Origin of the sequence: Halegenticoccus tardaugens (assembly GCF_004116405.1) — an archaeon.
Lineage (GTDB): Archaea > Halobacteriota > Halobacteria > Halobacteriales > Haloferacaceae > Halegenticoccus > Halegenticoccus tardaugens.
Window position 1 is genome coordinate 1 of the sequence record NZ_SDIC01000001.1, and the last position, 52,383, is coordinate 52,383.

The following is a 52,383-nucleotide window of genomic DNA, read 5'->3' on the forward strand; positions in this document are numbered from 1 at the left end:
GTCGGTTCCCTCCATCCTGCCTGTGCAGAAGCAGGCAAGGGTGAGGTTGTTCGCCTATTAAAGGAGGTCGTGAGCTGGGTTTAGACCGTCGTGAGACAGGTCGGCTGCTATCTATTGGGGGTGCGAGATGCCTGACGAGAACGCTCGTATAGTACGAGAGGAACTACGAGTGGTCACCACTGGTGTACCGGTTGTCCGAGAGGGCAGTCGCCGGGCAGCCACGCGACACGGGGTAAGAGCTGAACGCATCTAAGCTCGAAACCCACTTGGAAAAGAGGCATCGACGAGGTCACTCGTAGAAGACGAGTTCGATAGACTCGGGGTGTACGCGCCGAGGCAACGAGGCGTTCAGCCCGCGAGCACTAACAGACCGAGCCAGCATTCATCGCACTGAACCCGTCGAACGGGTCCAGGCGTTAACTGGATCGCACGCACACACGGTTTCAACCACAACACCGACGGTGGTATCACTACGGTTCGACTCCGTAGGTCGGCGTTGAGGCGGCCAGAGCGGCGGGGCGACACCCGTACCCATCCCGAACACGGAAGTTAAGCCCGCCAGCGTGCCGGCGAGTACTGGAGTGCGCGAGCCTCTGGGAACCCCGGTTCGCCGCCTCCCATTCATACTTCATTCATTTTCGATCAGCGGCGGCTCCGTCCGAACTCTCGAACGACGGGCGAGAAGCGCTAGGCTTAAGCGCGAGACGCAAGTAGCAGTATCTGCGCCAAGGTGGCAGAGTCCGGCCGAACGCAGCGGCCTGCAGAGCCGCCCACCGCCGGTTCAAATCCGGCCCTTGGCTCTCTTACGAGGAACCCACATCGCGAGCGGTAGCCGCCTGCTGCGTGGTTCGATCGAGCTCATCAGCCTTTCCGGAAGACGGTCGACGAAGGAGGGCGCGTCCGAAGGACGACGAACGCCCCCGTGTTCGATCCGGCCCGCCATCCGTGATCCGTCACGGAGCGGGAACCGGTTACCGGTCCCTTCGTCGATCCGCCGTTCCGAACAGTTTACATATCGCACCGGTCATATCTTCCTGACGTGCCATCCAGCCGATCGCGCACGACACTACTATGAGACGGCCCGACGCCCTCGACTACGCGCTCGTGAGCGCGGTGACCCTCCTCGCGTATCTCCAGTTACCGTGGCGGCCGGAGATCAGGGAGCGGTTACGATCGGTCGCCGGTTCGATCGCCTCGATCGAGATCGGATTCGGCCCCGGTGCGACGATCGTGATTCTCGGGATCTTCGGGGCGATCTTTCTCGTGTTCATGACCGAGGCGCTCCCGAAGCGGAAGTGATCGCCGCGACGCCGCCGCTTCGTTGCGGCGTTCGCCGATCCGTTTTGAAAAAAGTAACCGTTATACGCCGGGTAGCCTTTGCCGAACGTATGCAACGACGCGCCGCGGCTATCTACGCCACGTTCTTCCTGATCATCGGCGTCGGATCGTACGCGCTGATCGCGACCGCGAACCAGCCCGACAAGGCGATGGTAAACAGCCTGTGGAGCATCGTCGCCATCTGCGGGCTGACCGTCGTGTTCCTCCTCTCGATGGCGTACCTGCCGTCGCGATACTGACGTCGCTCGGGACCGCTGGATCGTTCTCCGACCCGAGCATCGGTGTGCGGCTTCGCTTCAGGCGACGCGTTACAGACGGAACTCGTTTTCAGTTCGAATCGGAATCGAAACGAGCGCGAGGACGTTCGCGGTCGCTCATGTATATACATAGAACGCTCTCTGGAGGGGCAGGTAGATCCCGTTCTTCGTTTATCGGTGCTGATTTTTTAGACGTTCTAACCTCTGGTCGGCATTTGTCGTCTGATAGACTGTTTCGCGACGAATGACTGCGGTGAGATCACTACGACCTCCTGCATCAGCAACCCATACATCGTTCAGAAAAGAGAGCTGCTCAAAATCAGAAGGAGATGTCACCACAGACTCAGCTAAATGTACCATTGATGCCTCCCGAGTTGTAAAAATGCGGTCAGCGATACGGTCACGATAGTCTTTTGCCGCATATCCCTGCCAAATCGAACGTGAAACAACTTTCCGCTCTTCAGTATTCGTGGGTGTTTCTTGCCTCTTCAACCAGATACGTCCCCCGACTGGCCTCACCTGTGAGAGTTCCACTTCTCCGAGTAGAACAAGACCTTCAAGTATCTCCCCGGCGTCGAATTCTTCTTCGGCTAGCTCTTCTGAAATCTTGTGTTCAGACATCTTCCTGTCTGGAAGTCTTCGTAACGTCTCCAGAACCTTTGTATACTCCCTAGACTTCTTCTCGAAATCCTCAGATTTCATACACCCACTCTTGTGGTAGTATACTTAATAGTCCCTACTACCCGAGCGCGACGGGATTTGAACCACGCCGTCAGCTCACTTCGTTCGCTGCCGTCTATTTCAAATCCCTCGCGAGAGCGTTTGCGGTCGCTCACTTCGTTCGCGACACGCAGAAGCGAGCGCGACGGGATTTGAACCCGCGACAACTTGGTCCGGAACCAAGCACTCTGTCCACTGAGCTACGCGCTCTCGTCACCCGCTACACGATATCGACGCTTAACGGTTATCATCTCCCGACGCCGCGACCGCCGGCGTACGCCGCACGCTCGGCGTTTCGAAAGTGGCCCAGAAGTGTCGGCGACCGATCGCCGACCAGTATCCGTCGTCGGTTGAACGAGCGTCTCGGAGGCGAGCTACGGCGCTTCGCCCGTTTCGATCGAGAAGCTGTCGCGCGGGTACGCGACGCAGGTCAGCGTGTAGCCGTCGCCGAGTTCGTCGTCGTCGAGCATCTGCTGGTTGTCGTGGACGACGTAGTCCTCCGCGGGGCCGTCCGCGATGCGGCCCGCGCAGGAGACGCACTGCCCCTGTCGACACGCGTACGGGAGGTCCCAGCCGTGCTCTTCGCCCTGTTCGAGGATCGTCTGGTTGTTCGAGAGCTCGATCGTCTCGCCCTCCTTTACGAACTCGACCTCGAAGTATTCGACCTCGTCCTCCGGGATGTCGGCCGGACTCGACGACGTCGTCTCGGCTTCCGCGTCCCCCTCTTCGAGTTCGCCGCTCTCGCCGCCGGCGACGGCCCCGGCCGCGACGCCGCCCCCGCCGATCGAGCGGTTCATCGGCTCGGGGAAGTCGGTCTCGGGCACCGTCGCCGCCCGCTGTTCGAGGACCTCCTGGGAGATGTCCTTCGTCGAGGTCCACCCGGTCCCCTTCGAGTAGTGCAGGGCGACGGCGAAGAGCGTCAGCGCGGCACCCAAGCCGAACCCGATCACGTCAATCTGGACCATGAGGTCGGCTACGGAATGCGGGTTTACAACAGTTGTGATTCCGCCGATCGGCCGACGGAGCGTCGGCGCTCCGCGTCTACTCTTCGCGCGCGACCTCGTGTCGGCCGAAACCGTACCGGAGTCGGTTGGCGAGTCGCCGCGAGAACCGCCCTCCCGCCCGACTGCCGAACCGCTCCGCGAGCGCCTGATAGATGAGCGGCACCGGCACTTCCTGCGCCAGTGCCTCCCGCACCGTCCACGTTCCGGTCGAGCCGCCGGCCACGTGGTCCGCCACGTCGCCGAGGTCCACACCCTCCTCGCGGAACGCCTCCTCGCAGAGTTCGAGCAGCCACGATCGGATGACCGCGCCGTTGTTCCACGTCCGCGCGACGGCTTCGAGGTCGAGGTCGTACCGACCGTTCGCGAGCAGGTCGAATCCCTCGCCGTAGGCCTGCATCAGCGCGTACTCGACGCCGTTGTGGATCATCTTCACGTAGTGGCCCGACCCCGCCGTTCCCATTCGATCGTGCCCCGCCGGTCCCGTCGCGACCGCGTCGAACACCGGGACCATCTCCTCGTAAGCCCATTCGGGGCCGCCGACCATGAGCGAGAAGCCGAGTTCCGCGCCGGCCGGGCCGCCGCTGGTTCCGCAGTCGAGGTACGCCGCTTGCGTCTCCTCAGCGCGCCGAACCGACGCCTCGAAGTGGGAGTTGCCGCCGTCGACGACGACGTCGTCGCCCGAGAGGTGCGGGGCGAGTTCGTCGAGCGTGGCGTCGACCGCGCCGCCCGCCGGCACCATGAGCCAGATTCGCTTCTCGTCGCCGAGGCGCGCCGCGAGGTCCGACACCGACTCGGCGGGTTCCGCGCCCGCGTCCGCCGCCGTCGCGACCGCCTCCGCGGAGAGGTCGAACGCGACCACGTCGTGTCCCGCCGCGAGGACGCGCTCCGTGACGATCTGTCCCATCCGACCGAGTCCGATAACGCCCAGTTGCATGGGCGAGGGTTCTCGGGAGTCGTGGTAGGGGTTGTGGTTTGCGGGAGCGGATCGGGAGGATCGGGAGGATCGGAGGCGATCGGAGGCGGCCGCGACGGCCTGTGATTTGCGCGAGCGCGACGCGCGCCTCCGGTCCCTATCCTCCGAGGCGCTGCGTTCACGTGTGTTCCGCGCCTACATCGACGCATGCCACTCATCGATATCGCGCGGACGGACGTCGCGACGGCCGCCCCGGAGACGCGCGTCGGCGACGTCGCGGCGGCGATGCGCGACGCGGACCTCTCCGTCATCGCGATCCTCGACGAGCAGCGACCGGTCGGCCTCCTCACCGCCGAGGCGATCGGCCGCGCGTACGTCGCCGGCGAGGATTTGGACGAAAAGAGCGCGGCCGACCTGGCGGAGACGGTGCCCGCGGTGTCGGCGTCGGGCGACCTCTCGACGCTCCTCGCCGAGTTCGAGGCGGCGGGCGGGCGTCGGGCGGTCGTCCTCGACGAGAGCGGGGCGTTCGCGGGTCTCGTGACGCTGGAGGACGCGCTGGTTCGGTTCGGGCGCGACCTCGAAACGGTGTTTTCGCTGCTGGAGCGCGCGGACGGGGGGTGAGGGTTCGGAGCGATCGGAGCGATCGGAGCGACCGGGCGGTCGCGGCGGACGCGGAGGGGCGGTGAGCGTCGACGCAGCCGGACGGCCGCAGAAAGCGGGACGGACGAACGGGCGGCCGGACCGTGGGGGTTTTCGACCGCGTCGCCGAACGGGACGGCATGGACCACCGCACACGCGAACACGCGTCGGTGCTCGTCGACTGGAGCGCGCGGATCGAACCGGGCGACGACGTCGTCGTGAGCGTCGCGGAGGGCGCGCACGACCTCGCCGTCGCGGTCGCCGAACGGCTGGGCGAACGCGGCGCGAACGTCGTGACGACCTACGCTTCCGACGAGGTCTCGCGGGCGTACCTCCGGGCGCACGACGGCGACTTCGACGCCGACCCCGCCCACGAACTCGCGCTGTACGAGAACGCGGACAGCGTGCTCTTCCTCGGCGGCGGCCGCAACACGGCCGCGACCGCGGACGTGCCGGGCGAGACGCGGCAGGCGCGGGCCAGGGCGACCGAGGGCGTGCGCGAGGCGCGCATGGCGACCGACTGGGTGTCGACGGTCCACCCGACGCGCTCGCTCGCACAGCAGGCGGGGATGGCCTACGAGGAGTACCGGGACTTCGTCTACGGGGCGATCCTCCGCGACTGGGAGGCGCTCGCCGAGGAGATGGCGCTGATGAAGGACCTCCTCGACGCCGGAAGCGAGGTCCGCCTCGTCAAGGAAGCGCCCGGGGGCGACGGTTCGGGACCGTCGCGGCGCACCGACCTCGCGATGTCGATCGAGGGCCGGACGGCGGTCAACAGCGCCGCCTCCGTCGCCTACGACTCGCACAACCTCCCCTCGGGGGAGGTGTTCACCGCACCCTTCGACGCCGAGGGGACGGCCTTCTTCGACGTTCCGATGACGATCGACGGCAAGCGACTCCGGGACGTCCGCCTCGTCTTCGAGGGTGGCGAGGTCGTCGACTTCGGCGCCGACCGGAACGAGTCCGTGCTGGCCGACCTGCTCGACACCGACGAGGGCGCGCGCAGGCTGGGCGAACTCGGCATCGGGATGAACCGCGGCATCGACCGGTTCACCGACAACGTCCTCTTCGACGAGAAGATGGGCGACACGATCCACCTCGCGGTCGGGCGGGCGTACGACGCCTGCCTCCCCGAGGGCGAGACGGGCAACCGGAGCGCCGTCCACGTCGACGTGAGCGCGGACGTGAGCGCGGATTCGCGGCTGGAGATCGACGGCGAGGTCGTCCAGCGGAACGGGCGATTCCGGTGGGAGGAGGGATTCGAGTAGTTCCCCGAGCACCCCGTTCCGCTCCGTTCTCCGACGCCGACGCCAGCGAGGGACGGTTTCGACGTACTTTTTATCGCCGACCGTTTTTCCCCTGCCATGGCAGATTTCAAAGTCGTCGTCTCCGATCCCGACACCGGGGCGAGCTACCAGCGCGACGTCGACGGACAGGACGCGAACCGATTCCTCGGCCGAGAGATCGGCGACGAGGTGGACGGGAGCGCGGTCGGCCTGAGCGGCTTCACCGTCGAGATCACCGGCGGCTCCGACGAGACCGGCCGCCCGATGCGCGGCGACGTCGCCGGGCCGAACCTGAAACAGGTCCTCCTCGAAGGCGGCGTCGGCTACAAGCCGAGCCGCGAGGGCGAGCGCAAGCGCATCACCGTTCGCGGCCGTGAGGTCGGCGAGGAGATCGTCCAGCTCAACGTCAAGGTCGTCGGCGGCGACGGCGACGTCGCCGAGGCGTTCGGCGAGGGCGACGAGGACGACGAGGACGACGAGTAAGCCCCCGCTTCTCCGTCCGCCTCATGCCAGATCGCGTCCCCAGCGACCACGCCTCCGTGACGACCGTCCGCGGAACGCTCGCGCGCAGCGGCGGCACGCGCCGGCCCTGCCTCCGCATCCCGCCCGACGCCGACGGTGACCTGTCGCTCGACGCGGGCGAGATCGTCCGCCTCTCCCTCGACGGCGCGCAGTATCACGCCCGCGTGACCGAGGACGCGAACGGCCTCGTGATCCGCGGGGCGTACGACAACCGCCGGCTCGCGCGGGAGCCGGACGGGGCGCAAAACCGCCTCGTCGAGTGGGCCGAGTCGACGGGGCGCTCGCTCGGCTCCAGCGTCAAAGTGGACGAGGTCGAGCCGGGGTTCCTCTACGGCGTCCGCGTCCCCGGCGTCCGGACGGTCTACGCCGTCACGGAGAAACCGGACGAGTCGCTCGCGTCGATCGCGCGGTCGCTCGACGAGGAGAACGGCGGGTCGTAGCCGCCACCGTTGTCGGCGGTGGGACAACCGTTTTAGCAGAGCGGACCGTTCGCTCCGACATGGGTACCTTCGCCAGGAAGTTCGCGGTGTTTATCCCTCGTGAAGACGTCGACGGCGATCCTGAACAACTGGGTGACGTTCTCCGTGGACGACTGAGCGACGTCCCCGTCGACTCGGTCGAGGCCGTCCGCGACGTTCGCGAACGCGAATGAAAGCCTTCGTCGACACGAACGTTTTCGTCGCCGCAACCGTCGATGAGCCGGGTCGGGGGGACGTCGCAGCCCGATTTTTGAATCAGGACCACGAGTTTTACACCTCCGTCCCTAATTTGATGGAGTACCGGACGGTGTTGGCGAAGAAAAAGCGCGTCGAGCAGGAGAAGGTCGAAGCACTCCTCACGGACATCACCGATCGAGCCGACGTATACTTCCCCGATATCGAGGATTTCGCCGACGCCTACGAGCTACAGCGGGAAACGCTTCTGTATCCGCTCGATTGCCTCATACTCACGACCGCCCGTAGCATCGACGCGACGCTGGTCACGTTCGACTCCGAACTTATCGAACACAGGGGCCGATCTCCGGACGCTTTCGTCTGACTGTGAGCACCGCCACGGAGAAACCGGACGAGTCGCTCGCGTCGATCGCGCGGTCGCTCGACGAGGAGAACGGCGGGTCGTAGCCGCCACCGTCGCAGAATCACCACGCGATCAGGCGCTTTTTATCGTTCGATCGCCCACCCTCCCCATGAGCAAGCTGGAGGCGTTCCTCGCGGGCGACCGCCCCGACGACGTCGCGCTGTTTCTCACCCACGACTACCTCGACGAGCAGGGCAAGATCGCGAACTACGGCGAGGACGTGCCGGGGGGCGTCGTGCTCGTCGTCCCCGGCGACGAGGGCAGACGGATGTTCGCCGCCGGCACCGGCACGGACGCGATGCGCTTCGCGGGCGGCGCGATGGGGACCGAGGGCGAGATCGATCCGGACCTCGACGGCGGCGCGTGCCCGGACGCGGAACCGGGCGAGGACCACTCGGCGAGGTTCGTCTTCGCGTTCGCGGAGGAACGGAACGAGGAGGTCGGCGGCATCTACGCCGAGGGCGACGTGATCCACGCATACGCCCAGTGCGAGTGCGGCGTCGCGTACTCGGACCGGTGGGTCGCGGGCGCGCGGTGAGCCGTCGCCGCGATCGACAGCTCAACCCCCCGATTTGCTCGCCTCGATTCCGGAGCCGACTACGGTCCGGTCTCGACCCCCTCGTCCGAGTCGTCTCCTCTCTCCGCGGCGTCCTCGTCGCCCCCGGCTTTCGCTTCTTCTTCTTCCTCCGCCGCGAGTCGCTCGAACGCCGCCAGGATCACCCGCTTCGCTACCGCCCCTCGCGTCGTCCAGTGGTGGGCGTAGTCGAGCATGTCGTCGTAGATGTCCGGCTTGCAGCCCGCGGCCTTCGGGTGGCCGCCGCCGTTGACCTGCGCGGCGACCTCGTGGCAGCGCTCGAAGCCCTCCGACCCGCGGATGCTGGCGCTCCCGGCCGGCTTGACCACGACGGCCGCGTCGGCACCCTCCACTCGCAACGCCTCCGCGACCTCGTTCTGCGAGCACCGGCCGTAGGTGACGCCGACGGTCCACGGCCCGACCGACTTCACCTCGGCGCGCTCGACCGCGCGCTCGACGAGTTGTCTCTTCTCGATCCGGCGCTCCGCGACGTACTCCTCGACCGGCTCCGGGAGGTCCGCGCCGTACCGCCCCACGACCGCGACGTACTCCTCGGGGTCGGCCCAGTAGGCGTAGTCCGCGAGGTCGTCGCTCCGGGGGTCCTCGCGCAGCCAGAGGTCGTGATCGCGCGTGACCGCCGCGAGGTCGCGGAACCGGTCGTCGAAGTCGTAGTCGAGCGACCGGAGCGTCACGTCTGCGCTGCACTCCTCGTCGGAGTCGCCGACGACCAGCTCGACGCCCGCCTCGCGGACCGCGTCGGCGACCGCCTCGTCCCACTGGTGGTGGTCGAACCACCGGACGCTCGCGGCGCGCCCGACGAGCGCTTCGAGCGCCTCGCCGACGTGCTCGTACCGGTCCGGCGCGAGGTCGCAGACGTATACGTCCACGTCGGGGTCGGCGTAGGCCGCGACGCGTTCGAGGGCGTCGCCGAGGCTGTGCGGCCCGGCCCCGACGAGCGCCACCGGCGACGCCGGCCCGTCGTCCTCCGGTTCCGCGGTTTCGTCGTCCTCCGTCGCGATCTCCTCGCCCGCGAGCCGCGCCGCGATCGCCTCCTCGAAGGTCGCGACGTCGAGCGCGGCGTCGTACGCCTCGCGGATCAGCGCGGCGCAGCCGAGGCCGTCCGCGTCCGAGTCGGCGACGACGACCGTCTCGGCCCCCTCGACCGCCTCCTTCGTCCGCCGGTCCGCGTACTCCTCGTCGAGCGAATCGGGGTAGAAGAATCCGGCACCGGGGAGCAGCGACTTCCGCGAGAGCGGGAGGCGGTCGCCGTCGATGAGTTCGTCGTCCATACCGGGCGGACGGGCCGGGCGGTGAAAACTCCGGCTATCGGTTGCCGTCGCGCGCCGCGACCCGGGCGCGGACGCGGGAGCGTGCCGTCTCGACTCAGGCCGTCGTTTCCGCCCCGTCCTCGTCTCCGCCTCTTCCCTCGTCCTCGGCGAGCTGGCGAACCGTCAGCACGGGCACGGGGCACGTCCGGACGACGCGCTCCGCGACGCTGCCGATGAGAAACCGGTTTTCCCCGTGGCGACCCCGAGTCCCGGTCGCGACCGCGTCGGCGTCGACCTCGCGGGCGTAGGTGCCGATCTCCGCGGCCGGCCGTCCCTCCCGGATGGCCGTGACCACCGCCGCGTCGGTCTCCTCGCGCACGCGGTCCAGCGCCTCCTCGGCCTGCTCGCGCAGCGCGTCGTGCATCTCGTCGCGGAGCCTGTCCGGCGACGATTCGACCTCGCCCGTGTCGACGACGTAGAGCGCGTGCACCTCCGCGTCGAACCGCTCCGCCAGATCCAGCGCCACCCGCACGGCCCGACGGACGCTCTCGGAGCCGTCGGTCGCGATGACGATCCGTTCGATCATGCGACGGCGTTCGCCGCGGGCCGGCATAAAACTCGGTGGCTCCCCCGGGCGCGACTGGAAGGGAGGGACCTTTTTGCCGTCTGCCCGCAGAGGGCACCGTATGACAGTCCCGCTCGAACTCGACCTCGTGCTCGTCCCGGTCGACGGGAGCGAGGAGTCGGCGACGGCCGTCGAGTACGCGGTCGCCATCGCCGCCGAGTACGACGCCGAGGTCCACGCCGTGTACGTGCTCGGCGAGGAGGTCGTCCGCGCCATCGAGACCGGCGTCGTCGACGAGGAGGAGGTCGCCGCCGAGAACGAGTCGTTCAACCGGACCGCGACGGAGATCGCCGACGAACGGGGCGTGAAACTCACCACGTCCATCGCTTACGGCTTCTCCACGAAGGTCAAAACCCGCCACCCGGGGAGCGTCGTCCTCGACACCGCGGAGGAGCTCGACGCCGACTTCGTCGTCGTCCCGCGCGAGCCGACGGCCGACGCCGCGGACGTGCTGGAACGGGCGGCCGAGTACGTGCTGCTGTACGCGAGTCAGCCCGTCCTGTCGGTGTAGTCCGGCGCTGACGTTTCGTTCCGGCTTCCGCCCGCCCCTCGCTCACCGCAGCCGAATCGTCATCTCCAGTTCGAAGCTCTCGGCGTCGCTGGTCTCGAAGCCGATCTTCTTGTACAGCCCGACCGCCGCGCGGTTCCAGCGTTCGACCGTGAGCCACACCTTTTCGACGCCGTTTACCGCGCCGTGGCCGAGCAGCGCCTGCATGAGCTGCGTGCCGATGCCGGCCTCCTGGTAGCGCTGGAGGACGAAGATCGCGAGTTCGTACGCGTCCTCGTCGGGGACGAGCGTGGCGTGCCCCGCCGCCTCGTCGCCGCGCCACGCGATCACGTTCAGGCAGTCCTCGGAGAGGATGGTGTCGAGCCAGCTTCGGACCCGCCGCTCCTGTCCCGGCGGGATCCCCTGCGCGCGGTCGGCGGGGTCGAACTGCAGGTACATCTCGACGAGCGCCTCGCGTTCGTCCTCCGTCGTATCGAACGGGACGATCTCGATCTCGCGGCCCTCGCGGTCGTCGAACGCGAGCGGCGGCTCGGGGAACGGGCCGGCCGGTTCGTCCGGGTAGATGCGGTCGCGGCTCATCGGACTAGCGTCACCGTCACGTGCGAGTTCAGGAGGACGAACTCGGCGATGCCACCGATCTTGATCTTGCCCATCGGGCTCGTCTCGCCACCGCCGAGGACGATCTGGTCGAACCCTTCCGACTCGGCGATGTCGACGATCCGGCTCCCCGGATCGCCCTCCACCCGCCGGACGTCCGCGTCCACCCCGGTCTCGGCGAGGACGTCTCGAACGCGCGCGTCGACCTCCGCCCGGTCCAGACTCGCGTTCGGGTTCTCGACGACGGCAACCGTGAGCGAGTCGCCGGCCGCGTCGGCGCGCTCGACCGTCCGTTCGAGCGCCCGGATGGAGTCTTCGCTTCCCCCGATTCCCAGCAGTACCTTCATGAGCGGGCTGTCGGAGTCGCGGGAGAAAATAGTTTCCCGTGGGACGGCCGCGACGGAAGCCCCCTCCCGCGCCGTCGGTTGCCGTCGTCTCGCGCTCCGTCGCCGCCGTCGCCCCACGCGCCTCCTCCACCGCCGCCATCCCGCCACCGCCCCGTCGTCGGCCGCGCGACAGCCTTTTGAGCCTCACCTGAAAAGGGGTGGACATGGCAGACGACCCCGCGACGGCGTCCGACTCGGCGCGCGAGGCGGCGGAAGGCGAGGCGAGAGGCGAGACGACCGACGGGCGTCGAGCGGAAGCGAGCGACGCCCGCGAGGCGGGCGAGGAATCGCCCGACTCGACGGCCGATGACGAGCCGACCGCGACCGGCGGCGAGGCGACGTCGACCCGAGGCGAGACGCCCAACGGATCGTCGACCGACGGCGTCGCGTTCGACGCGGAATCGGACGGGACGCGGAGCCGGGACGAATCGGACGCGACTGACGGGGCGTCGGGCGATCGGGACGTCCCCGAGGACGTGCGGAAGTACGAGCGCTTCAAAAAGATGGACGGCGCGCAGTACGACCGCGTCAACGGCTTCCTCCGCGACCGGACCTACGTCACCGCCCGCGAGTGGGCCATCGCCCGGCTCTGTGCGGACTTCCGGACCGAAACGGGCGTCGAGATGACGAAGATCGGCGAGAACCTCCCGGAACTCGTCCCGTTCATGACGGACACCTACACCCCGCAGGCGGTGAATCAGGCTCGCTCGTCGTTCGAGGGGAAGGTGAAGAAAGCGGGCGCGACGTTCCTCTACGGCGCGATGTGCGGCTTTTTCACCGCCGAGGAGCTCGACGAGATGATGTACGAGGTGACCGAGATCGCGAAGTTCCTCCTCGAAGTCGAGGGGGTCGACCTCACCGTCGACGAGGAACTCGCCGCGGAGGAGCGGATCTCGAGCGTGATGCGCGAGGTTCGCCAGTCCAGCGCGCAACTGCGGGGCGAGGAGGTCGAGTGCCCCGAGTGCGGTCACGTCCACGAGCCCTGAGCCCCGCGTCGTCCCTCGACGCCGACTTCCACGCGGCCGACGCCGACCCCGCTCTCACTCCGGGAACAGCGGCTCCGGGTCATCCTGCGTGAAGACGACCCGCCGATCGTCCGACAGCGGCCGCACGACCGTCCGCATCCGCCCCGCCTCGCGGGCGCGGTCGAGCATCCCCCGCGCGTCGGCGACGGCGTAGTACAGCGGGAGCACCACCGCCCGCTTCGCCGACGCCGCCTTCATCACGACCGCGAGGAACACGACGCCGCCCTCCTGCGCCCGGTACGCCTCGTACTCGTCGAACGACGTCCCCTCGACGAGGGCCGCGACCGCCTCGAACTCGCTTCCCGGGACGAGCGCGTCGAGTCCAAACTCGACGGTCGAGTCGGCGCTCTCGGTCGATCGGCTCCCGGCCGCGTCGCCGCTCGCTCCGTTCACCACGTCGGCGTCGCCGCCGAGCGGCGACGGCAACGGCGTCACGTCCCCCGGGTGGAGTTCGACCGCCTCCCATCCCTCTTCCCGGAGCGCGGCGGCGGTCGCTTCCGTCTCCTCCACGACGCCCTCCCAGACCCCGAGGACGCCGTCGAGCGGGTGCGCGTCCATGCGCTCCCCTGCCGGTCGCCCCTCAAAAGCGTTCGCTTTCGACGGTGGCCCGCACGACCCGCGGATTCGCGAGTCGGTCGACTGACGTGCCCCCGACCCGCCCCCTGACCGACCCGTCCGCCGGCGTCCGCACCCGCCTCCGCCGCTTCGGGTCCGCCTTCGTCGCCGGCGTCGCGGTCGGCGTCGTCGGACTCGGCGTCGGGGCGCTCCGTTCGGGGACCGTCCGGGCCGCGAGCGACGTCGTCTTCGCCCTCGGCGCGCTCGCGCTCGGTCTCGGCGTCCTCGGCTGGGCGGGATCGATCCTCGCCGGCGACGGCGTCGAGTCGATGCGGCGGCACCTCGACGTCTCCGCGGACTGGACCGAACGGGGCTCTCGCCGGGCGATGGCCCGCGTGAGCGGGTTCGGCGCGGGCGTCATGGCCGGCGTGGTCGTCGCAACGACGGTCTGGGCGGCGATCGCCGGGTAGCGATTGAACCGGCGTTCTGTGGACTCGTTACCCGATATATGTCCAACGGGTCGTGAGTCGTCGGTCACTCACCGTTCGGCATCCGCCGCGACGATCCGGAGAACCGTTCGTGCTAGAGGCACCTACACTCGCGAAATTCTGAAATACAGAAATTATTTCGCATATTGGTGGCCAGAATAATAATGTGGCTACCGAGGCTACGAGAGAGTGCATGGCATTGCTCGAACAGATGCAATCTAGTGGGAGTATGGGCCAACAAAAGCAGATGGCGGAAGCCGAAAAGACCGGCGCGGACCTCGCGCTGCTCGGGGCGGGCGCGTCGGTGCTCCTCGCGTGGTACCAGTTCTTCGTCCGCGGCAACCGAACGCGCGGGCTGTTCATCGGCCTGTGGCCGCCGACCATCCTCGCGTTCTCCAGTTACCTCCGGCAGAAGGCGATGTCGGACAAGATGGAGAGCGTCATGCCCAGTTCGTCGAACGCGGTCAGCCGTCTGCTCGGCTAATCGCCGCCGCCCGATTTTTTTCGTCACGCCGCCCGGACATCCTCGCCGACCGCGCCGCCGAACCGCTCCTCGCCGTTCTCGCGCTCGTAGACGACCGTCCCTCGGACCATCGTGAGAGACGGGAAGACCCCCCTTCGTCCCTCGAACGGCGTCCACCCGCACTTCGAGTGCAGGTCCGCGCCGCGGATCTCGCGGGCGTCGTCGGGATCGACGAGCACGAGGTCGGCGTCCGTCCCCGCCTCGACGGTCCCCTTCCGCGGGAGGTCGAAGATCCGCGCGGGGTTTCGGGCGACGAGGTCGCGGACGCGCTCGTGGCCGAGGCGGCCCCGCCGCGCCTCTTCGAGGAGCAGGGGGAGCATCGTCTCGACGCCCGGCACGCCGCTCGGCGCGTCCCAGACGCTCGCGTCCTTCTCCTCGCGTGTGTGCGGCGCGTGGTCCGTGGCGATCACGTCCACGGTGCCGTCGGCGACGCGCTCGTACACGGCCTCCCGGCGCGCTTCGCTCCGGAGCGGCGGGTTCATCCGGCCGAGCGTCCCCAGTTCTTCGAGGTCGTCCCGCGAGAGGAAGAGGTGGTGCGGCGTCACCTCGCAGGTCGCGCCGGCCGCGGCGGCGGCGTCGACGCCCTCGGGGGTGCTCGTGTGCGCGACGTGGACGGACGCGTCCGACTCGCCCCCCAGCGTCACCGCCCGCTCGACGGCCGCCGCCTCGGCCGCCGCGGCGCGGTAGGCGCTCCACGCGTCGGCGTCCGTTCGCTCCGTGGCCGCGTCGTCGAACAGGTCGGCGTCCTCGGCGTGGACGGTGACGGTCACGCCCGCCTCGGCCGCGCGGGCGAGCGCGTCGCGAAAGAGCGGCTCGTCGATCCCCATGTTTCCCGTCGAGTCGGCGAGGAACACTTCCCCGAGCGCGAACAGCGGGCGCGACAGGAGGGAGTCGGGGTCCCACCCCTCCGTGACGCCGCCGTTGACGCCGAAGTCGACGAGCGACCCCCGAACGGCGAGGGCCGCCTTCTCGTCGAACGCCTCGCCCGTCACCGTCGGCGGCTCCGTGTTCGGCTGGTCGACGACGGTCGTCACCCCGCCCGCCGCGGCGCTCTTCGATCCCGTCTCCCACGTCTCCTTGTGCTCGTACCCGGGCTGTCGGAAGTGGACGTGCACGTCGATCGCGCCGGGCAGGAGCAGCAGGCCGTCGGCTTCGACGACCCCCTCGTCGGGGTCGGCGTCGAGGTCGCCCGCCGGTTCGACGGCGTCGATCGTCTCGCCCGCGATCCGCACGTCTCGTCGTCGTCCGTCGGCGAGTTCGGCGTTCCTGATGAGCATCTGTTGGTGGGTGGTGGCGGCAGGGCGTGGTAAGTGTCGTGGTCGCGCGCGGGCTGGCTCGTGGACGAAGGGCGACGCGGATCGAACGCGAGTGACCCCCACTACCGGATCGCGCTCGTGAAGGCGTAGGCGAAGCCGTTCACGTTTCGAAGTGCCGTATTCGCCCGCCCGGTAATTATATTACTCGATCGATCGTACTACTGCGTATGACCTCGTCGAGCGACGACCGCGGTCCGCCACGGTCGGATTTTTCGGAGGACTTGGCGGACCGGATTCGCGACGCCCCGGCCGACGAGCGGGTGTATCTGGTCGCTCTGGGTCTCCACGAACCGACGCGGGTCTCCGAGGTGGCGGCGCGCGCCGAGTGCTCGAAGAACGCGGCGCGCCGCCACTTGAAGCGACTGGCGGACATCGGTCTCCTGACCCGCGTGGTGGAGAATCCGGCGTCGTTCGAGCGCAACGAGTCGTACTTCGAGTGGCGGCGGCTCGACCGACTCTCGCGGCTGAGCGACGACGAGTACCGACGACGACTCGGTGAGCTGCTCTCCGAGAACGAGACGTACCGGGAGCGATACGGCGTCGATGAGCCGAACGACGTCGATCCCTTCGAGTACGCCGAGTACGGTGACCCGGAGCACGTCTGGCTGGACCTGAATAACTGGGCGGCCGTTCGCCGGGAGATCCGCGACCTCCGTCGTTCCCGTCGCGACGAGACGGCCGACGAAGGGGTCGCGTGAGCGTGGATCGCGACTGTCACCATCGGACGCCGAATCGAGCGCAACTCCGCGAAGTCGCGTCGCTTCTCGCCACCGAAGTGTGGATCGAGCGTGTCTCCGTTTTCCCGGCGAACCGACCCGAATCCATCGTCGTCTTTCTCGTCGACCGGCACTACCCGCAAAAGTTCGTCTCCGAGGCGTACATCGAAGTTCAGTCGTACACGAACGGTGACTTTCACGTCGTCTACGTCGAGGATCACCACGGGACGAAGTGGACGTGTCGGTGGGATCGCCACGAGAGCGACGACTACGCGCGGGATCACTTCCACGCCCCGCCGGGGGCGAGACACGAGGACGGCGAAGACCGCGACTATCCGGTCGAACTCGCGTCCGTGCTCTCGCGAACGGTCGCGCCGTGGGTGTACGAGCGAATGGGCGCGGTGTGGGACGAGTTCGACCTCTGAACCGCCGGGGCCGCAGCCGCGTCCGGACTCACACGACCTCGCGGTCGAACGGGGACCCTCGTCCGACTCACTCGACGTGCTCCACCGTCGTCTCGCGCCCGTCCGCGAACCCCTCCTCGATCGCCCTCGCGACCGCCTCGGGATCGGACGGCCCGCCGGCCGCGGCGACGCTCCCCACCGAATCGGGGTCGAACGGCACGTCGAGCGCCCCGTACACGGCGACGAGTACGTCCACCAGTTCTTCGCGCTCGTCGACGAGCACGCACCCGGAGACGAGCGCCGCGCCCTGCGTGACGCGCTGGGCGATCCCGACGATCTTTCCGCCGGTATCGGCGCGAAGCGAGTGCCGCCCGGGGCAGAACGACGCCGGCGGTTCGCCCCCCTCGACGTCTGCGCCGAGGCCGCGCAGCGCCCGCAGGACCGTCTCCGTCGCGTCCTCGTACCGCTCGTCGAGTCCGACGCGCAGGTCCTCGACCGGGACCGCGAGCGCGAACGCCAGCGTCGTCTCGCCCGTGTACGCCACCGCCCGGCCGCCGACGCTGCGCTCGACCGGCGGGAACCCCCGTTCCTCGGCCGCGCGCCGCGCCCGGTCGTACCCCGCCGCGTGCGCGTCCCGCCGGCCGAACGCGACCTGCCGGTGCGGCGTCCAGGCGCGGATCGCGGGCGTTCCCGTCTCGGCCGTTCGGCGCAGCATCTCGGCCGTCACGTCGCGGTCGGCCTCGCGCGAGGCGGCCCGTCCCCGGATCACTCGCATGGAGGATCGGAGCGTCCCGACGTACCTAAGCGCACCCGTCTCCTCCGCCCGACCATGGCGGTCACGCTGCCCGCGGACGTGCTCGAACGCTACCGGCGCTTTTCGCTGTACAACTCGCCGTACCCGGCGCACGACCGCGGCTGCGCGATCGACCTGTACCCCGAGACCAACGACGGCGTCTCCCCCGTCGCCGGCGAGGTGCTCGACGTCCGCACGGTCCGCTGTCCCGACCGTCCCTACGCCGTCGACCGCGACCACCTCATCCTGATCGACGCGAAGGGGTGGTGCGCGGCGTCGGACGGCGGCGGGCGCGTCGCCCGCATCCTCCACGTCGATCCCGGCGTCGAACCGGGCGAACGGGTGGAGGTCGGCGACTCGCTCGGCGAGATGGTCCGGTCCGGCTTCTTCGGCGAGTGGGTCGACAACCACATCCACCTCGGCTTTCGCGACCGCGGACGGAACGCCTATCGCGCGTCGGGGTCCCTTCCCGTCGACGCGGACGTGGCGGTCGAACCGCTCCGGTGGGACGGGACGGGGACGGTCGTCGAAACCGGCCCGACCCACGCAGTGCTCGATTCGCCGACCCACCCCGTGCCTGGCGAGCGGTTCGCCGCCATCGCGGCCGACGACGGGACGGTCCTCGACGGCGGGTTGGCCCACTACGGCGGCGGCGGTGCGCTCGCGTCGACGACGCCCCCTGACGCGTCGGGACGGTCGGCTGCGACGGGGACCGACCGCGAACTGTCGCTCCTCGGCACGCCGGTCGGCGACGCCGACGGTCGAGACGTGACGTGGCGGTCGATCGACGTGCTGGCGAACGGCGATCGCGTGACGGGGCTGTCGCTCTTCGCCGCCCGCGACGCGGACTACGGCGCGAAGCTCGTCCGCCCCGGCCACGACTTCGCCGTCGGCGACGAGGTCGAGGTGACGGTCCGCCCGAGCGACGATCCGGTGAAACTCGGCGGTCGGTGAACCCGGCACCCGACCGCCGACAGTTCATGTCCGTGCGCGTCGCAGTACCCCCATGGGAGAGACGTTCGTGGTCGTCGGCGGCGACGCGGCGGGGATGAGCGCCGCGAGCAAGGCGAAGCGCGACGCGCCGGAGGTGGACGCCGTCGTCTTCGAGAAGGGAGACTGGGTCTCGTACTCGGCCTGCGGCATGCCGTACTACATCGAGGGGAGCGTCGAGTCGCTCTCCGATCTCGTCGCGGTCGATCCACGGGAGTTCGTCGAGGAGCGCGACATCGACCTCCGACTGCGCCACGAGGTGACGGGGATCGACCCCGAGCGCGAGACCGTGACGGTCAGGAACGAGCGCGGATCGTTCGACCAGCCGTACGACTCGCTCCTGATCGCGACGGGCGCGCGGGCGACCGCGCCGCCCGTGGCGGGGACGGACCTCGGCTGCGTGTTCACGCTCCGCTCGCTGGACGAGGCGCGGGCGATCCGCGAGGCGGCCGAGCGGAGCGAGGCGAACGGCGACGCGCCCCGCGAGCCGGTCGGTCCCGACCGCAAACCGCCCGAGGAGGCCGATCCCGACGAGGACGTGTCGGCCTTCCTGCGCGCCCGCGACCCGGCGGTCGTCGGGATCGTCGGCGGCGGCTACGTCGGGCTGGAACTCGCCGACGCGCTCTACGAGCGGGGACTGGAGGTCCACCTCTTTCAGCGCTCCCCACACGTGCTCGGGCCGTACGCCGACGCCGTCGCCGAGGTCGTCGAAAACCACCTGCGCGACCGCGGCGTCCGCCTCCACCTCGGCACCCCGGTGACCGGGCTGGCCGGCGACGCGGACGTCTCGGCGGTCGAAACGCCCGACGGGTCGGTCCCCGTCGACATGGCGATCCTCGGGACGGGGGTCGCGCCGAACGTCGAACTCGCGGCCGAGGCCGGCGTCCGGCTGGGCGGGACCGGCGCCATCGCGACCGACCCGTACAACCGGACGAACCTCGACGACGTCTACGCCGCGGGCGACTGCGCGGAGGTGCAGCACCTGATCACCGACGCGCCGACGTACGTCCCGCTGGCGCTCACCGCGAACCGGCACGGACGCGCTGTCGGGCGGACCGTGGCCGGCCGGCCGACGAAGGGCGGGGGCGTCGTCGGCACGGCCGTCGCGAAGGTGATGGAACTGGAGGTCGCCCGCACGGGACTGACGGATCCCGACGAGGCCCGCGACGCGGGGTTCGAACCGGTCGAACGGACGATCACGACCGGATCGCGCGCGAGCTACGATCCCGGCCGCGCGCCGATCACCATCCACGTGGCGGCCGACGCGCCGACCGGACGGCTGCTCGGCGCGAGCATGGTCGGCGCCGATCGCGTGGCGAAGCGCATCGACACCGTCGCGACCGCGCTCCACGCTGGAATGACGCTCGACGAGGTCGAGCGGCTCGATCTGTCGTACGCGCCGCCGTTCAGCCCCGTCTGGGACCCGGTGCTCACGGCCGCGAAGGTGTTGAACGGAGCGCTCCCGGAGTGATTCGCGATCGTTCGGCGGCCGGCGTCGCCACTCGACCGTTGGCGGTGGCGGCGGGAAGGGAGCCGCCGATCGCCGGCTACATGTCGACGCCCGCCGAGGATCGGCTGTGACATCACCCGAGAACGGACTCCCGGAGGGGGCGGCAACCCTCGTCCGGAGGCACGTCGAGGAGGAGCACGGCTACCTCTCGTGGCTCGGCACGCGGGTCGACTCGATCGAGCGCGGCCGGGTCGCCATGACGATCCCGTACGACGAGAAGCTCACGAACGCGACGAGCCCGCCGACCGTCCACGGGGGCGTCGCCGCGACGCTCATCGACACCGCGGGCGGGATCGCGCTGCGGACGACGCTCGACGACCCCTTCGACGGCGGCGTCGCGACCGTCAACCTGAACGTGAACTACCTCCGGCGCGCCGCGGGCGACCTGTCGGCGACCGCGGAGGTGATCCGCTCGGGCGGCTCGATCGGGGTGAGCGAGGTGACCGTCGAGGGACCCACGCCGGACGGCGGGACGGACGCCGTGGCGACCGGGCAAGCCGCGTACCGTCTGTTCCGGTAACCGAAACGGTCCGATTTCGGACCAGTCGGTAACGTTATACGTGGGAACGCCACAGTGCGTGCCATGTTTCAGGGCGTGACGCCGTTCGGCGCGGCGCTCGTCGTCGCCGCGTCCGCGGGGACGGCGCTCCTCGCCGCGCTCGCCGCGCTCGCGTGGCACCGCCGACCGCGGGCGGGAGCCGCCCAGTTCGCCGTCATGATGGCGCTGAACGCGATCTGGCTGTTTTTCGTCGCGCTCGGGCTACTTGCGCCGACGCCCGAGGCCGCGGTCCGCCGCCTCCGTCTCGCGCAGTCGGTCGTCGTCTTCGTACCCGTCGCCTGGCTCGCTTTTTCGCTCGCCTACGCCGATCGCGGCGATCGGTTGTCCCCGCCGACCGTCGGCGCGCTGCTCGCCGTTCCCGCGTTGGTCGCGGCGCTGACGGCGACCGAGACGGGGCTCGTCGTCTCGCGGGCGATCCCGACGCTCGTCGACGGCGTCTGGACGGTCGAGTACGCGTACGGCCCGGTGGGACTCGCGAGCGTGGCGTACGCGTACGCGCTCATCGCCGCGGGGTTCGCCGTGCTGTTCCGCCTCGTCGTCGGCTCCGGCCGCTACCACCGTCGACAGGCGGGTCTCGTCGTCGGCGCGGCGGTCGCCCCCCTCGCCGCGAACGTCGCCTTCGTCGCGGGCGTCGGCCCCGTGCCGGCGTTCGACTTCACGCCGTTCGCCGTCGTCGTCGAGGGGATCGTCCTCTTCGTCGCCCTCTTCGACTTCCGACTGTTCGACATCGCGCCGGTCGCCCGCGCGACGCTCGTCGACACCATGTCCGACGGCGTCGTCGTCCTCGACGACGAGGGTCGCGTCGTCGACAGCAACCCGGCGGCCGCGACGCTCGCCGCCGGCGACTCGGGCGACGAGCCCCGCCGCGTCGACGCACACATCGGTGCCGACGTGGCCGACGCGCTGCCGCCCGTCGGTGCCTGGCTCGACCGCGCCGACGACCGCGACGCCGATCGCGGGACGGTGACGTTCCGGAGCGGCGACGGCGCCAGACACTTCGACGTCCGGATCACCCGCCTCTCGGCCACCCCGATCCGCCCGTCCGGCCGGCTCGTCGTCCTGCGGGAGGTGACGGAGCGCACGGAACGCGAGGAGACCCTCGAGGCGCTCCAGTCGGCGTCACGAGCGCTCATGGGCGCCGAATCCGAGCGGGCGGTCTGTGAGACCGCTACTGCTGCGGCCCGAGACGCGTTCCGCCTCGACTACGCCGCCGTCTACCTGCGCGACGACGTGGCTCCCGTCCTCGTTCCGGTCGCACACACCGACGGTCTGAAGCGGCTGTACGACCCGGTCCCGTCGTTTCGGGTCGACGAGGGCCTCGTCGGCGAGGCGTTCGAGGCGGGGGAGACGCGGGTGTACGCGGACGTGCGCGCCTCCGCCGCGCTCCGGGACGAGTGGACGCCGCTCTGCGGCGCGATCATGGCCCCGCTGGGCGACCGCGGCGTGCTCGCCGTCGGGACGACCGAATCGACCGAGTTCGACGACACGCTCGTCAACTTCGTCGAGCTTCTCGCCGCAACCACGGGCGCCGCGCTCTCCCGCGCCGAGCGCGAGTGCGAACTCGCGGAGCGGAACGAGCGCCTCGACGAGTTCGCGGGTCTCGTCTCCCACGACCTGCGAAACCCGCTCGCCATCGCCACGGGCTATCTCGACCTCCTGCGCGAGGAGTGCGGCGACTCGGAGAACCTCGACCGCGTGGAGGACGCGCTCTCGCGGATCGACGACATCACGGCCGACATGCTGGCGCTGGCGCGAAACGGGGAACGGGAGTTCGGACACGAGTCAGTCCGGCTGCTGACGGTGGTCGAACAGGCGTGGAACACGGTCGCGACGGGCGACGCGCGCCTCTCGTGCGCGCTGGACGACTTCACCGTCGACGGGGATCCGGGGCTGCTCCAGCAGTCGTTCGAGAACCTCTTTCGAAACGCCGTCGAGCACGCCGGACCGGCCGTCTCCGTCACCGTCGGGCCCCTCGCCGACGGAACGGGCTTTTTCGTCGAAGACGACGGGCCGGGCGTTCCGGCGGACGAGCGCGCGGCGGTGTTCGAACGCGGGTACTCGACCGGCGACGGGACGGGACTCGGCCTCGGAATCGTCCGGGACGTCGTCGACGCGCACGGCTGGCGGATCCACCTCGCGGCGGGCGACCGCGGCGGCGCGCGGTTCGAGGTGTTCGTCCCCGACGCGTGAGCGCCGCGGGTCGTCTACGCGGTTTCGGTTTCGAACGCCACCTCGGCGACGGTCGTCAACTCGCCGAACAGCCAGTCGGCGTGGTCGAGCGCGTACTTCCTGTGGCCCGCTTCGATCGCGCCGATCGCGTCCTCGACGAGCACGGGTCTGAAATCCCTGAGTCCGGCGCTGCCGGCCGTGTGGAGCACGCAGACGTTCGCGAGCGTCCCGCAGAGGAGGAGATCGTGGATTCCGTGCGCCCGAAGCCACCCCTCCAGATTCGTCCGGTAGAACGCGTCGTAGGTGTGTTTCACGACGACGTGGTCCTCCTCGCGCACCGCCAGTTCGTCGACGATCTCCGCCTCCCACGTCCCCTCGACGACGTGCTCGCCCCAGCGTTCGAACTCGTCGTAGTAGTGGGCGTCCTCGAACTGCTCCGGCGGGTGCACGTCGCGGGTGAAGACGACCCGCGCACCGGCCTCGCGGGCCCGTTCGAGCAGTGCCGCGATCGGTTCGATGGCTTCCTCGCTCCCGGGAGCGTAGAGGCTCCCCTCCGGGTGACAGAAGCCGTTCTGCATGTCGACGACGACGACCGCCGTCCGTTCCGGGTCGTGTGCCATACGTGATCGTACGCCGTGAGGGCTAAAACGGTTGCCCGGTGGGTCGTCGCGGTCGCCCGACGCGCGCCACCGAACCGAGCGCGAGGGAGTCAGGCGACGAGGACGACGCCGACGAGCACGAGCACCCCGCCGAGGGCAGAGCGCAGCCGCGGCGCGGGCACCCGGTGTGCGACGTGCCAGCCGAGGACGACGCCGACGAGCTGCGGCACGCCCACGACGACGGCGAGCCGCGGCGAGACGGCCCCGTGAGTCAGGTACGTCGCCGTCGCGAAGCCCGAGAGGAACACGGACTGCACCTGCGCGGCGGCGACCGCGAGGAGCATCGGCGTCCCGAGGAGCACGAGCGCCGGCACCGTCAGCACCGGTCCGCCGACGCCGAGCAGGCCGCCGGCCACCCCGATGACGAAGCCGACCGCGCCGACGACGGTTCGCCCCCGCGTCGTCCCCGCGTCGACCTCGACGACGGCGGCGAGCCCGCGCCGCTCGCGGATGACGAGCACGAGCCCGACGCCCGCGAGGAACGCGGCGAGCAGGCCGCCGAAGACCGCTCGCGGCAACCGCGTGTTCAGCGTCGCGCCAACGACCGCACCGAGCACGCCGGTGACGCTCAGGACCGTCGCGAGGGCGCGACCCCGATCCCCGCTCAGCTCGCCGGACCGGCGGTACGTGTAGCTCCCGAGGAGGCCGGTCGCGACGAACGTCGCGCTCGCGGTGCCGGCGACCGTCGCGGGCGACGCCGGGGTGAGCGCGAACAGCGCCGCGGTGACGAAGACGCCGCCCGGACCGACGGTCGTGATGCCCACGCCGGCGACGAGGGCGATGCAGACGAGGGCGACGAGGATCGACGGTTCCGGGGGCATGCTATCGGATCGCTACAGGCCGCCCGAGGTAAGCGACTCGAAGAAGCCCGGCGCGGACGTGACGGACAGGTACAGCGCGAGCGCCACGAGCGCGAAGTTCACCGCCGCGAGCGCGAGGCCGTTTCGGTGCTCGCCCATCGTCTTCCGGTCGTTCACCGCCCAGAAGAGAAGCAGCGCCGTGATCGGTAGCCCGACGATCCCGTTGTACGCCGGAAAGAGGATGATCATGTCGACGACGCTGAGACCGAACAGCTCGTGGACCAGCGGCGAGAGGCTGCCGAGGCCGACGCCGACCGCGTAGATGAGCTTGAACTCGCGGCTCGCGCTGTCGGCATCCCGGCCGCGGGCGTGCTGGAGCAGGTACGAGGGCGTCCACATGATCGGGATGATGCTGTTGAACGCCGCGGCGACCGCGCCGACGAGAAAGAGCGCCATCGCCCACTCGCCGAGAACCTCCGAGAGCGCCAGCCCGGGCGTGATGAACGTGTCGAGCGACGTGTACCCGGCGGGCCGGAGCACCGCCGCCGCGACGACGACGATCGCGACCGTCGTGACGCCGCCGACGAGGTAGCCGACCCCGAGATCGCGCCGCATCGTCGACACGTCAGCGACGTCCGTCCACCCCTTCTGCGCGACGAGGTTCGATTCGAGGAAGAAGTTCGGCCAGAGGGCGGTCGTCCCCATGATCGCCGCGGCGAGCGTCAGCGCGCCGGCGTCGGGGAGCCGCGGGACGAAGCCGGCCGCGAGGTCCGGGAGCGACGCGTCCGCGCCGCCGGCCACGACGAGGTAGCAGACGAGGAGCGCGAGCATCATCGCCGTCATCACCCGCTCGATCCCGTCGTAGTTCATCACGCCGACGACGATCGCGAGCGCTCCGGTCACGACGGCGAGCGGCTGCCAGCCGATCGCGCCGCCGAGCATTATCGAGACCCCCTTTCCGACGGCGGCCGTCAGTTCGAGGGTCCAGGCGACGCAGCCGACCGACAGAAGGAGCGCGATCCCCGTCGCGGCCGGGCCGCCGAGTTTCCGCCGCGTGAACTGCATGAGCGAATCGCCGTGGATGCCGAGGCGCGCGCTCATGTCCTGCGCCATGAACCCGAGGAGGACCGCGCCGACGACGGCCCAGAGCAGGGCGTAGCCGTACCTGACGCCGGCCGAACTCGCGATGTAGACCGACCCGGACCCGAAGTAGCTCGCGACCATCACGAACGCGAGCCCGTACTCCTGGAAGAACCCGCTCGCCGTGTCCCGCAGCTGTGACGCGTACGAGGTCGACATCTATCGGCGCGTCCCCGGACGACCTGCGTTCGACGGACGACTCGACGCGTGCCCGACGGCTCTCTCCGCGGGCGACCGATCAAAATAGGTCATCGTACGAACCGCTAGGTGCGTCTGCCTTTTCGGCGTCCTGCCTGTAAATACAAGCTCCGTTTACGGAGGCGAGCGACGGTGAATCGAAACGACAACTCGGACAACTTACTTCTTCCCCGAATTCTATGACCGAGTATGCGACAGTTCACCGCCCTCTGTCTCGCTCTGCTCGTCGTCTGCTCCGGCGTCGGCCCGCCGGTCGCCGCGGCGCCCCAGTCCGATCTCGCCCCGGCCGCCGAGACGAAGCAGGTGAACGACACGTCCGAGTCGAGCGCCACGGTCGTCGAAGCGTCCCCGGACGCGCCCGTCGGCGAGGTGAACGGCTACCGACACGACGACTCGATCGCCGTCGACCAGTCCGACGGGCTCAACGATACGGAGATGGAGGCGTACGTCTCCCGGTCTATGGCCCGCGTCGAGCACCTGCGCGACCGAAAGTTCACGGAGCCGGTCCCGGTCGAGGTCATCTCGCGCGAGGAGTTCCGCGAAGAGTCGGCGGAGCGGCGGTCGAACGAGACGTTCGGCGCGTGGAACAACCAGGTGTGGGAGTCGCTCTTTATCGTCGGCGAAGACGCGGACGCGCAGGCGGCGCTGCGTTCGACGTACGGCGAGTCGGTCGCCGGCTACTACTCCCCGAAGGACGACGAGATCAAGATCGTCTCCGATTCGCCCGCCAACCCGACGGTCGACAACGCGACGCTGGTCCACGAGCTGACCCACGCGATGCAGGACCAGTACTACGACCTCTCCGATCCGCGGTACGCCGGCGAGACGCAGGACGGCGAACTCGCTGCCGACGGCGTCGTCGAGGGCGAGGCGAGCTACGTCGAGGCCCGCTACTCAGAGCGGTGCAGCGACGACTGGGGGTGCGTCGCGACGCCCGGCGGGGTCGGCGGCGGCTCGCCGCCGAACCTCGGCGTCCTCCTCGCGATCTTCCAGCCGTACTCGGACGGGCCGGTGTACGTCGCCGACCTCGTGCGGGGCGGCGGCTGGGGCGCGGTCGACGCGAAGTTCGAATCGCCGCCCGCCTCGACCGAACAGACCATCCACGGGACCGACGAGGAACCCGTGCCGATCGAGTTCGACGACCGCGCCGAGGACGGCTGGCGGACCTTCCCGGAACAGGGCCAAAACGGCTCCGACACCGTCGGCGAGGCGTCCATCTACGCCATGTTCTGGTACCAGGCGCGCGAGTACGGTGCCGACACCGTCGATCCGCGGGGGCTGGTGCAGGACCTCGACCGGTACGACACCTACGACTACGACGCGACGCCGTCGAACGGGTGGGCGAACGACCGCGTCTTCCCCTACCGAAACGGGACGGGCGACGACGCCGACTACGGCTACGTGTGGGTGACGGAGTGGGACACGGAGCGCGACGCGAAGCAGTTCCACGACGCTTACCTCTCGATCCTCGACGCGCACGACGCGACGGCGGCCGACGACGGCGTCCGCGTCGTCGAGGACGGCCCCTTCGCCGACGCCTTCCGCGTCACCCGCGACGGGACGCGCGTCACGATCGTCAACGGCCCGACGCCCGACGCCGTCGACGACATCAGGCCGGCGTCGGCGGACGGCGACCGCGGAGCCGCCGACGGACCGGAGGACTCCGACGGGGAAAGCGACGTCTCGGTGCCCGGCCTCAGGCCCGTCGTCGCGCTCCTCGCGCTCGTCGGCGCGGCGGCGACGATCCTCCTGCGACGGCGCTGAGGCGGCCCCCCGCCGTCGCCAATCGCTCCGACGATCCGGCCGCGGTCGACGGTCGACGCGCGGACGCAACTGCGGGGCTTTTTGCGTGCGCCGGCCAAACCCCGACCAATGACCGAATTCGACATCGTCGGGACGGAGGCCATCCTGGAGGGTCGCGCCACCGACGCGTACTTCGAACGGACGGAGACGACGCTCCGGCACGCGGGGAAGAACCCGCGCGTCGTCGCGGAGGTGACGGCCGACCAGTTCCCCACCGGGGAGTTCGAACTCCTCGCGGGTCTCGAAGACGCCGCGCGCCTGCTCGCCGGCCGCGACGTCGACGTCGACGCGATCCCCGAGGGACGACTGTTCGACGGCGGACCCGTCATGCGAATCGAGGGTCCGTACCTGGCGTTCGCCCGGTTCGAAACCTCGCTCCTCGGTTTTCTGTCGCACGCCTCTGGTATCGCCACGGCCGCGCTGGAGACGCGGCTCGCCGCGCCCGACTCGACCGTCCTCTCGTTCGGCGCGCGGCACGTCCACCCCTCGATCGCCGCGGTCGTCGAACGCAGCGCGCTCCTGGCGGGACTCGACGGCTTCTCGCACGTCGCCGCGGGCGACCTCCTCGGGCGGGAGGCGAGCGGGACGATGCCGCACGCGCTCGTCATCTGCTTCGGCCGGGATCACCAGGAGGACGCCTGGCGCGCCTTCGACGAGGCGGTACCGGCGGGCGTCCCCCGGATCGCGCTCTGCGACACGTACTCCGACGAGAAGGAGGAGGTCGTCCGGGCCGTCGAGGCGCTCGGCGACCGGCTCGACGGCGTCCGGCTGGACACGACGGGGTCGCGACGGGGCGACTTCCGGCACATCGTCCGCGAGGTTCGCTGGGAACTCGACGCCCGCGGCTACGACGACGTGGACATCTTCGCCAGTGGCGGGCTCGGACCTGACGACCTCCGGGAGCTTCGGGACGTCGTCGACGGCTTCGGCGTCGGGGGCTCCATCTCGAACGCGGATCCCGTCGACTTCGCGCTCGACATCGTCGAGGTCGAGGGCGAGCCGACGGCGAAGCGGGGCAAGCTCTCCGGGGTGAAGGAGGCGTACCGCACCGCGGACGGCGAGCACGCCGTCCGGCTTCGCGGCGACGACGCGCCCCCGAACGCGGAACCGCTCCTCGAACCGCTGGTCCGCGACGGCGAGGTCGTCGCCGAGTTCGACCTCGACGAGGCGGCGGCGCGCGCGACCGCGGACGCGGAGCTGACCGGCTTCGGACGGAAGCCGCCGGCCGAGGGGCGGTGACGGCGGGCGGCAGGAGGAGGCGACGCGGGGCGGAGACCGTATTCTGCTCGCGCGGGACGAGTCGAGGGGCGACGACCGCTCAGAGCGACAGTTCTTCGACGCTGCCGCCGTCGGGCCGCTCGCGGAACACCTGTCCCTCGAACAGCGTCACCACCGTCTCGTCGTCCTGCCACGCGAACGGCGAGAGGCGCGCCTTTCGGCAGACGCGGGTGAGATACTCCTCCCTGCTCCAGCCGTTTTCGACCGGGATCGTCGGGTAGAGCCAGCCGTGCCGGCCGCCGTTGTCGATCGCGACCCCGTGGGTGCCGAGTTCGAGATCGGCGAGCGGGTCGTTGGTGAGGACGTAGTTGCAGACGACGCAGACGGAGACGTTCAGGTTCGACAGTTCGGGCGGTTCGACCTCGGAGCCGCAGGAATCGCCCGACGCGGCCTTGATCGCCGCGTCGACGATCGCGTGGCCGAGCTGTTCCTTTCCGCGGTACGCGCCGGCGCAGCCGCGCAGTCGGCCGCGTCCCCGAGTCGACTGGAGTCGAACGAACGCGCCGATCCGGTTGTAGAACGCATCGCGCATGCTACCGGGCTGTTCGCGTTGTCCGTGCAGAACATACGATTCGACCGATTCTCGCGCCAGTTCGACCGCCCGAGCCCCGTCCTCGTAGGAGAGGCGTACGGTCTGCGCCTCGGACATACCTCGTTTCTGGTACCCGAGCGACTTGAACGCTTCCCTTTACACAATATGAATAGTGAAGGAATGTCCGAAACGAGTGATCGAACGGCTTATTCCCGTCGCGCGACTACCGAAAACCGGCAGAGAGAGCCCGACCCCCGTGCTCGAAGGCGCGCCGCTTCGCGGCCGCGCGGACGGGCATGAGGAAAGTCCCCCCACCGTCCGGACGGGTGACCGGGCGCAAGCCCGGAGTCGGAGACGGCTGGCTCTGGAACAGAAACGAGACCGCTCGGCCCGACCGATGAGGTGCGCGAACCCGACCGCGAGGGAGGGGAGCTAACCCACCGAGGGCGCGCGACGGGGCGCCGTCGCGTCTGCGCGAACGGCTCACGCCGTTCGTGGACGGCCGAGAACGGATGGAACGGCGAACCCTCACCGGTGCAAGTCCGCGCCACCGGGCGCGGTCGGCGCGACTCGCGCGTCGGCCGCCGCCCGAAGGTAGTCCGGACACGCGGACGCGGACGCTCAGCCGAATGTCGGGACGAACAGAAGGGGGCTTACTCCTCTCAGCCGCTTACTTCGCCGACGAGCGTCGGCTCAGAATACTACTTCGCCGACGCTCGTCGGCTCATATTGCTACCTCACCGACGACCGTCGGGTTGGCTTCCTACCTCACCGACGACCGTCGGGTCGGCAACCTCCTTCGCCGCCGGCTGATCGGACTCCCTCCGCGGCGGTTCGAGCGACGGTGCAACTCGGCCTGGGTTTTAATATCTTTATCGGATATTCTTATTAAGGATCGGGTAGTAAATGCCCCTCTAGTGGCAGGGAAGTTAATATCCGTGGAGCTACTACGGAGACGTGATGACCGACACGCAGCGGGACGCTCGCGGGGACGCTCCCGGTTGTGACTGTTGTTCCCCCGAGCACGACGGCGCGGCCGTCGACCGCGACCGTTCCGCCGACGGTCCCGGCGCCGACAGCGCTTCCGTCCTCCGACTTTCGATCCCGGAGATGGACTGCCCGTCGTGCGCGGAGAAGGTGACGAGGAGCGTCGCCTCGCTCGGCGACGGCGTCCGGGGGATCGACGCCAGACCGACGAGCGGCACGCTCGTCGTCCGGTACGACTCCGGCGAGACGGCCCCCGAGGCCGTCCGCGATCGCGTCGAGGCGGCGGGGTACGAGGTGCGGGACGGGAAGACCGAGACGTTCGACGTCCCGGAGATGGACTGCCCCTCGTGCGCCGGCACGGTCGAGCGCGCGCTCTCGTCGCTCGACGGCGCGATCGAGGTCGAAACCCGCCCCGTCGCGGGACGAGTCGTCGTCACGTACGACCCCGGACGGACGAGCCGCGGAGCCGTCGTCGCGGCGATCGAGGGCGCGGGATACGCCGTCGAGTCGGCGGACGGTCCGGCGTCGCCGCACTCGATCTGGCGGAGCAGACGGGCGCTCAAGACGTGGAGCGGCGCGGCCTTCCTCCTCGCCGGGATCCTCTTCGAGTACCTCCTCGTGGCGCAGAACGCCCCCCTCGCGACCCTCGCCGGGCGGGACGTCACGGTCGACTGGCTGCTCTACGTCGCGGCCGCCGCCGTCGCCGGGCAGGGGATCGTCCGCAACGGCTACTACTCCGCGCGCAACCGCAGCCTCGACATCGACTTCCTGATGGCCGCCGGCGTCCTCGGCGCGCTCGCCGTGAACCTGCCGTTCGAGGCGGCGACGCTCGCGGTGCTCTTCAGCGTCGCCGAACTGCTCGAACGCTTCTCGATGGACCGCGCGCGGAACTCCCTCCGAGAACTGATGGAACTGTCGCCCGACACGGCGACCGTCCGCCGCGACGGCGCGGAGGAGACGGTCCCCGTCGAAGACGTCTCGGTCGGGGAGACGGTCGTCGTCCGTCCCGGCGAGAAGATCCCGCTCGACGGCGTCGTCCGCGACGGAGCGAGCGCGGTCGACGAGTCGCCGATCACCGGCGAGAGCGTCCCGGTCGACAAGAGCGAGGGCGACGAGGTGTACGCCGGGGGCATCAACGAGGGCGGCTACCTCGAAGTCGAGGCGACGGCCGCGGCCGCCGACTCGACGCTCTCGCGCGTCATCGAACTGGTCGAGGACGCGCAGGCGAACCGAACCGAGAGCGAGCGGTTCGTCGACCGGTTCGCCCGCTACTACACGCCCGTCATCGTCGCCGGGGCCGCGCTCACGTTCCTCCTCTCGCCGTTCGTCCTCGGCGTGACGTGGACCGAGGCGTTCGTCCGCGGGCTGACGCTGCTCGTCATCGCCTGTCCCTGCGCGTTCGTGATCTCGACGCCCGTCAGCGTCGTCTCCGGCGTCACGAGCGCGGCGCGCAATGGCGTCCTGATCAAGGGCGGCACCCACCTCGAAGCGATGGGCGAGGTCGACGCCGTCGCGCTCGACAAGACGGGGACGCTCACGCGGGGCGAACTCACCGTCACGGACGTCATCGCGCTCAACGGGACGACCCGCGCGGATCTCCTCCGCTGCGCCCGCGCCGTCGAGCGACGCAGCGAACACCCGATCGGCGCGGCGATCGTCGACTACGCGACGCGCGAGCTTCGAGGCGCCGAGGGACCGTTGGACGAGCGCGATGACGGCTCGAACCGATCCGGCGGACGCGGCGACCCGGACCGCGAGGTCGACGACTTCGAGTCCATCGCGGGCAAGGGCGTCCGGGCGACCCTCGACGGAACGACCCACTACGCCGGCAAACCGGGGCTCTTCGCGGACCTCGGCTTCGACCTCGAACACGCGCACGTCGAGACGGACGGCGGGGCGGCGGTCGTTGGGGAACACCTCTCTCGCGCCACAGACTGCGAGCACGGCTCCTATCTCGACCTCGTGAACGAGACGGTGCCGCGCCTGCAGGCCGAGGGCAAGACCGTCGTGCTCGTCGGAACCGAGGACGAACCGGAGGGCGCGATCGCCATCGCCGACACCGTCCGCCCGGAGGCAGAGTGGGCCGTCTCGCGCCTGCGCGATCTCGGCGTCGAACGGATCGTGATGCTCACGGGCGACAACGAGCGGACGGCGCGCGTCATCGGCGAGCGCGTCGGCGTCGACGCGGTGAACGCCGACCTACTGCCCGAAGAGAAGGTCGCAGCGGTCGAGCGTCTCCGCGAGGAGTGCGGGACGGTGGCGATGGTGGGCGACGGGGTGAACGACGCGCCGGCGCTGGCGACCGCCTCGGTGGGCATCGCGATGGGCGCGGCGGGAACCGACACCGCGCTCGAAACCGCCGACGTCGCGCTCATGGGCGACGACCTCTCGAAGCTCCCCTACCTGTACGCGCTCTCGCGCAAAGCCAACGGCGTCATCCGCCAGAACGTCTGGTCGTCGCTCGGCGTGAAGGCGGTGCTCGCGATCGGCGCGCCGCTCGGGTTCGTGTCGGTCATCCACGCCGTCGTGATCGGCGACATGGGGATGAGCCTCGGCGTCACCGGCAACGCCATGCGGCTCGCGGGCGTCTCGCCCGACGGCGACGCGCCGACCGCGGCGGACGAGCGCCGTCCGGAACGATCCGATTAGTCGGCGCTTCGTCACTCGCGTTCGCCTCCGTTCCGGCTCGATTCCGTCGCGTCGCCGCCGCGGACCGTCCGCCGGCCAGAACGCTCATGCGGCGGCGGACCCCATCTACTCCGATGAACGCTCGGACCGCGCTGGTCCCCGTTTTCCTCGCGCTGCTGGTCGTTCTTACCGGATGCGTCGCTCCGATCCCCGTCGACGACGCTCCCTTCCCGGGATCGGATTCCGCGGAACCGACGCCACCGTCCCCGTCGGACGGAGAGAGCGTGAGCGGCGAGACGCCGTCCGGCGACGCGACGCCGACCCCGGTCGAGCCGCGACCGAGTCCGTGGGGCGAGGATCCGATCGTCGTCGGGATCGAGACCCCCGCCGGCTCCGACCGCGACTTCGTCCCGGTCGTCCGCGAGGCGACCGACTACTGGGAGCAGCGCGCCGAGCGATACGCCGGCTACCCCGTCACGTACCGGATCGACCCGGACGCGGAAAACCCGGACGTCGCCGTCCGGTTCGTCGAGAACGTCGACCAGTGCGGCAACACGACCGAGGCCGCGGGCTGCGCGCCGCTCATCACCGACGAGCGGCAGATCCCTCCATCGGAGCCGGTCCCCGTCTACGTCAAGACCGGCCTCTCCGACGCGTCGACGGTGCACGTCGTGAAACACGAACTCGGCCACACCATCGGGCTCAGCCACGACGACGAGCCGCGGGAGGTCATGCAGTCGCACTCCGTGCTGTACACGGAGTCGCAGGTCGACGCGGTCGATCGGGCGTTCCCGTGGCTCGACGCCGACTTCCCCGTGTACGTCGACGACGCGGGCGCGCGGGACCCCGAGGGCGCGCGCGAGCAGGTCGGCCACGCGCTCGGGTACTACGAGCGCGGCGCGGACGGGAGCGTCCCCGAGAACCTCACGTTCCGGACCGTCGGCTCCGCCGCCGAAGCCGACGTCGTCGTCCGGTTCAGCGACACCTCGCCGTGCGGTCCGGGCGTCGCCTCCTGCTTCGCGACGACCGGCCCCGATCCGGACGGCGACGGCGCGATCGAGTACTACACGCAGCTTCGGATCGTGATCGTCGACACCGAAACCGACGCGATCGGCTGGCACGTCGGCAACTGGATCGCCTACAGCCTCGGCGCGGAGGAGGAAGCGGAACGCCCCGAACCCTTCCGCGACGCCGACTACGAGGAGCGGCGGAGCCAGTGGTGGCGGTGAGCCCCACCCGGCATCCTCCGGCGGTTTCCGTCGGTCGCGCGGCGCGCGTAGCGCTCATACGTCCCCGGACCGTCGAACCGGGTATGGACGAACGCGCGCTCGACCGCGCCCTCGAATCGGCGTTCGGCGGGACGGCCGCGGAGCGTCGCGTCGTCGTCCGCCAGGCCCGCGACCTCGCGGACGCCGAAAAGACCGAGACCGACCGCGACGCGGCGCTCACCGTCGAGGAGGTGATCCGACAGCTCGGCGACGCGCCGGCTGACTGCACGCTCCCGGAGCGGTGGAACTGGTGGCTCGGGGCGCTCGAAGCCGCGTACGGCGGGTACCGGGAGTTTCAGGTGCGGGCGGTCGAACGAAACTAGCGCCGGACGATCCCGCGATCGAGGGTATAGTTATCACGCGTCGGTCGAAACGGCGGAACGTACCATGGACGACGACGAATACGACGACCTCCTCTCGTCGGTGACGCCTCACGAATCCGGCGGCGGAATCACGACGTACCGGAACACGGTCAGCATCGCCTGTCCGGCCTGCGACAGCCCGTTCGACGACCTCGTCGTCTGCCGCGACGAGTACAACAGCCTCGAACTCAGCGTGACGCTCGATCTCTGCGCGACGACGCACGACGGCGACATCCTGCTTTTCACTCACAAGCCGTAGGGCGAACCCCCGCGCCCCCGCCGCGTCCGCGACGACGATCGACCTCGCCGCGTCCACGGTCGATCGCGGATGCGGCACGATCGACCCTACCGCGTCCACGGTCGACGCTCAGGGATCGAGCGCCCCGAAGTCGAACGGAGTCGCGTCGCGCCAGTACTCCTCGTAAAGTCCGCGCGCCCACGAGCGCACCGACTCGTCGTCCGTGTCCAGCGCGGCCCGGAGGATCCCGTCGTCGTCGCGGAGGAGGAGGTGGACCAGCTCGTCGGTGATCGTCACCGCGAGCGGAATCTCGCCCTCGTAGATCCGAATCTCCGCCCGCTCCGCGCCGTCGAGTTCGCGGAGCCGTCGGCGCAGCGTCGCGTCGTCGGCGACGGCCTCGACCGCCTCGGGGGAGAAGACACCCTTGAAGGTCTGTTCCCCCTCGACCGTCCGCCGCCGGATCACGTCGAGGCTCTGCTCGTTGAACGCGTGCGAGAGGATCCGGACCTGCTCGGCGCGACGGAGCAGTTCGAGCACCCGCTGGACGGGCGCGTTCGGCTTCGTCCGGCTCGGGACCGTGATCGTCGCGTCGCCGAGGCGTCGGGGGTCGAACCCCATCGACTCGGTCGGCAGCCACTCGACGACGTCGCGCAGTCGCCGCTCGGTCTCCACGGTCTCCCAGAGGTCGGTGAACCCCTCCGCGACCATCCGCCCCGTCGCGGTCGCCGCGTACCCCTCGTCGGTGCGGACGATCCACTTTCGCTCCTCGAGATCCCGGAGGATGCGCCCGAGGGTCGGCTGCGAGGCGTCGGTTCGATCTCCGAGTTCGCGTCGCGAGTGCGCCCCCTCCGCGAGCGCGTCGAGCACCTCGACGCGGTTCGCCGACAGCGCGAGGAATTCGATCTCTTCGAGAGCCGGGTCCATGCCGTCCCTCCCGCGCGTTCGCACATAGGGGTTTCGCACCGTGAAACGATTTCACGGCGTGAACGTCCCCGCGCACGGCGACGGGTTTTCTTCCTATGACAGAATTTCTGAACAAATATATGGGCGCTCCGCCCCTCTCTCCAATCAGAACATGACGCTCGTATTCGCGCGTTCGTCCCCGAACTCAGCGGGACGGACTCCGTCGGTCGACGGGAGGCGTCGGTAGACGTGTCGGTTTCCCGAACGACGATCTTCTTCGTCCTGGCGAGCGCGTTCTTCGGCGGGACGTTCGTCGCGGCGAAGGCGGGGCTGAGCTACTTTCCGCCCCTGCTCTTCGTCGCGCTCCGGTTCGACGTCGCGGCCGTCGTGCTTTTCGCGTACGTCGCCCGCACGTCCTCGCGCGAGGAGTGGCTGCCCCGCACCCGCGGCGACCTCGCGGGGATCCTCGCGACGGGCGTGCTCGTGATCGGGCTGACGAACGCGCTGCTCTTCGTCGGCCAGGGGTACACGACCAGCGCCGTCGCTTCCATCGTCTTCAGCCTCAACCCCATCCTGACGCCGGTGTTCGCGGCCGTCCTGCTGTCGGACGAGCGGCTCTCGGCCCGCGGCGCGGGGGGGATGCTCGTCGGCCTGATCGGCGTCGCGCTGGTCGTCCAGTTGGACCCGACGAACCTCCTCGCCGGGAGCGCCGTCGGGAAGGCGATCCTGTTCGCCGGCGCGGCGAGCGGCGCGCTAGGTGCCGTTTTGATCCGCCGGGCGAACGCTTCCCTCCCGAGCACCGCCCGGATCGCGTGGGCGCTTCCGATCAGCGCGCTCATGTGTCACCTCCTGAGCGTCGCAGCCGGCGAGCGGACCTCAGCGGTCGTCTGGACGCCCGAGGCGTTCGTCGCGCTCGGGTACGTCAGCGTATTCGCGGGTGCCGCCGCGTACGTCGCCTACTTCGGCCTCCTCGACGACGTCGGCGCGATCCGGGCGAATCTGGTCTTCTACGTTGTTCCGGTCGTGGCGACGCTCGGCGGGTGGGCGCTCCTCGGCGAGGGGATCTCCGCGGGGACGGTCGCGGGCTTCCTGACGATCTTCGTCGGCTTCGCGATCATCGGCGGCGACGCGATCGCGGCGGCGCTTCCGCGGTCGGTCGTCGCGCTCGCGGGTCGACTGTCGCCCGGCCCGCGGACGAGTCCGACCGCCGGGCTTCGGGGCGCGAACGGCTGCGAGCGCGAGTGAACGGGTCTCGACTCAACGGGTGCGAACGACGACCGTGTCGGCGGCGAGGTCGCCGATCCGCTGTCGCTCGTCGGTGATGAGCATGACGACGAGGCCGACGACGTAGTTGAGAATGCCGTCGACGATCCGGAGGAGGTTCCTGACGACGGACGCGCCCATCGTGCAGGGTGACCCGTCGCGCTTTACGACGACGACGCCGAGGAGTCGCTTTCCGATCGTCTGGCCGTACAGCCCTTCGAGGAGGACGAAGTACGCGCAGTAGGTCAGAACGACGCCGAGGATGGTCGCTACCTCTGATCGGAAGAGTATCGCGAGCAGGAATCCGCCGCCCATGGCGACGAGAAATGAGAGCACGTAGTCGACGACGAACGCGCCGACGCGAGCGCCGATCACGTCCTGTTCGGTGCCCATGAGTGGTTCGGGGGACCGTGGCATACGTCGAGTCTCCCCGAACATGTCATAAATTTTGTGGATTCGGACCGATGGATGCAAACCGCGCGGTCGGCTACGTCCGACAATGAAGCTGCAGTTTCTCGGCGGCGCGCGCGAGGTCGGCCGGAGCGCCGTCCTCGTCAACGACGCTCTTCTCTTGGACTACGGGATGATGACGGGGAATCCGCCGCAGTTTCCCGTCGGTTCGGTCGAACCGGAGGCCGTCGTCGTCTCCCACGGCCACCTCGACCACGTCGGCGCGGTCCCCGCGCTCCTCTCCGGACCTCGACGACCGCCGATCCACTGGACGCCGCCGACGTCCGAACTCGCGCTGACGCTCGCCCGCGACACGCTGAAGCTCCACGGCAATAGCCCGCTGTGTCCCTTCACCGATGAGGAGGTCAAACGCGCGACGCAGGTTTCCGAGACCCACGGGTATCGCGAGCCGTTCGAGGCGGCGGGTCACGAGGTGACGCTCTACGACGCGGGGCACATCCCGGGAAGCGCGCACGTCCTCGTCGACGACGGGGAGACGCGGCTCCTCTACACGGGCGACTTCCACACCGACGACCAGCGGTTGGTTTCGGGCACCGCCGCGCGTCCGGACGCCGACGTCGTGATCTGCGAGAGCACCTACGCCGACGTCGAACACGAGCCGCGCGCGGCGGTCGAACGGCGATTCGTCGAGAGCCTCCGCACGACCGTCTGGGAGGGCGGCACCGTCGTCGTCCCCGCGTTCGCGATCGGCCGCACGCAGGAGGCGCTTTTGATCTGCGACGCCCACGACGTCGACTGCTACGTCGACGGAATGGGGAAGGACGTGACGCGGATGCTCCTCTCGCATCCGGACTTCGTCCGCGACCCCGACGCGCTCCGGCGGGCGAAATCGAACGCCCGGTTCGTCACCGGTCGGGACGGACAGCGAAAGCGCATCGCGCGGCAGAACACCGTCGTCGTCACGACGAGCGGGATGCTCTCCGGCGGCCCGGCGATGACGTACGTTCCGGAGATCCGGACCGATCCGACGAACAAGATCGCGCTCACCGGGTACCAGGTCGAGGGGACGCCCGGCCGCGAACTCCTCGAAACCGGCCGCTGCGAACTCGACGGCGGCGTCTACCCGGTCGCCGCGCGGGCCGAGTACTACGACTTCTCCGCGCACGCCGACGGTCGGGGGATCCGGGCGCTCCTCTCGGACTACGAGGGTGCGAAAATCCTCGTCGCCCACGGCGACGACTGCGCGGGGTTCGCCGAGGAACTGTCCGCCGACGGGCTCGACGCGGCCGCGCCGACCGTCGGCGAGACGGTGCAGGTGTGAGGCGACCGACGGCGTGTCAGTTCCGGCTCGACTCGTTCCGTCGACCCCCCGGGGGGTCACGGGGGATTGGCGGTCGACGGAAACGACTATGTGCAATCGGGGCTCAGAAGGCCCGTGTGCCGTAAATTGGCCATGGTTACAGACGAACCCTTGTGGGGTTGAAGCTTCATGCACTTAACCGACTTCGCCGGCAACCCGAGTTACAGACGAACCCTTGTGGGGTTGAAGCGCCGAGTCCGTACGAATGCTCAAGCGACTGGAGCGTTACAGACGAACCCTTGTGGGGTTGAAGCGTGGAAAGTCTGACCCGCCATTACCGATCACCCGCGTTACAGACGAACCCTTGTGAGGTTGAAGCTGACCGTCGTCACGGCCATGCCTCCCCCTACGACCGGGGAGATCGTCACGAACACCGACCGCGCCCGACGAACACCTACGGCCCCACGACCGCCCTCGCGACCGCCGCACTCACGATCGCGACGACGAACCCCGAAACGACCCCGAGCGCGACGGTGTAGACGAGTCCTCCGGCCTCTATCTCGGGACCGAGGATCGCGACGACGAGAAGCGTCCAACAGAGCCACGCCCCGATTCCGACGGCGACTTCGGAGCTAGTCGGTTCGTCGCTCATGTTGGAGGATCAACTGCTTTCCCCTCATATGTCTACCGTAATATACGTACTGCTACGTGATGAATCGGTTCGGCCGTGACGAGCGCGGACGCCGTTCCCGAGTGAGCGCGAAGCGTCCCGCTGCAAGCCGACGCCGCCCCGTGCGCAGGCGTCGGTGCGTCGCGTTTCGGCCGCTTCGAACGGAGTGGCTCCCCTACGACCACTCCTCGCGCCACGCCTCCATACGATCGATCTCCGCGTTCTGCGCGGCGATGATCTCCTCCGCCAGCGCCCCGACCTCCGGCGACCGACCGACCTCGATGACCTCCTCGGACATCGTGATCGCCCCCTCGTGGTGTTCGATCATGGCGTCGAGGAACGCCAGATCGAACGCTTCGCCCGCCTTCCCTTCGAGTTCTTCCGTCTCTCCATCGTCCATCATCCCGTCGTGCTCGGTCATCCCCCCGTCTGTCATCCCGGGTCCCTCCGTCGCGTCGGGGTCCGCTCCGGCGTCTTCCAGCATCCGGCGCATGCGCGCTATCTCCTCGTCCTGCGTCGCGACGATCTCCGCCGCGAGGTCGCACAGTTCCTCGCGCTCGGTTCGCTCCGGGACGAGCTCGGCCATCTCGACCGCGCCCTCGTGGTGCGGGATCATCATTCGGAGGAACCGAACGTCAGCGCGATTGTACGCGTCCTCACCCTCGTCCTCGCCCACCCCTCGCCCGTTTCCGTCCGTTCGTTCTCGTTCTCGGCCACCTTTCGCGTTTCCGCCCGTTCGCTCCGCGTCTCGATTCGCCTCTCCTCCGTCGGCGCTCGGGGTCGCCGCGCCGAGACAACCGGCCACGCCCACGACCGCCCCGATTCCGGCCGCGCGGACGAACGTCCGCTGGTCGAGCGAATTCGAGTCGTTCTGACGAGTCATCACTGACGCGTACGGACGGGGGTTTTAATCAATTTGCTGTTAATATAATGGTGAAAGCAGCAGGAGAATTCTAACGATCTCCAGGTTGTCCGCCGACGAACGTTCGATTCGAAAGTGATCGTCCCGCGCCCGCGTTGCGGCAACCGACTCGAGCGACCTGAAACCACTTCCCGCTCGCGCCCGTCGTCCCGTCCATGGCGACCGAAAACCGGAGCGACACGTTCGACATCGGCGGCGACCTGACCGTCCACCGGCTCGGCTTCGGCGCGATGCGCCTCACCGGCGAGAACATCATCGGAGAGCCCGACGACCCGGAGGGCGCGAAGCGGGTGCTGGAGCGCCTCCCCGACCTCGGCGTCGACTTCGTCGATACGGCCGACTCCTACGGCCCCGGCGCGAGCGAGCGCCTCCTCGGCGAGACGCTCGCGCCCTCCGACGACGTGGTCGTCGCCACGAAGGGCGGGCTGCTCAGAAACGCCGACGGCGACTGGCTCTCGAACGGCGACCCCGACTACCTGCGGAACGCCCTCCTGTGCAGCCTCGACCGACTCCGCGTCGATGCGATCGACCTCTACCAGCTCCACCGCCCCGACCCGGACGTGCCGTTCGAAGACTCCGTGACGGCGTTGGCCGAGGAGAAGGACGCGGGCCGGATCCGACACGTCGGCCTCAGCAACGTCTCCGTCGAGCAGCTGGAGGAGGCGCGCGACGTCGTCGAGATCGCGACCGTCCAGAACCAGTACAACGTCGGCGACCGCGAGGACGAGGACGTGCTGGAGGCCTGCGAGGAGTACGGCATCGGGTTCATCCCGTGGTTCCCCCTCGGCGCGGACGACCTCGGGGAGACCGAGGAGACGCTCGACGAGATCGCGTCGGTCCACGACGCCACGCGGTACCAGATCGCGCTCGCGTGGCTGCTCCAGCGCTCGCCGGTGACGCTCCCGATCCCGGGCACCTCCAGCGTCGAGCACTTGGAGGAGAACGTCGCCGCCTCCTCGATCGCGCTCTCCGACGACGAGGTGAGCCGGCTGGAGGGGTAGGAGGCGAGTCGGCCGGAGGGGGATGCGCGATCGAGGCGATCGCTCGCTACTCCTCGCCCGCGTCCTCGCGCAGCCCGAACTCGTCGATGGTCGTCTGCTCGGCTTCGATCATCTCGTGACCCCTGTATTTTCGGTAGAGTCGCTTGAGCTTCGGGTAGCCCGCGCGCTGTTGGAGCGTCCACTCGGTGGCGAAGCTGCCGTCGTCGATCCCGTCCATCTTCTCGCGCATGAACCGCTTGAGCGGCTCGCGGTCGAAGTCGTCGATGCCGGAGAGCTGCCCGTACTGGCTCGTCATCGAGTGCAGGGGCATCTGTTCGACGATCCCCATCATCGCCGCCTTCTCGAAGATGTACGAGAACTCCCGCGAGAGGTACTGCTCCATCAGGATCGCCTCGGGCGGCGCGCCCTCCTCGAGCTCGATCTCCCACTTCGCGATGAGCGCGTTGGCGACGATGGGGATGAGCCCCTGTTCCGTGAGGAGGTCCAGTTTCGTCTCCGTCTCGAAGTCGCCCTCGATGACGCCGGAGCGGGTCGCGCCGATCCCGTGGGCGATCGCCAGCGCCACGTCGAGCGCCTCGCCCGTCGCGTCCCGCTCGACGGCGAGGAAGGCCGGCGCGCCCCGGCCCTCGGCGTAGAGGTCGCGGACGAGCGAGCCGATCATCCGCGGGGCGACCATGACGACGTCCGCGTCCGCCGGCGGGGAGATGAAGTCGTAGGTGACGTTGTACCCCGAGGCGAAGTTGAGCGCGTCGCCGGCGTCGAGGTTCGGCTCGACGTGCGTCTCGTACACGTCCGGCGCGACCTCGTCGGGGACGAGCATGAAGATCACGTCGGCCCGCGAGACGGCCTCGCCGGTCTCGTACACGTCGAAGCCGTCCTCCTCGGCCTGCTCCCACGAGGCGTCCTCGCGGTTGCCGACGATGACGTTCTCGACGCCCGAATCGCGGAGGTTAAGCGCCTGCGCGCGGCCCTGGTTGCCGTAGCCGACGATCGCGATCGTCCGATCCGAGAGCGGCGAGAGGTCGGCGTCCGATTCGTCGTACACGGTCGAATCCGCTGTCCCTGTCGTGTCGGACATACGCGCCCATGCGTCCGAACGATGGTTATAGTTTCGTGCCCGGAGGCCGTCGGAGAAATCGAACCATGTCCGACGCAAGCGACCCCGACGTGACGGAGGAGGAGCGACGCGCGCTGCACGACTTTCAGGTCGGCATCGAGTACGTCTACCGGAGCTACGGCGCGCTGCTCGACTTTCACCACCACCTCGGACACGCGATGGATCGGCTCCACGACGCGGAGGAGGACCTCCGCGCGGCGGGCCACGAGGAGCTGGCGGACGAACTGCGCGACGAACACCTCCCGGCCGGCGCGGTGGAGGATATGTGGTCCTACGAGATCGTCGAGTCGTTCCGCGAGGGGTTCCTCCGAGAGATCACGGATTTCGAGGCCGGCGTCCGCGACGACCTGGCCGACGGGCGAAGTCACGTAACGGAGCGCCGACAACAGCGCGAGTGGCGCGAACGCGCCGAGTCCGAAAACTGGGACGACTACTAGGCGGCGAAGAGACGCCGGGGCGACACGGGGCGACGCGGGGGGCGCTCCTCCGGCGGGCCGAAAGCGTATTGTCGCCCGACATACAGCCACCACCGTGGCCGTCCGACTGCTCCACTACTCCGATCTCGAAAACGCCTACGACGACCCCGCGCGAATCGGCCGCCTCGCGGGTCTCGTCGCCGATCGGCGGGACGATCGGACGCTCGTCGTCGGCACCGGCGACGACACCGCCCCCGGCGTCCTCGCGCTGGAGACGGAGGGAGCGCAGGCGCTCGACTTCTTCCGCGCCGTCCGCCCGGACGCCGAAACCTTCGGCAACCACGACTTCGACTTCGGGCCGGATCGTACCCGCGAGATCGTCCGCGACTCGCCGCAGCCGTGGCTGAGCGCCAACGTCCGGGAGTCGGACGGCTCTCCGTTCGCCGGCGTCGATCCCGGCGTCGTCGTCGAGCGCGGCGGCACCCGCGTCGGACTGCTCGGCCTCACGGACCCGAACACGCCGGGGATGTGCCCCGCGGCGTCGGCCCTCACGTTCGTCGATCCGGTCGCCGCGGCCCGCGAGACCGTCGCCGACCTCCGAGCGCGGGGGGCGGATCGGATCGTCGTCCTCTCGCACCTCGGGTCGCTCGACGACGAACTCACCCGCCGCCTCGACGTCGACGCGATCCTCGGCGGACACGTCCACGAGGAGCGGTGCGACCGCGTCGCGGGCACGCTCTGTACCCGCCCGAACGCGAACGGCCGCGTCGTCTGGGAGGTCGAACTCGGCTCGGGCGGCGCGACGGCGACCCGCCGCCGCGTCGCGGACGCGCCCTGCGATGAGGCGGTCGCGGCGCGCCTGTGCGATCGTCTGGCGAGGGCCGGGTTGACGACCGTCGTCGGCTCCGTCGCGAACCCCATCCGGCGAGGTCGGTCGATCCGGTACGGGGGCGAGTGCCGCCTCGCCAACCTCGTGACCGACGCCTACCGCTGGGCGACGGGCGCGGACGTGGCGTTCACCAACACCGGCGGCCTCCGCGACGGTCCGTCGCTCTCCGGCGAGGTGACGAAGGGTCAACTCGTCGGCGTCTCCCCGTTCCGGGGCGCGCTCCGAACCGTCGAGGTGACCGGCCGCGAACTCCGCGCGCTCGCGGCGCAGGCGGCGAAGCCGACCGGGCTGCGATCCCGACGATCGTGGTCGGAAAAGCGGTGGTGGGGTCACGTGAGCGGCATGCGGATCGTCTGGGACCGCGCCGCCGACGAACTCGTCGAGGCGACCGTCGGCGGCGACCCCGTCGCCCGCGACGAGACGTACACCGTCGCCACGAACGGCTTCGTCGTCGGCTCGACGCCTTTCTCGGCGCTCACGGCCGACCACGTCGTCGCCGACCACGGCGTTCAGTACGACGCGGTCGTCGAGTACGCCCGCGAGGCGGGTATCGATCCGACGCTCGACGGACGGCTCGTCGACCTTGGCGCGCGATCGGACTGAGTCGCGCCTCGGGGGTCGACGGGGCCGACGCGGGTCGGGTCACGTCGAGTCGTCAGTTCGACCGTCGACCGCCGAGCGTCGACCGTGCTCGAACCTATTGCGCTGGCCGTCGAACGATCGCCATGGACGCCGACAGCTTGACGCGACGGGCCTGCCTCGGCCTCCTCGGCAGCGCCGTCGGCGTCGGGGTCGCCGGCAGCCCCGGCGCGGCGCAGTCGACGGGGACCGACGGGTCCGCGGATCGGAGCGTCTTCACCCGACTGTACCGCGAGACGGTCGGCTCCGTCGTCCTGATCAGGGTGCCCGGCGGCGCGCTCGGATCGGGGTTCGTCGTCGACGACCGACACGTCGCCACGAACTACCACGTCGTCACTGACAGCGAGCGGGTCGACGTCGGGTTCAGCCGGGGCGAATCCTCGATCGGTGACGTGGTCGGCACCGACGCGTACACCGATCTCGCGGCGGTTCGCGTCCGCCCCCCGTCGTACGCCGAGCCGCTTCGGCTCGCCGAGACCGACCCCGCGATCGGGACGGAGGTGGCGGTCATCGGCAGCCCCTACGGCCTCCGGGGATCGCTCACGACCGGCGTCGTGAGCGGCGTCGATCGGCTCGTTCCGAGCCCCGCGCGGGGTTACCGGATCCCGAACGCCGTCCAGACCGACGCCTCGGTGAATCCGGGCAACAGCGGCGGGCCGCTCGTGAACCTCGACGGCACCGTCCTCGGCGTCGTGAGCTCCGGCGGCGGCGAGAACGTCGCCTTCGCCGTCTCCGCGCCCCTCGCCCGCCGCGTCGTCCCCGCGCTCGTCGACGCTGGCCGCTACAGACACTCGTACCTCGGCGTTCGACTGACCGACGTGACGGACGCCGTCGCGCGCGCGAACGACCTCGGGCGATCGCGGGGGCTCCTCGTCGTCGACGTGCTCGCCGGCGGGCCGGCCGCCGGCGCGCTCAGGGGCTCGGACTCGACGGCGACGGTCGGCGGCTTCTCGGTGCCGACCGGCGGCGACGTGATCGTCGCCGTCGACGGGCGGCGCGTCCGATCCGTGCAGGACTTCCAGTCGTACCTCGCGCTGGAGACGAGCCCCGGACGGCGGGTGACGCTCGCCGTCCTGCGTGACGGCCGCCGGCGGCGGATTCGGGTCGCCCTCGGCGCGCGCCCGCCGCCGTAGACGGTGGAGGGGCTATTCGTCCGACGAGCCGTCCGCCTTCCGCGCCTTCTCGACCCGCTCTGCGTGCGTTTCGAGTTCGGCGGCGAGGGTTCGAGCCTGCTCGGCCGTGAGGGTCACGCGGTCGGCGTGGGGCGGAAGGTGATCGAGCTGCGTGTTGTCGAGCTCGAGTTCGAGCCTCACGTGGTCGGGGTTCTTCCGCGGCGCGGTGACGTTCAGGACGGCGAAGGCCTCCTCGTCGAAGTCGTGGCCGCGCGCCTCGCCGTCGAGCATGTCGAAGGTGGTGTAGGCGTTGACTCGCAGTAGTCTGTCTGGCATGCTGGCCGTTCGTTGCAGGCGTTCGGGGAAACCGTTGTCGTCGTCGGCGTCCCTCCTCGTCGGCGGTCGCCAAATCCGTCACACGGACGGGCTACTCGGCGGCTTCGCTGAGTTCGGCCAGTTTGTCGTACACGTAGCTCCGCATTCGGTTCGCTCTCCGAGCGACTTCCTCCGTCGCGAGCGGTTCCGGCGATTTCACCGCGAGCGAACGAGTGAGCGAGCGGGCCGAGGAGCGAACGGAAGCCGCGAAGCGGCCGAAGTGAACGACGAGTGCTTTTGGTCGAGCCTTTGCCGAGGGCGCAAAGTGCGCCCGCAGCGCAAAAGGTCGGTCTCAGTCGTCAGCGGGGAGCGGCTCACCCGTGCCGTCCGTCGGCGCGGGGCTCGCGTCCATGCCGTCGTCGTCCGCGTAGGGGTACCACGTCATCTTCGTGTTGTGCATCATCGGGTCCTCGTAGCTGGTCTCCTCGGGTTCGACCAGCTCCGCCAGCGTCTCCTCGTCCGTGCGCTCGACGAACTCGCGGAACGTCTCGTCGCCGTCGCGGCGCTCTTCGAAGTTCGCGAGGAGGTTCTTGATCGCGCCGGGCACCTCGTCGACGGGCACGCGCTGGACGACCCAGTCGGCGAACTGCGGGTTCTCGCCGAGGCCGCCGCCGAGGCCGATGTCGAGCGCCTCGACCGGCTCGCCGTCCTTCCGGGTCTTCATGCCGCGGAGACTCACGTCGGCGATCTGCGGCTGGGCGCAGGAGGCCGTACAACCCGAGAGGTGGATGTGGAAGTTCTCGACGCCGTCGGGGAGTTCCACGTTCTCCTTGAGCCAGCGGGCGAAGCGAACCTGCCGGTTCTTGGTCTCGACGATGGAGAGCGAGCAGAACTCCGTGCCCGTGCAGGCGATGGATCCGCGCATGAACGGGTGCGGGTCCGGCGAGTAGTGTTCGAGGAGGTCCTCTTCGAGCAGGTCGTCGAGGTTCTCCTCCGGCACGTCTGTGATGAGGACGTTCTGTCGCTGGGTGACGCGGATCTCGCCGGAGCCGTACTCGTTCGCGACCCGGGCGAGCTCTGCGGTGTCGTCGGTTCCCATCCGGCCGACGAGGACGTTCAGGCCGACGTAGTAGTTGCCGTCCCGCTGCTCGTGGACGCCGACGTGGTCCGAGTGGCCGCCGTTCGCGTACCCGGAGTTGTAGCTGTACTCCTCGCGGAGGTCCTCGCCCGCCGTTTCGAGTTCGAAGTCGACGAAGTCCTCCTGGAGGACGCGGCGGAACTTCTCGGGGCCCCACTCGTCCATGAGGAACTTGACCCGGGCGTTGTAGCGGTTGTCGCGGTCGCCGTGCTCGCGGAACAGCGCGGAGATGCCGCCGGCGACCTCGGCGGCCCGGTCGGGTTCGACGAACACGTCGATGTTCTTCGCGAGGCGGGGCTCGTTTCGGGCGAGTCCGCCGCCGACGCGGACGTTGAATCCCTTCACGTCCTCGCCGCCGATCTCCTTCGTCGCGGGTTCGAACGCGAGGTCGTTGATGTCGCCCTGGCCGCAGCCCTCGCGGCACCCGGTGACGCTCACCTTCCACTTTCGCGGGAGGTTTGTGTGCTCGTCGTTGCCTTTGAACGTGTCGTGCAGTTCGAGGGCGACCGGGAGGGCGTCGACGTGCTCGTGTTTGTCCTTGCCGGCGACGGGACAGCCGACGATGTTCCGCCACGAGTCGCCGCAGGCCTGCTGGCTCGAAAGTCCGACGGATTCGAGCTTCTCGAAGATCTCGGGGATGTCCTCAAGCTTGATCCAGTGGAGCTGGATCGACTGACGGGTGGTCCAGTCGACCCACGAGTCGCCGAACTCCGGATTCGACGCCGGGCCGGTCGCGTACTCCTCCGCGACGTCGGCGACGACCTCGAGCTGTCCCGGCGACAGCACGCCGTTCGGTGTGCCGATCCGCATCATGAAGTAGCTCTCCTGACCGTTGCGCTGGTGGTACAGCCCCCACCACTTGAAGCGCTCGAACCAGGCGTCCTGTTCGTCCTCCGGGATCGATTCCCACCCCTCCTCGGCGAATTCGAGGAGGTGCTCTCGGATGTCGTTCCCGTACACCTCCGACTTCCATTTCTCCACGTCGCTCGGCATGCTCTGTCCCCTCGTTGAGCGCACGCACGTAAGGGGGCGCGCATGCCGTCAACCCTTCCCGGTGCTCACCGAATCCGGTGACATTCTCCTCATCTCAGACTGACGACAGGAGCGTGCGTTCGCGGTCGAGGTCGCGGAACTCCCCGTCGAGGATTCGTCCGACGGGGAGCCACCCGGTGGTGTTTTTCGTCCCGCAGGCGATGCACTGGCCGTAGGCGCGGACCTCGACGGTTCGACCGTCGACGCCGGTTTCGAGAAATCCCTCGACGACCACGTCCGGGAGGCGGCAGGCGCAGAACGTCGGGTCGGTGAACCGCCACAGTTCGCTGACGCTGACCTCCCGCGTGTCGTTCACCGAGATCCACGCGCCGTCGTCGAGGGTCCGCAGGGCGACGCTCATCGCCCCCACTTCGACGCGGAACTACCTGTATGAGTCGACGGTCGCAATTCTGGGTCGCCCCTGTGACGGCGTCGGCGGGGGAAAACCACGAGACGAAAGCGAACTTCCGGAGACAGTGACCGTCGAAGATGCCGGCAGAATCCCCCGGAATGCGGGAGCAATGGTAGTCCTTACAGCGAAAATCGGCCTTATGCGGACGGAGGTCCAACGGGTGATCGATGAGTTCCAACGACCGCGACCGCGGCGACAGAGAGCACGCTTCCGCCGACGTCGCGCCGGAGCTGTACGAGGGAGGACGCAGCCGATGAACGACGCCGGAACCCGAACCGAAAACGAAGAGACGGACCGCGACGACGGCCACCTCGCCGATCTGGAGGACGGGCTCGGCTGCACGGAGATCTGGGAGCAGCTGTCCGAGCGGCGAGAGCGGGCGGCGGCCGAGGCCGACGACTGACGCGAGCGTTCTGACGAGCGTTTCACCCGACGGCGAGAGACTTTTGCCTCCCGCCCCGAAACCGGACGACACATGAGTGAACAGCCCCGGCGGGCGGAGGAACCGCCGGCCGATCGGGAGGAGCCGGTCGGAGCGCCGGTCGTCAGAGCCGACCCCGCCGTCACGGGCGAGCGAGCCCGGGAGGCGGTCGGATTCGACCCCGACGACCCCGAGAGCGTCCGACGCGCCGCCGAGACGGTCAGGGCGTTCGCCGAGAGCACCGCGGGGTCCGAGGACAACGTGTACATGCTCCGCGGCGCGGCCGCCTGCGCCGCGCTCGTCCGGGGCGTCGGCTCGTACAAGGCCGCCGCGGAGCGCGCCGGCGGCGACGCCTCCATCTCCTTCATCCGGAAGTGGGCGCGCGTCCACGACCTCCCGCAGTCCATCCGCCGGCACGTCGCCCGCGGCCACATCGCGCCCACGGCGGCGAAGCACATCGCCCGCGTCTCGGGCGACGCCCGCTTCTACCTCGCGTGGGCGACGCTCGACAGCGGGCTGACCGTCCGGGAGGTCCGCACGATCGCGAGCGACATCAACAACGGCGCGTCCGCGCGGGAGGCGCTTCGCGACCACGGCATCTCCGTCGGCCGGCTCGAACTGACGCTCCCGGCCGAGCAGTACCTCGAACTCCGCCGTCGGGCGTCGCTCTCGAACCGGGAACCGAGCGACGTCGTCGCCGAGGCGCTGGCCGAGTACTTCGAGGACGGGTAGTTGTCGGCGGCGGCGCGGTGGATCGGATGGTAAATGCTTATGCCGCCGTGTCCGCAAGTGCGTGTGAGGGCCGGTAGCTCAGTTAGGCAGAGCGTCTGGCTTTTAACCAGACGGTCGGGGGTTCGAATCCCTCCCGGCCCGTTTCTGCGACGAACGACCCGACGAGCATCGCGTAGCGTGTGCGAGTCGTCCGTACGGAGCGGAACGGCTCGAAGGGATTCGAATCAGGGAGTGGAGCGAACGGTGTGAGCGGGACGACCGTAGTTCGAATCCCTCCCGACCCGTTGCTTCTCCGCGAGCGACGGCGAGCGGTGTACAACGCTTAGCGGGAGGATTTGAGGGGATGAATAGAAACGACGAAAGGAGCGACGATCGGGTGCCTCTGTTGCCCTGTTTCGCCAGTCTATCGCAGATCTCGAATCTGAATGCGGCCGTCGGTTCGAACGGAGACGCGAACGTCCTCGTAGTCGAAGGCGACTTCGCCGCGGACGTTACCGCGCTGGACCGCCTTCGGTCCGAAAAGCGCGGTTTCGAGCGCGTCGGTGTCGATGCGCTCGTGCAGGGGCGAAAACTGCACTTCCAGCGGATCGGCGTCGATCGCGGTCCCGACCGCGAAGAGGATCGCCGAGCAGAGCCCGGAATCCTCGGTCGGGTCGTACCACGCCTCGTGGAGAACCCGGCCGCCGGCGTCGCTCTGCCCCTCCAACGTTCGTTTCGGACCGTATTCCGATCGGTCCGTCCCTCCGGCCATGGACGCACCGACGGTGATCGGTGGGGTATTCGTGCGGGTTTACTGCTCAACGGTTTATATATTCGTGTCACACGCCTATGGTGTTTTCGATGAGCGCCTCGTGCGCGCGACGGAGGCGAACCGACGCCGCTTGCGTCGAAATCCCGAGTTGCTCGGCGAGCTCGCCGAGCGTGACCTCCCGCGGAATCGAAAAGTACCCGCCGGCGTGAGCTTTCGACAGGACCTCCTGCTGCGGTCCGGTCAGGCCGAACGACTCGTCCGGCAGCTCCTCGTCCGCGGCGTCCTCGCTGTACACGGCCAGGAGGCGCAACTCGATCCCGAGCGCGAGCACCCGACTCCGGTACGTCTGGAGCGCGTCCCGGTCGGGGAATCGCATCCGGAGTTCCCACCCCTCGCAGGTCCCCTTCAGGTCGAGGTTCATCGCGCCGACGTCGACCACGGCCGGATACGCCGAGACCCCCCGACCCTCCTCGGTGTACTCGACGCGGTAGAGTCGCCGGTCCGCGACCTCGATCAGCTCGGTCGCCTCCCGAATCGTCGGATCGGCTCCGACTCCGGCGGCGAATTCGTCGGGGTCCGCCCCCCGGAGCCAGAAGAACAGTCGGATCGCCCCGCACTCGCTCGCCTGTACGTCCATGGCGCGGGCGACGCCGTCGGGCGTCTCGGCCAGCGCCCGCCGAAGGATCGGCGAACCGAGGTGAAATTCCGCGATGAGGCTCATTTCTCCCCCATTATTCCTTCTATCTGAAAAAGGTATTTTGTCGTCCAACCGTCGCTGACGTTCCGCGTCGTCGACGATTAACCGGTGTGTTCGCCCTGGTAGCTCCCGTCGTACGTTCCCTCGTGTTCCGCGTCGGCGAGAACCAGCTGCGCGATGCGCGCGCCGCGTTCCAGTTCGACGTCGTGGTGGACCTGCAGCAGTCCTTCGCCTCTGCCCTCGTAGCCGGCGTCCCACACGGCGGTGTTCAGCATGCACGAGTTGCGCAGGAGCGACGATCGGGGGTAGATGTATCCGACGTGGTTCTCGGGGATGCGGACCGTCTCGGCGTAGCGGACGACGAACCCGCCCGGGGTGAGGTAGTACGTTTCGGGACCGTCTTCGTCGCGCTCGTCGCGCGGGACCGACTGTCGCTCGCCGATCTCCTTTCCGTCGCGGCCGATCCGACCCGGATCGATCTGTTCGAAGACGGCGTCGAGCGTCAGATCGACGCCGTTCGGCTGGATCTGCGCTTCGGCCACGGGATCGATCTGCTCGGCGACGAACGCGCCTGATTTGAACATGTTCGACGGATCCCGGACCGTCCGGAAAACGGTGCCGGATCGTCTTCGAAATCACAACTCGAATCCGCGTTACTTCGAATCTTTTCGCGAAAATTGCCGAACGGCGAGGTTCCGAACGGTTATTGGACGAAGAACTCGCGGGATTTATATCCGCGGAGGGACGACCCACGGACGATATGGGACAGACAATTACGGAGAAGATTCTCGACGATCACCTCGTCGAAGGGGAGCTGAAACCCGGAGAGGAGATCGGCATCGAGATCGATCAGGTGCTGATGCAGGACACCACCGGGACGATGGTGTGGCTGCAGTTCGAGGCGCTCGACCTGGACGACGTTCAGACCGAACTCGCCGCGCAGTACTGCGACCACCAGACCTACCAGTTCGACTTTAAGAACACCGACGATCACCGCTTCCTTCGCTCTGCGGCCGGTACCTTCGGCGCACACTTCTCGCGCCCCGGCAACGGCATCTGCCACAACGTACACAAGGAGAACTTCGCCGCGCCGGGCAAGACGCTTCTCGGCTCCGACTCGCACACGCCGACGCCCGGCGGGCTCGGCCAGTTCGCGATCGGCGCGGGCGGACTCGACATCGCCGTCGCGATGGGCGGCGGCGCGTACTACGTCGAGATGCCCGAGGTCGTCAACGTCCGGCTCGAAGGCGAACTCCCCGAGTGGTCGACCGCGAAGGACGTCATCCTCGAGATGCTTCGCCGCCTCTCCGTGAAGGGCGGCGTCGGCAAGGTGTTCGAGTACACCGGCCCGGGCGTCGACTCGCTCACGGTTCCCGAGCGGACGACGATCACCAACATGGGGACGGAACTCGGCGCGACCTCGTCCATCTTCGGGACGGACGAGCAGACGAAGGACTACCTCGAACGGCAGGGTCGCGGCGACGAATACGTCGAGCTCTCGGCCGACGAGGACGCCGAGTACGCGGACGAGATCGTCATCGACCTCTCGGACCTCGAACCGCTCATCGCGCAGCCGTCGATGCCGGA

Annotated in this window: 57 protein-coding genes, 3 tRNA genes, 2 rRNA genes, 1 other RNA gene and 2 pseudogenes (1 of these 65 only partly in view); 39 read left to right on the forward strand and 26 right to left on the reverse strand. The window is 69.2% G+C overall.

Annotation, left to right across the window (positions count from 1 at the left end):
• The 5 genes from C3L37_RS00005 to C3L37_RS00025 all read left to right on the forward strand — a co-directional run.
• Window positions 1-386: ribosomal RNA gene (locus tag C3L37_RS00005) — 23S ribosomal RNA — on the forward strand; the annotation flags it as partial.
• Between the two features lie 111 nt (window positions 387-497).
• Window positions 498-619 (forward strand): 5S ribosomal RNA (rrf, locus tag C3L37_RS00010).
• A gap of 105 nt (window positions 620-724) precedes the next feature.
• Window positions 725-800: transfer RNA gene (locus tag C3L37_RS00015), tRNA-Cys, on the forward strand.
• A gap of 271 nt (window positions 801-1,071) precedes the next feature.
• Window positions 1,072-1,299, forward strand: coding sequence for a hypothetical protein (locus C3L37_RS00020; protein WP_129112585.1), 228 nt, complete (start codon window positions 1,072-1,074; stop codon window positions 1,297-1,299).
• Window positions 1,300-1,388: 89 nt separating this feature from the next.
• On the forward strand, window positions 1,389-1,577 hold the full coding sequence (locus C3L37_RS00025; RefSeq protein WP_129112586.1) for a hypothetical protein: 189 nt from the start codon (window positions 1,389-1,391) through the stop codon (window positions 1,575-1,577).
• A gap of 189 nt (window positions 1,578-1,766) precedes the next feature.
• Here the strand turns inward: C3L37_RS00025 and C3L37_RS00030 are convergent, their stop codons facing one another.
• The 4 genes and pseudogenes from C3L37_RS00030 to gnd all read right to left on the reverse strand — a co-directional run.
• Complete coding sequence (locus C3L37_RS00030; protein ID WP_129112587.1) at window positions 1,767-2,297, reverse strand: hypothetical protein; 531 nt, start codon at window positions 2,295-2,297, stop codon at window positions 1,767-1,769.
• Between the two features lie 155 nt (window positions 2,298-2,452).
• Window positions 2,453-2,525, reverse strand: a tRNA-Arg gene (locus C3L37_RS00035).
• A gap of 164 nt (window positions 2,526-2,689) precedes the next feature.
• Entirely contained in the window at window positions 2,690-3,280 is a 591-nt protein-coding gene (locus C3L37_RS00040; RefSeq protein ID WP_129112588.1) for a 2Fe-2S iron-sulfur cluster-binding protein, read from the reverse strand.
• A gap of 76 nt (window positions 3,281-3,356) precedes the next feature.
• Window positions 3,357-4,280: pseudogene (gene gnd, locus C3L37_RS00045) on the reverse strand (phosphogluconate dehydrogenase (NAD(+)-dependent, decarboxylating)); the annotation flags it as partial.
• 159 nt (window positions 4,281-4,439) lie between these two features.
• Here gnd and C3L37_RS00050 point away from each other — a divergent pair.
• The 7 genes from C3L37_RS00050 to C3L37_RS00075 all read left to right on the forward strand — a co-directional run bounded on the left by C3L37_RS00050 (window position 4,440) and on the right by C3L37_RS00075 (window position 8,294).
• Window positions 4,440-4,853, forward strand: coding sequence for a CBS domain-containing protein (locus tag C3L37_RS00050; RefSeq protein WP_129112590.1), 414 nt, complete (start codon window positions 4,440-4,442; stop codon window positions 4,851-4,853).
• Between the two features lie 158 nt (window positions 4,854-5,011).
• Window positions 5,012-6,139 carry an aminopeptidase gene (locus C3L37_RS00055; protein ID WP_129112591.1) on the forward strand — a complete coding sequence of 376 codons (1,128 nt, stop codon included), beginning with the start codon at window positions 5,012-5,014 and terminating at the stop codon, window positions 6,137-6,139.
• Window positions 6,140-6,235: 96 nt separating this feature from the next.
• Complete coding sequence (locus C3L37_RS00060) at window positions 6,236-6,640, forward strand: 30S ribosomal protein S6e (RefSeq protein ID WP_129112592.1); 405 nt, start codon at window positions 6,236-6,238, stop codon at window positions 6,638-6,640.
• 23 nt (window positions 6,641-6,663) lie between these two features.
• On the forward strand, window positions 6,664-7,119 hold the full coding sequence (locus C3L37_RS00065; protein ID WP_129112593.1) for a DUF7112 family protein: 456 nt from the start codon (window positions 6,664-6,666) through the stop codon (window positions 7,117-7,119).
• Between the two features lie 59 nt (window positions 7,120-7,178).
• A complete protein-coding gene (locus tag C3L37_RS24045) occupies window positions 7,179-7,331 on the forward strand; it encodes a hypothetical protein (RefSeq protein WP_164974620.1) in 153 nt (50 codons plus the stop codon).
• Window positions 7,328-7,717 carry a type II toxin-antitoxin system VapC family toxin gene (locus tag C3L37_RS00070; protein WP_129112594.1) on the forward strand — a complete coding sequence of 130 codons (390 nt, stop codon included), beginning with the start codon at window positions 7,328-7,330 and terminating at the stop codon, window positions 7,715-7,717. Before C3L37_RS24045 ends, C3L37_RS00070 begins: the two co-directional genes overlap by 4 nt.
• A 148-nt stretch (window positions 7,718-7,865) precedes the next feature.
• Entirely contained in the window at window positions 7,866-8,294 is a 429-nt protein-coding gene (locus C3L37_RS00075; protein ID WP_129112595.1) for a DUF5807 family protein, read from the forward strand.
• Window positions 8,295-8,353: 59 nt separating this feature from the next.
• Here the strand turns inward: C3L37_RS00075 and C3L37_RS00080 are convergent, their stop codons facing one another.
• Window positions 8,354-9,619, reverse strand: coding sequence for a DHH family phosphoesterase (locus C3L37_RS00080; RefSeq protein WP_129112596.1), 1,266 nt, complete (start codon window positions 9,617-9,619; stop codon window positions 8,354-8,356).
• A 94-nt stretch (window positions 9,620-9,713) separates the two neighbouring features.
• Entirely contained in the window at window positions 9,714-10,184 is a 471-nt protein-coding gene (locus C3L37_RS00085) for a universal stress protein (protein ID WP_129112597.1), read from the reverse strand.
• A 100-nt stretch (window positions 10,185-10,284) separates the two neighbouring features.
• On the opposite strand from C3L37_RS00085, the gene C3L37_RS00090 reads away from it, so the two are divergent.
• Window positions 10,285-10,734, forward strand: coding sequence for a universal stress protein (locus tag C3L37_RS00090; protein ID WP_129112598.1), 450 nt, complete (start codon window positions 10,285-10,287; stop codon window positions 10,732-10,734).
• Between the two features lie 42 nt (window positions 10,735-10,776).
• Here the strand turns inward: C3L37_RS00090 and C3L37_RS00095 are convergent, their stop codons facing one another.
• Window positions 10,777-11,310 (reverse strand): GNAT family N-acetyltransferase, encoded by a 534-nt coding sequence (locus C3L37_RS00095; RefSeq protein WP_129112599.1) that lies wholly within the window; start codon window positions 11,308-11,310, stop codon window positions 10,777-10,779.
• Complete coding sequence (locus C3L37_RS00100) at window positions 11,307-11,675, reverse strand: universal stress protein (protein ID WP_129112600.1); 369 nt, start codon at window positions 11,673-11,675, stop codon at window positions 11,307-11,309. Before C3L37_RS00100 ends, C3L37_RS00095 begins: the two co-directional genes overlap by 4 nt.
• 203 nt (window positions 11,676-11,878) lie before the next feature.
• On the opposite strand from C3L37_RS00100, the gene C3L37_RS00105 reads away from it, so the two are divergent.
• Window positions 11,879-12,700 (forward strand): DUF5806 family protein, encoded by an 822-nt coding sequence (locus C3L37_RS00105; protein ID WP_129112601.1) that lies wholly within the window; start codon window positions 11,879-11,881, stop codon window positions 12,698-12,700.
• A 54-nt stretch (window positions 12,701-12,754) separates the two neighbouring features.
• Here C3L37_RS00105 and C3L37_RS00110 read toward each other — a convergent pair whose 3' ends face one another.
• Entirely contained in the window at window positions 12,755-13,297 is a 543-nt protein-coding gene (locus C3L37_RS00110) for a DUF7529 family protein (protein WP_129112602.1), read from the reverse strand.
• An 86-nt stretch (window positions 13,298-13,383) separates the two neighbouring features.
• On the opposite strand from C3L37_RS00110, the gene C3L37_RS00115 reads away from it, so the two are divergent.
• Both C3L37_RS00115 and C3L37_RS00120 read left to right on the forward strand, forming a co-directional pair.
• Entirely contained in the window at window positions 13,384-13,764 is a 381-nt protein-coding gene (locus tag C3L37_RS00115) for a DUF7268 family protein (RefSeq protein ID WP_228546057.1), read from the forward strand.
• 247 nt (window positions 13,765-14,011) lie between these two features.
• The gene (locus tag C3L37_RS00120; RefSeq protein WP_394345770.1) at window positions 14,012-14,266 is read left to right on the forward strand and encodes a hypothetical protein; all 255 of its coding nucleotides are present in this window, start codon (window positions 14,012-14,014) and stop codon (window positions 14,264-14,266) included.
• 23 nt (window positions 14,267-14,289) lie between these two features.
• Here C3L37_RS00120 and C3L37_RS00125 read toward each other — a convergent pair whose 3' ends face one another.
• Window positions 14,290-15,582: a dihydroorotase gene (locus C3L37_RS00125; protein ID WP_129112603.1), complete on the reverse strand. Its 1,293-nt coding sequence runs from the start codon at window positions 15,580-15,582 to the stop codon at window positions 14,290-14,292.
• Between the two features lie 206 nt (window positions 15,583-15,788).
• Between C3L37_RS00125 and C3L37_RS00130 the strand changes: the two genes are divergently transcribed.
• Window positions 15,789-16,319 carry a DUF7342 family protein gene (locus C3L37_RS00130; RefSeq protein ID WP_129112604.1) on the forward strand — a complete coding sequence of 177 codons (531 nt, stop codon included), beginning with the start codon at window positions 15,789-15,791 and terminating at the stop codon, window positions 16,317-16,319.
• Window positions 16,316-16,762: a hypothetical protein gene (locus C3L37_RS00135; RefSeq protein ID WP_129112605.1), complete on the forward strand. Its 447-nt coding sequence runs from the start codon at window positions 16,316-16,318 to the stop codon at window positions 16,760-16,762. Before C3L37_RS00130 ends, C3L37_RS00135 begins: the two co-directional genes overlap by 4 nt.
• A gap of 67 nt (window positions 16,763-16,829) precedes the next feature.
• Here the strand turns inward: C3L37_RS00135 and C3L37_RS00140 are convergent, their stop codons facing one another.
• Entirely contained in the window at window positions 16,830-17,516 is a 687-nt protein-coding gene (locus tag C3L37_RS00140; RefSeq protein ID WP_129112606.1) for a lipoate--protein ligase family protein, read from the reverse strand.
• A 54-nt stretch (window positions 17,517-17,570) separates the two neighbouring features.
• Here C3L37_RS00140 and C3L37_RS00145 point away from each other — a divergent pair, with 54 nt between their 5' ends.
• From C3L37_RS00145 to C3L37_RS00160, 4 genes are all read left to right on the forward strand, one after another.
• The gene (locus C3L37_RS00145; protein ID WP_129112607.1) at window positions 17,571-18,488 is read left to right on the forward strand and encodes a hypothetical protein; all 918 of its coding nucleotides are present in this window, start codon (window positions 17,571-17,573) and stop codon (window positions 18,486-18,488) included.
• A gap of 52 nt (window positions 18,489-18,540) precedes the next feature.
• Entirely contained in the window at window positions 18,541-19,995 is a 1,455-nt protein-coding gene (locus tag C3L37_RS00150) for an FAD-dependent oxidoreductase (RefSeq protein ID WP_129112608.1), read from the forward strand.
• A 106-nt stretch (window positions 19,996-20,101) separates the two neighbouring features.
• Complete coding sequence (locus tag C3L37_RS00155; protein ID WP_129112609.1) at window positions 20,102-20,554, forward strand: PaaI family thioesterase; 453 nt, start codon at window positions 20,102-20,104, stop codon at window positions 20,552-20,554.
• A 63-nt stretch (window positions 20,555-20,617) separates the two neighbouring features.
• On the forward strand, window positions 20,618-22,783 hold the full coding sequence (locus C3L37_RS00160) for a histidine kinase N-terminal 7TM domain-containing protein (protein WP_129112610.1): 2,166 nt from the start codon (window positions 20,618-20,620) through the stop codon (window positions 22,781-22,783).
• Window positions 22,784-22,797: 14 nt separating this feature from the next.
• On the opposite strand, the gene C3L37_RS00165 is transcribed toward C3L37_RS00160, so the two are convergent.
• The 3 genes from C3L37_RS00165 to C3L37_RS00175 form a co-directional block, all read right to left on the reverse strand.
• Window positions 22,798-23,382, reverse strand: coding sequence for a cysteine hydrolase family protein (locus C3L37_RS00165; protein WP_129112611.1), 585 nt, complete (start codon window positions 23,380-23,382; stop codon window positions 22,798-22,800).
• Between the two features lie 89 nt (window positions 23,383-23,471).
• Entirely contained in the window at window positions 23,472-24,242 is a 771-nt protein-coding gene (locus C3L37_RS00170) for a sulfite exporter TauE/SafE family protein (protein ID WP_129112612.1), read from the reverse strand.
• Between the two features lie 12 nt (window positions 24,243-24,254).
• A complete protein-coding gene (locus tag C3L37_RS00175) occupies window positions 24,255-25,520 on the reverse strand; it encodes an Nramp family divalent metal transporter (RefSeq protein ID WP_129112613.1) in 1,266 nt (421 codons plus the stop codon).
• Between the two features lie 228 nt (window positions 25,521-25,748).
• Between C3L37_RS00175 and C3L37_RS00180 the strand changes: the two genes are divergently transcribed.
• Window positions 25,749-27,323, forward strand: a complete 1,575-nt coding sequence (locus C3L37_RS00180) for an Hvo_1808 family surface protein (RefSeq protein ID WP_129112614.1) — start codon at window positions 25,749-25,751, stop codon at window positions 27,321-27,323.
• Window positions 27,324-27,431: 108 nt separating this feature from the next.
• The gene (locus C3L37_RS00185; protein ID WP_129112615.1) at window positions 27,432-28,601 is read left to right on the forward strand and encodes a nicotinate phosphoribosyltransferase; all 1,170 of its coding nucleotides are present in this window, start codon (window positions 27,432-27,434) and stop codon (window positions 28,599-28,601) included.
• A gap of 79 nt (window positions 28,602-28,680) precedes the next feature.
• Here the strand turns inward: C3L37_RS00185 and C3L37_RS00190 are convergent, their stop codons facing one another.
• Window positions 28,681-29,289 carry a TIGR00296 family protein gene (locus C3L37_RS00190; RefSeq protein WP_129112616.1) on the reverse strand — a complete coding sequence of 203 codons (609 nt, stop codon included), beginning with the start codon at window positions 29,287-29,289 and terminating at the stop codon, window positions 28,681-28,683.
• Between the two features lie 118 nt (window positions 29,290-29,407).
• On the opposite strand from C3L37_RS00190, the gene rnpB reads away from it, so the two are divergent.
• The 5 genes from rnpB (at window position 29,408) to C3L37_RS00215 (ending at window position 34,676) form a co-directional block, all read left to right on the forward strand.
• Window positions 29,408-29,840, forward strand: an RNA gene (gene rnpB, locus C3L37_RS00195) — RNase P RNA component.
• Window positions 29,841-30,132: 292 nt separating this feature from the next.
• Window positions 30,133-32,808: a heavy metal translocating P-type ATPase gene (locus tag C3L37_RS00200; RefSeq protein ID WP_129112617.1), complete on the forward strand. Its 2,676-nt coding sequence runs from the start codon at window positions 30,133-30,135 to the stop codon at window positions 32,806-32,808.
• 113 nt (window positions 32,809-32,921) lie between these two features.
• Window positions 32,922-34,016, forward strand: coding sequence for a matrixin (locus C3L37_RS00205; protein ID WP_129112618.1), 1,095 nt, complete (start codon window positions 32,922-32,924; stop codon window positions 34,014-34,016).
• Window positions 34,017-34,099: 83 nt separating this feature from the next.
• Entirely contained in the window at window positions 34,100-34,378 is a 279-nt protein-coding gene (locus tag C3L37_RS00210; protein WP_129112619.1) for a hypothetical protein, read from the forward strand.
• Window positions 34,379-34,442: 64 nt separating this feature from the next.
• Window positions 34,443-34,676: a DUF7385 family protein gene (locus tag C3L37_RS00215; RefSeq protein ID WP_129112620.1), complete on the forward strand. Its 234-nt coding sequence runs from the start codon at window positions 34,443-34,445 to the stop codon at window positions 34,674-34,676.
• Between the two features lie 108 nt (window positions 34,677-34,784).
• Here C3L37_RS00215 and C3L37_RS00220 read toward each other — a convergent pair whose 3' ends face one another.
• Window positions 34,785-35,579: a helix-turn-helix transcriptional regulator gene (locus tag C3L37_RS00220; RefSeq protein ID WP_129112621.1), complete on the reverse strand. Its 795-nt coding sequence runs from the start codon at window positions 35,577-35,579 to the stop codon at window positions 34,785-34,787.
• Between the two features lie 228 nt (window positions 35,580-35,807).
• On the opposite strand from C3L37_RS00220, the gene C3L37_RS00225 reads away from it, so the two are divergent.
• Window positions 35,808-36,803: a DMT family transporter gene (locus tag C3L37_RS00225; RefSeq protein WP_129112622.1), complete on the forward strand. Its 996-nt coding sequence runs from the start codon at window positions 35,808-35,810 to the stop codon at window positions 36,801-36,803.
• Window positions 36,804-36,815: 12 nt separating this feature from the next.
• Here C3L37_RS00225 and C3L37_RS00230 read toward each other — a convergent pair whose 3' ends face one another.
• Window positions 36,816-37,238 (reverse strand): RDD family protein, encoded by a 423-nt coding sequence (locus C3L37_RS00230; protein ID WP_129112623.1) that lies wholly within the window; start codon window positions 37,236-37,238, stop codon window positions 36,816-36,818.
• Between the two features lie 82 nt (window positions 37,239-37,320).
• On the opposite strand from C3L37_RS00230, the gene C3L37_RS00235 reads away from it, so the two are divergent.
• Entirely contained in the window at window positions 37,321-38,553 is a 1,233-nt protein-coding gene (locus C3L37_RS00235) for an MBL fold metallo-hydrolase (RefSeq protein ID WP_129112624.1), read from the forward strand.
• 433 nt (window positions 38,554-38,986) lie between these two features.
• On the opposite strand, the gene C3L37_RS00240 is transcribed toward C3L37_RS00235, so the two are convergent.
• Both C3L37_RS00240 and C3L37_RS00245 read right to left on the reverse strand, forming a co-directional pair.
• Entirely contained in the window at window positions 38,987-39,184 is a 198-nt protein-coding gene (locus tag C3L37_RS00240; protein ID WP_129112625.1) for a hypothetical protein, read from the reverse strand.
• A gap of 193 nt (window positions 39,185-39,377) precedes the next feature.
• Window positions 39,378-40,085, reverse strand: coding sequence for a DUF305 domain-containing protein (locus tag C3L37_RS00245; protein ID WP_129112626.1), 708 nt, complete (start codon window positions 40,083-40,085; stop codon window positions 39,378-39,380).
• Between the two features lie 194 nt (window positions 40,086-40,279).
• Between C3L37_RS00245 and C3L37_RS00250 the strand changes: the two genes are divergently transcribed.
• Window positions 40,280-41,125 (forward strand): aldo/keto reductase, encoded by an 846-nt coding sequence (locus C3L37_RS00250; protein ID WP_129112627.1) that lies wholly within the window; start codon window positions 40,280-40,282, stop codon window positions 41,123-41,125.
• Between the two features lie 46 nt (window positions 41,126-41,171).
• Here the strand turns inward: C3L37_RS00250 and ilvC are convergent, their stop codons facing one another.
• Window positions 41,172-42,203, reverse strand: coding sequence for a ketol-acid reductoisomerase (gene ilvC, locus C3L37_RS00255; protein ID WP_129112628.1), 1,032 nt, complete (start codon window positions 42,201-42,203; stop codon window positions 41,172-41,174).
• Between the two features lie 65 nt (window positions 42,204-42,268).
• Between ilvC and C3L37_RS00260 the strand changes: the two genes are divergently transcribed.
• From C3L37_RS00260 to C3L37_RS00270, 3 genes are all read left to right on the forward strand, one after another.
• Entirely contained in the window at window positions 42,269-42,679 is a 411-nt protein-coding gene (locus C3L37_RS00260; RefSeq protein ID WP_129112629.1) for a hypothetical protein, read from the forward strand.
• Window positions 42,680-42,773: 94 nt separating this feature from the next.
• Window positions 42,774-44,150 carry a bifunctional metallophosphatase/5'-nucleotidase gene (locus C3L37_RS00265; RefSeq protein WP_129112630.1) on the forward strand — a complete coding sequence of 459 codons (1,377 nt, stop codon included), beginning with the start codon at window positions 42,774-42,776 and terminating at the stop codon, window positions 44,148-44,150.
• Window positions 44,151-44,272: 122 nt separating this feature from the next.
• Window positions 44,273-45,319 carry a S1C family serine protease gene (locus C3L37_RS00270; protein ID WP_129112631.1) on the forward strand — a complete coding sequence of 349 codons (1,047 nt, stop codon included), beginning with the start codon at window positions 44,273-44,275 and terminating at the stop codon, window positions 45,317-45,319.
• Window positions 45,320-45,331: 12 nt separating this feature from the next.
• On the opposite strand, the gene C3L37_RS00275 is transcribed toward C3L37_RS00270, so the two are convergent.
• The 3 genes from C3L37_RS00275 to C3L37_RS00285 form a co-directional block, all read right to left on the reverse strand.
• Window positions 45,332-45,634, reverse strand: a complete 303-nt coding sequence (locus C3L37_RS00275) for a DUF6360 family protein (RefSeq protein WP_129112632.1) — start codon at window positions 45,632-45,634, stop codon at window positions 45,332-45,334.
• Between the two features lie 331 nt (window positions 45,635-45,965).
• Window positions 45,966-47,744, reverse strand: a complete 1,779-nt coding sequence (locus tag C3L37_RS00280; protein ID WP_129112633.1) for a nitrite/sulfite reductase — start codon at window positions 47,742-47,744, stop codon at window positions 45,966-45,968.
• 94 nt (window positions 47,745-47,838) lie between these two features.
• Complete coding sequence (locus C3L37_RS00285) at window positions 47,839-48,144, reverse strand: hypothetical protein (protein WP_129112634.1); 306 nt, start codon at window positions 48,142-48,144, stop codon at window positions 47,839-47,841.
• Window positions 48,145-48,448: 304 nt separating this feature from the next.
• Between C3L37_RS00285 and C3L37_RS24050 the strand changes: the two genes are divergently transcribed.
• The 3 genes from C3L37_RS24050 to C3L37_RS00295 all read left to right on the forward strand — a co-directional run bounded on the left by C3L37_RS24050 (window position 48,449) and on the right by C3L37_RS00295 (window position 49,489).
• Window positions 48,449-48,598, forward strand: a complete 150-nt coding sequence (locus C3L37_RS24050) for a hypothetical protein (RefSeq protein WP_164974621.1) — start codon at window positions 48,449-48,451, stop codon at window positions 48,596-48,598.
• Window positions 48,599-48,670: 72 nt separating this feature from the next.
• Complete coding sequence (locus C3L37_RS00290) at window positions 48,671-49,348, forward strand: DUF7119 family protein (RefSeq protein ID WP_129112635.1); 678 nt, start codon at window positions 48,671-48,673, stop codon at window positions 49,346-49,348.
• A 67-nt stretch (window positions 49,349-49,415) separates the two neighbouring features.
• Window positions 49,416-49,489, forward strand: a tRNA-Lys gene (locus C3L37_RS00295).
• 262 nt (window positions 49,490-49,751) lie between these two features.
• Here C3L37_RS00295 and C3L37_RS00300 read toward each other — a convergent pair.
• The 3 genes and pseudogenes from C3L37_RS00300 to C3L37_RS00310 all read right to left on the reverse strand — a co-directional run.
• Window positions 49,752-50,099, reverse strand: a complete 348-nt coding sequence (locus C3L37_RS00300; RefSeq protein WP_129112636.1) for a HalOD1 output domain-containing protein — start codon at window positions 50,097-50,099, stop codon at window positions 49,752-49,754.
• Window positions 50,100-50,166: 67 nt separating this feature from the next.
• Window positions 50,167-50,820 carry a helix-turn-helix domain-containing protein gene (locus C3L37_RS00305; protein ID WP_129112637.1) on the reverse strand — a complete coding sequence of 218 codons (654 nt, stop codon included), beginning with the start codon at window positions 50,818-50,820 and terminating at the stop codon, window positions 50,167-50,169.
• Window positions 50,821-50,897: 77 nt separating this feature from the next.
• A pseudogene (locus C3L37_RS00310) lies at window positions 50,898-51,383 on the reverse strand (deoxyuridine 5'-triphosphate nucleotidohydrolase); the annotation flags it as partial.
• Between the two features lie 173 nt (window positions 51,384-51,556).
• On the opposite strand from C3L37_RS00310, the gene C3L37_RS00315 reads away from it, so the two are divergent.
• On the forward strand, window positions 51,557-52,383 hold the 5' portion of the coding sequence (locus C3L37_RS00315; protein WP_129112639.1) for an aconitate hydratase. It continues 1,150 nt past the right edge of the window; 827 of the gene's 1,977 nt are visible here — the first part of the coding sequence; its start codon is at window positions 51,557-51,559; its stop codon lies beyond the right edge, outside the window.

What these genes read in the sequence shown, in the direction of transcription:
- C3L37_RS00020 (WP_129112585.1), top strand. Translation starts at nt 1,072, where the DNA reads ATGAGACGGCCCGACGCCCTCGACTACGCGCTCGTGAGCGCGGTGACC.
- C3L37_RS00025 (WP_129112586.1), top strand. Translation starts at nt 1,389, where the DNA reads ATGCAACGACGCGCCGCGGCTATCTACGCCACGTTCTTCCTGATCATC.
- C3L37_RS00030 (WP_129112587.1), bottom strand. Translation starts at nt 2,297, where the DNA reads ATGAAATCTGAGGATTTCGAGAAGAAGTCTAGGGAGTATACAAAGGTT.
- C3L37_RS00040 (WP_129112588.1), bottom strand. Translation starts at nt 3,280, where the DNA reads ATGGTCCAGATTGACGTGATCGGGTTCGGCTTGGGTGCCGCGCTGACG.
- C3L37_RS00050 (WP_129112590.1), top strand. Translation starts at nt 4,440, where the DNA reads ATGCCACTCATCGATATCGCGCGGACGGACGTCGCGACGGCCGCCCCG.
- C3L37_RS00055 (WP_129112591.1), top strand. Translation starts at nt 5,012, where the DNA reads ATGGACCACCGCACACGCGAACACGCGTCGGTGCTCGTCGACTGGAGC.
- C3L37_RS00060 (WP_129112592.1), top strand. Translation starts at nt 6,236, where the DNA reads ATGGCAGATTTCAAAGTCGTCGTCTCCGATCCCGACACCGGGGCGAGC.
- C3L37_RS00065 (WP_129112593.1), top strand. Translation starts at nt 6,664, where the DNA reads ATGCCAGATCGCGTCCCCAGCGACCACGCCTCCGTGACGACCGTCCGC.
- C3L37_RS24045 (WP_164974620.1), top strand. Translation starts at nt 7,179, where the DNA reads ATGGGTACCTTCGCCAGGAAGTTCGCGGTGTTTATCCCTCGTGAAGAC.
- C3L37_RS00070 (WP_129112594.1), top strand. Translation starts at nt 7,328, where the DNA reads ATGAAAGCCTTCGTCGACACGAACGTTTTCGTCGCCGCAACCGTCGAT.
- C3L37_RS00075 (WP_129112595.1), top strand. Translation starts at nt 7,866, where the DNA reads ATGAGCAAGCTGGAGGCGTTCCTCGCGGGCGACCGCCCCGACGACGTC.
- C3L37_RS00080 (WP_129112596.1), bottom strand. Translation starts at nt 9,619, where the DNA reads ATGGACGACGAACTCATCGACGGCGACCGCCTCCCGCTCTCGCGGAAG.
- C3L37_RS00085 (WP_129112597.1), bottom strand. Translation starts at nt 10,184, where the DNA reads ATGATCGAACGGATCGTCATCGCGACCGACGGCTCCGAGAGCGTCCGT.
- C3L37_RS00090 (WP_129112598.1), top strand. Translation starts at nt 10,285, where the DNA reads ATGACAGTCCCGCTCGAACTCGACCTCGTGCTCGTCCCGGTCGACGGG.
- C3L37_RS00095 (WP_129112599.1), bottom strand. Translation starts at nt 11,310, where the DNA reads ATGAGCCGCGACCGCATCTACCCGGACGAACCGGCCGGCCCGTTCCCC.
- C3L37_RS00100 (WP_129112600.1), bottom strand. Translation starts at nt 11,675, where the DNA reads ATGAAGGTACTGCTGGGAATCGGGGGAAGCGAAGACTCCATCCGGGCG.
- C3L37_RS00105 (WP_129112601.1), top strand. Translation starts at nt 11,879, where the DNA reads ATGGCAGACGACCCCGCGACGGCGTCCGACTCGGCGCGCGAGGCGGCG.
- C3L37_RS00110 (WP_129112602.1), bottom strand. Translation starts at nt 13,297, where the DNA reads ATGGACGCGCACCCGCTCGACGGCGTCCTCGGGGTCTGGGAGGGCGTC.
- C3L37_RS00120 (WP_394345770.1), top strand. Translation starts at nt 14,012, where the DNA reads ATGGGCCAACAAAAGCAGATGGCGGAAGCCGAAAAGACCGGCGCGGAC.
- C3L37_RS00125 (WP_129112603.1), bottom strand. Translation starts at nt 15,582, where the DNA reads ATGCTCATCAGGAACGCCGAACTCGCCGACGGACGACGACGAGACGTG.
- C3L37_RS00130 (WP_129112604.1), top strand. Translation starts at nt 15,789, where the DNA reads ATGACCTCGTCGAGCGACGACCGCGGTCCGCCACGGTCGGATTTTTCG.
- C3L37_RS00140 (WP_129112606.1), bottom strand. Translation starts at nt 17,516, where the DNA reads ATGCGAGTGATCCGGGGACGGGCCGCCTCGCGCGAGGCCGACCGCGAC.
- C3L37_RS00145 (WP_129112607.1), top strand. Translation starts at nt 17,571, where the DNA reads ATGGCGGTCACGCTGCCCGCGGACGTGCTCGAACGCTACCGGCGCTTT.
- C3L37_RS00150 (WP_129112608.1), top strand. Translation starts at nt 18,541, where the DNA reads ATGGGAGAGACGTTCGTGGTCGTCGGCGGCGACGCGGCGGGGATGAGC.
- C3L37_RS00160 (WP_129112610.1), top strand. Translation starts at nt 20,618, where the DNA reads ATGTTTCAGGGCGTGACGCCGTTCGGCGCGGCGCTCGTCGTCGCCGCG.
- C3L37_RS00165 (WP_129112611.1), bottom strand. Translation starts at nt 23,382, where the DNA reads ATGGCACACGACCCGGAACGGACGGCGGTCGTCGTCGTCGACATGCAG.
- C3L37_RS00170 (WP_129112612.1), bottom strand. Translation starts at nt 24,242, where the DNA reads ATGCCCCCGGAACCGTCGATCCTCGTCGCCCTCGTCTGCATCGCCCTC.
- C3L37_RS00175 (WP_129112613.1), bottom strand. Translation starts at nt 25,520, where the DNA reads ATGTCGACCTCGTACGCGTCACAGCTGCGGGACACGGCGAGCGGGTTC.
- C3L37_RS00180 (WP_129112614.1), top strand. Translation starts at nt 25,749, where the DNA reads ATGCGACAGTTCACCGCCCTCTGTCTCGCTCTGCTCGTCGTCTGCTCC.
- C3L37_RS00185 (WP_129112615.1), top strand. Translation starts at nt 27,432, where the DNA reads ATGACCGAATTCGACATCGTCGGGACGGAGGCCATCCTGGAGGGTCGC.
- C3L37_RS00190 (WP_129112616.1), bottom strand. Translation starts at nt 29,289, where the DNA reads ATGTCCGAGGCGCAGACCGTACGCCTCTCCTACGAGGACGGGGCTCGG.
- C3L37_RS00200 (WP_129112617.1), top strand. Translation starts at nt 30,133, where the DNA reads ATGACCGACACGCAGCGGGACGCTCGCGGGGACGCTCCCGGTTGTGAC.
- C3L37_RS00205 (WP_129112618.1), top strand. Translation starts at nt 32,922, where the DNA reads ATGAACGCTCGGACCGCGCTGGTCCCCGTTTTCCTCGCGCTGCTGGTC.
- C3L37_RS00210 (WP_129112619.1), top strand. Translation starts at nt 34,100, where the DNA reads ATGGACGAACGCGCGCTCGACCGCGCCCTCGAATCGGCGTTCGGCGGG.
- C3L37_RS00215 (WP_129112620.1), top strand. Translation starts at nt 34,443, where the DNA reads ATGGACGACGACGAATACGACGACCTCCTCTCGTCGGTGACGCCTCAC.
- C3L37_RS00220 (WP_129112621.1), bottom strand. Translation starts at nt 35,579, where the DNA reads ATGGACCCGGCTCTCGAAGAGATCGAATTCCTCGCGCTGTCGGCGAAC.
- C3L37_RS00230 (WP_129112623.1), bottom strand. Translation starts at nt 37,238, where the DNA reads ATGCCACGGTCCCCCGAACCACTCATGGGCACCGAACAGGACGTGATC.
- C3L37_RS00235 (WP_129112624.1), top strand. Translation starts at nt 37,321, where the DNA reads ATGAAGCTGCAGTTTCTCGGCGGCGCGCGCGAGGTCGGCCGGAGCGCC.
- C3L37_RS00240 (WP_129112625.1), bottom strand. Translation starts at nt 39,184, where the DNA reads ATGAGCGACGAACCGACTAGCTCCGAAGTCGCCGTCGGAATCGGGGCG.
- C3L37_RS00245 (WP_129112626.1), bottom strand. Translation starts at nt 40,085, where the DNA reads ATGACTCGTCAGAACGACTCGAATTCGCTCGACCAGCGGACGTTCGTC.
- C3L37_RS00250 (WP_129112627.1), top strand. Translation starts at nt 40,280, where the DNA reads ATGGCGACCGAAAACCGGAGCGACACGTTCGACATCGGCGGCGACCTG.
- ilvC (WP_129112628.1), bottom strand. Translation starts at nt 42,203, where the DNA reads ATGTCCGACACGACAGGGACAGCGGATTCGACCGTGTACGACGAATCG.
- C3L37_RS00260 (WP_129112629.1), top strand. Translation starts at nt 42,269, where the DNA reads ATGTCCGACGCAAGCGACCCCGACGTGACGGAGGAGGAGCGACGCGCG.
- C3L37_RS00270 (WP_129112631.1), top strand. Translation starts at nt 44,273, where the DNA reads ATGGACGCCGACAGCTTGACGCGACGGGCCTGCCTCGGCCTCCTCGGC.
- C3L37_RS00275 (WP_129112632.1), bottom strand. Translation starts at nt 45,634, where the DNA reads ATGCCAGACAGACTACTGCGAGTCAACGCCTACACCACCTTCGACATG.
- C3L37_RS00280 (WP_129112633.1), bottom strand. Translation starts at nt 47,744, where the DNA reads ATGCCGAGCGACGTGGAGAAATGGAAGTCGGAGGTGTACGGGAACGAC.
- C3L37_RS00285 (WP_129112634.1), bottom strand. Translation starts at nt 48,144, where the DNA reads ATGAGCGTCGCCCTGCGGACCCTCGACGACGGCGCGTGGATCTCGGTG.
- C3L37_RS24050 (WP_164974621.1), top strand. Translation starts at nt 48,449, where the DNA reads ATGAACGACGCCGGAACCCGAACCGAAAACGAAGAGACGGACCGCGAC.
- C3L37_RS00290 (WP_129112635.1), top strand. Translation starts at nt 48,671, where the DNA reads ATGAGTGAACAGCCCCGGCGGGCGGAGGAACCGCCGGCCGATCGGGAG.
- C3L37_RS00300 (WP_129112636.1), bottom strand. Translation starts at nt 50,099, where the DNA reads ATGGCCGGAGGGACGGACCGATCGGAATACGGTCCGAAACGAACGTTG.
- C3L37_RS00305 (WP_129112637.1), bottom strand. Translation starts at nt 50,820, where the DNA reads ATGAGCCTCATCGCGGAATTTCACCTCGGTTCGCCGATCCTTCGGCGG.